Origin of the sequence: Psychrobacter sp. bablab_jr014 (assembly GCF_016464015.1) — a bacterium.
Taxonomy (GTDB): domain Bacteria; phylum Pseudomonadota; class Gammaproteobacteria; order Pseudomonadales; family Moraxellaceae; genus Psychrobacter.
On the sequence record NZ_JACDXT010000004.1, the window covers coordinates 1 to 57,671 of the forward strand.

General features: G+C 45.2%; 57 protein-coding genes (1 of these 57 running past the window's edge). 6 read left to right on the forward strand and 51 right to left on the reverse strand.

Annotated elements, in window-relative coordinates; translation table 11 throughout:
* Positions 1–218 precede the first annotated feature (218 nt).
* The gene (locus tag JIE71_RS00655; protein WP_199506805.1) at positions 219–1,484 is read left to right on the forward strand and encodes a tyrosine-type recombinase/integrase; all 1,266 of its coding nucleotides are present in this window, start codon (positions 219–221) and stop codon (positions 1,482–1,484) included.
* A gap of 143 nt (positions 1,485–1,627) precedes the next feature.
* On the opposite strand, the gene JIE71_RS00660 is transcribed toward JIE71_RS00655, so the two are convergent.
* The 8 genes from JIE71_RS00660 to JIE71_RS00695 form a co-directional block, all read right to left on the reverse strand.
* Positions 1,628–2,059, reverse strand: a complete 432-nt coding sequence (locus JIE71_RS00660; protein ID WP_199506806.1) for a hypothetical protein — start codon at positions 2,057–2,059, stop codon at positions 1,628–1,630.
* A gap of 1 nt (position 2,060) precedes the next feature.
* A complete protein-coding gene (locus tag JIE71_RS00665) occupies positions 2,061–8,681 on the reverse strand; it encodes a helicase-related protein (RefSeq protein ID WP_199506807.1) in 6,621 nt (2,206 codons plus the stop codon).
* 139 nt (positions 8,682–8,820) lie between these two features.
* Positions 8,821–9,687 carry a glycoside hydrolase family 19 protein gene (locus JIE71_RS00670; RefSeq protein WP_199506808.1) on the reverse strand — a complete coding sequence of 289 codons (867 nt, stop codon included), beginning with the start codon at positions 9,685–9,687 and terminating at the stop codon, positions 8,821–8,823.
* Positions 9,688–9,693: 6 nt separating this feature from the next.
* The gene (locus JIE71_RS00675; RefSeq protein ID WP_199506809.1) at positions 9,694–10,080 is read right to left on the reverse strand and encodes a hypothetical protein; all 387 of its coding nucleotides are present in this window, start codon (positions 10,078–10,080) and stop codon (positions 9,694–9,696) included.
* Positions 10,077–10,613 carry a hypothetical protein gene (locus tag JIE71_RS00680; RefSeq protein WP_199506810.1) on the reverse strand — a complete coding sequence of 179 codons (537 nt, stop codon included), beginning with the start codon at positions 10,611–10,613 and terminating at the stop codon, positions 10,077–10,079. Before JIE71_RS00680 ends, JIE71_RS00675 begins: the two co-directional genes overlap by 4 nt.
* 285 nt (positions 10,614–10,898) lie before the next feature.
* The gene (locus JIE71_RS00685; RefSeq protein WP_199506811.1) at positions 10,899–11,648 is read right to left on the reverse strand and encodes a hypothetical protein; all 750 of its coding nucleotides are present in this window, start codon (positions 11,646–11,648) and stop codon (positions 10,899–10,901) included.
* A 2-nt stretch (positions 11,649–11,650) separates the two neighbouring features.
* Complete coding sequence (locus JIE71_RS00690) at positions 11,651–12,454, reverse strand: hypothetical protein (RefSeq protein ID WP_199506812.1); 804 nt, start codon at positions 12,452–12,454, stop codon at positions 11,651–11,653.
* Between the two features lie 3 nt (positions 12,455–12,457).
* Complete coding sequence (locus JIE71_RS00695; RefSeq protein ID WP_199506813.1) at positions 12,458–15,937, reverse strand: hypothetical protein; 3,480 nt, start codon at positions 15,935–15,937, stop codon at positions 12,458–12,460.
* Between the two features lie 197 nt (positions 15,938–16,134).
* Between JIE71_RS00695 and JIE71_RS00700 the strand changes: the two genes are divergently transcribed.
* Positions 16,135–17,247: an HNH endonuclease signature motif containing protein gene (locus JIE71_RS00700; protein ID WP_199506814.1), complete on the forward strand. Its 1,113-nt coding sequence runs from the start codon at positions 16,135–16,137 to the stop codon at positions 17,245–17,247.
* A 346-nt stretch (positions 17,248–17,593) separates the two neighbouring features.
* Here the strand turns inward: JIE71_RS00700 and JIE71_RS00705 are convergent, their stop codons facing one another.
* The gene (locus JIE71_RS00705) at positions 17,594–18,373 is read right to left on the reverse strand and encodes a KilA-N domain-containing protein (protein WP_199506815.1); all 780 of its coding nucleotides are present in this window, start codon (positions 18,371–18,373) and stop codon (positions 17,594–17,596) included.
* Between the two features lie 165 nt (positions 18,374–18,538).
* Here JIE71_RS00705 and JIE71_RS00710 point away from each other — a divergent pair, with 165 nt between their 5' ends.
* Complete coding sequence (locus JIE71_RS00710; protein ID WP_199506816.1) at positions 18,539–18,961, forward strand: hypothetical protein; 423 nt, start codon at positions 18,539–18,541, stop codon at positions 18,959–18,961.
* Between the two features lie 82 nt (positions 18,962–19,043).
* Here the strand turns inward: JIE71_RS00710 and JIE71_RS00715 are convergent, their stop codons facing one another.
* Positions 19,044–20,333 (reverse strand): RES family NAD+ phosphorylase, encoded by a 1,290-nt coding sequence (locus JIE71_RS00715; protein ID WP_323126898.1) that lies wholly within the window; start codon positions 20,331–20,333, stop codon positions 19,044–19,046.
* Between the two features lie 384 nt (positions 20,334–20,717).
* Here JIE71_RS00715 and JIE71_RS00720 point away from each other — a divergent pair, with 384 nt between their 5' ends.
* On the forward strand, positions 20,718–21,422 hold the full coding sequence (locus JIE71_RS00720; RefSeq protein WP_199506818.1) for an NgoBV family restriction endonuclease: 705 nt from the start codon (positions 20,718–20,720) through the stop codon (positions 21,420–21,422).
* The gene (locus JIE71_RS00725; RefSeq protein ID WP_199506819.1) at positions 21,383–22,078 is read left to right on the forward strand and encodes an NgoBV family restriction endonuclease; all 696 of its coding nucleotides are present in this window, start codon (positions 21,383–21,385) and stop codon (positions 22,076–22,078) included. Before JIE71_RS00720 ends, JIE71_RS00725 begins: the two co-directional genes overlap by 40 nt.
* Before the next feature lie 12 nt (positions 22,079–22,090).
* On the opposite strand, the gene dcm is transcribed toward JIE71_RS00725, so the two are convergent.
* Entirely contained in the window at positions 22,091–23,356 is a 1,266-nt protein-coding gene (gene dcm / locus JIE71_RS00730) for a DNA (cytosine-5-)-methyltransferase (protein ID WP_199506820.1), read from the reverse strand.
* 71 nt (positions 23,357–23,427) lie between these two features.
* Here dcm and JIE71_RS00735 point away from each other — a divergent pair, with 71 nt between their 5' ends.
* Positions 23,428–23,628, forward strand: coding sequence for a helix-turn-helix domain-containing protein (locus tag JIE71_RS00735; RefSeq protein ID WP_199506821.1), 201 nt, complete (start codon positions 23,428–23,430; stop codon positions 23,626–23,628).
* Between the two features lie 115 nt (positions 23,629–23,743).
* Here the strand turns inward: JIE71_RS00735 and JIE71_RS00740 are convergent, their stop codons facing one another.
* The 40 genes from JIE71_RS00740 to JIE71_RS00935 all read right to left on the reverse strand — a co-directional run.
* A complete protein-coding gene (locus JIE71_RS00740; RefSeq protein WP_199506822.1) occupies positions 23,744–24,286 on the reverse strand; it encodes a hypothetical protein in 543 nt (180 codons plus the stop codon).
* Positions 24,279–25,865, reverse strand: a complete 1,587-nt coding sequence (locus JIE71_RS00745) for a hypothetical protein (protein WP_199506823.1) — start codon at positions 25,863–25,865, stop codon at positions 24,279–24,281. Before JIE71_RS00745 ends, JIE71_RS00740 begins: the two co-directional genes overlap by 8 nt.
* A 7-nt stretch (positions 25,866–25,872) precedes the next feature.
* Positions 25,873–26,559, reverse strand: a complete 687-nt coding sequence (locus JIE71_RS00750; protein ID WP_206767424.1) for a hypothetical protein — start codon at positions 26,557–26,559, stop codon at positions 25,873–25,875.
* Positions 26,529–27,419: a hypothetical protein gene (locus tag JIE71_RS00755; protein ID WP_199506824.1), complete on the reverse strand. Its 891-nt coding sequence runs from the start codon at positions 27,417–27,419 to the stop codon at positions 26,529–26,531. Before JIE71_RS00755 ends, JIE71_RS00750 begins: the two co-directional genes overlap by 31 nt.
* A gap of 36 nt (positions 27,420–27,455) precedes the next feature.
* Positions 27,456–27,737: a hypothetical protein gene (locus tag JIE71_RS00760; protein WP_199506825.1), complete on the reverse strand. Its 282-nt coding sequence runs from the start codon at positions 27,735–27,737 to the stop codon at positions 27,456–27,458.
* Positions 27,738–27,754: 17 nt separating this feature from the next.
* Positions 27,755–28,201: a hypothetical protein gene (locus tag JIE71_RS00765; RefSeq protein WP_199506826.1), complete on the reverse strand. Its 447-nt coding sequence runs from the start codon at positions 28,199–28,201 to the stop codon at positions 27,755–27,757.
* A 2-nt stretch (positions 28,202–28,203) separates the two neighbouring features.
* Positions 28,204–28,791: a hypothetical protein gene (locus tag JIE71_RS00770; RefSeq protein WP_228284481.1), complete on the reverse strand. Its 588-nt coding sequence runs from the start codon at positions 28,789–28,791 to the stop codon at positions 28,204–28,206.
* A 131-nt stretch (positions 28,792–28,922) separates the two neighbouring features.
* Positions 28,923–29,333, reverse strand: a complete 411-nt coding sequence (locus tag JIE71_RS00775) for a type II toxin-antitoxin system HicB family antitoxin (RefSeq protein WP_199506827.1) — start codon at positions 29,331–29,333, stop codon at positions 28,923–28,925.
* A gap of 191 nt (positions 29,334–29,524) precedes the next feature.
* Positions 29,525–29,707: a type II toxin-antitoxin system HicA family toxin gene (locus JIE71_RS00780; RefSeq protein ID WP_199506874.1), complete on the reverse strand. Its 183-nt coding sequence runs from the start codon at positions 29,705–29,707 to the stop codon at positions 29,525–29,527.
* 114 nt (positions 29,708–29,821) lie between these two features.
* Entirely contained in the window at positions 29,822–30,454 is a 633-nt protein-coding gene (locus tag JIE71_RS00785; RefSeq protein WP_199506828.1) for a hypothetical protein, read from the reverse strand.
* Between the two features lie 9 nt (positions 30,455–30,463).
* Positions 30,464–31,924, reverse strand: a complete 1,461-nt coding sequence (locus JIE71_RS00790) for a hypothetical protein (protein WP_199506829.1) — start codon at positions 31,922–31,924, stop codon at positions 30,464–30,466.
* Complete coding sequence (locus tag JIE71_RS00795) at positions 31,905–32,234, reverse strand: hypothetical protein (RefSeq protein ID WP_323126899.1); 330 nt, start codon at positions 32,232–32,234, stop codon at positions 31,905–31,907. Before JIE71_RS00795 ends, JIE71_RS00790 begins: the two co-directional genes overlap by 20 nt.
* On the reverse strand, positions 32,234–32,638 hold the full coding sequence (locus tag JIE71_RS00800) for a hypothetical protein (RefSeq protein ID WP_199506830.1): 405 nt from the start codon (positions 32,636–32,638) through the stop codon (positions 32,234–32,236). Before JIE71_RS00800 ends, JIE71_RS00795 begins: the two co-directional genes overlap by 1 nt.
* A complete protein-coding gene (locus tag JIE71_RS00805; RefSeq protein WP_199506831.1) occupies positions 32,631–33,179 on the reverse strand; it encodes a hypothetical protein in 549 nt (182 codons plus the stop codon). Before JIE71_RS00805 ends, JIE71_RS00800 begins: the two co-directional genes overlap by 8 nt.
* A gap of 143 nt (positions 33,180–33,322) precedes the next feature.
* Complete coding sequence (locus tag JIE71_RS00810) at positions 33,323–34,210, reverse strand: hypothetical protein (protein ID WP_199506832.1); 888 nt, start codon at positions 34,208–34,210, stop codon at positions 33,323–33,325.
* Between the two features lie 63 nt (positions 34,211–34,273).
* A complete protein-coding gene (locus tag JIE71_RS00815; protein ID WP_199506833.1) occupies positions 34,274–35,644 on the reverse strand; it encodes a hypothetical protein in 1,371 nt (456 codons plus the stop codon).
* A gap of 76 nt (positions 35,645–35,720) precedes the next feature.
* On the reverse strand, positions 35,721–36,371 hold the full coding sequence (locus JIE71_RS00820; RefSeq protein WP_199506834.1) for a hypothetical protein: 651 nt from the start codon (positions 36,369–36,371) through the stop codon (positions 35,721–35,723).
* Between the two features lie 10 nt (positions 36,372–36,381).
* Positions 36,382–36,714 carry a hypothetical protein gene (locus JIE71_RS00825; RefSeq protein WP_199506835.1) on the reverse strand — a complete coding sequence of 111 codons (333 nt, stop codon included), beginning with the start codon at positions 36,712–36,714 and terminating at the stop codon, positions 36,382–36,384.
* A gap of 85 nt (positions 36,715–36,799) precedes the next feature.
* Positions 36,800–37,636: a hypothetical protein gene (locus JIE71_RS00830; protein ID WP_199506836.1), complete on the reverse strand. Its 837-nt coding sequence runs from the start codon at positions 37,634–37,636 to the stop codon at positions 36,800–36,802.
* 71 nt (positions 37,637–37,707) lie between these two features.
* Entirely contained in the window at positions 37,708–38,406 is a 699-nt protein-coding gene (locus JIE71_RS00835) for a hypothetical protein (RefSeq protein WP_199506837.1), read from the reverse strand.
* Between the two features lie 93 nt (positions 38,407–38,499).
* Positions 38,500–40,344, reverse strand: a complete 1,845-nt coding sequence (locus JIE71_RS00840; protein ID WP_199506838.1) for a hypothetical protein — start codon at positions 40,342–40,344, stop codon at positions 38,500–38,502.
* Positions 40,345–40,463: 119 nt separating this feature from the next.
* The gene (locus JIE71_RS00845) at positions 40,464–41,033 is read right to left on the reverse strand and encodes a hypothetical protein (RefSeq protein ID WP_199506839.1); all 570 of its coding nucleotides are present in this window, start codon (positions 41,031–41,033) and stop codon (positions 40,464–40,466) included.
* Entirely contained in the window at positions 41,030–42,193 is a 1,164-nt protein-coding gene (locus tag JIE71_RS00850; protein ID WP_199506840.1) for a hypothetical protein, read from the reverse strand. Before JIE71_RS00850 ends, JIE71_RS00845 begins: the two co-directional genes overlap by 4 nt.
* A 4-nt stretch (positions 42,194–42,197) precedes the next feature.
* Entirely contained in the window at positions 42,198–42,476 is a 279-nt protein-coding gene (locus JIE71_RS00855; protein ID WP_199506841.1) for a hypothetical protein, read from the reverse strand.
* Positions 42,473–44,908 (reverse strand): hypothetical protein, encoded by a 2,436-nt coding sequence (locus JIE71_RS00860; RefSeq protein ID WP_199506842.1) that lies wholly within the window; start codon positions 44,906–44,908, stop codon positions 42,473–42,475. The genes JIE71_RS00855 and JIE71_RS00860 overlap by 4 nt, the downstream gene beginning before the upstream one ends.
* 58 nt (positions 44,909–44,966) lie before the next feature.
* A complete protein-coding gene (locus JIE71_RS00865; RefSeq protein WP_199506843.1) occupies positions 44,967–46,517 on the reverse strand; it encodes a hypothetical protein in 1,551 nt (516 codons plus the stop codon).
* Between the two features lie 12 nt (positions 46,518–46,529).
* Positions 46,530–47,048 carry a hypothetical protein gene (locus tag JIE71_RS00870; RefSeq protein WP_199506844.1) on the reverse strand — a complete coding sequence of 173 codons (519 nt, stop codon included), beginning with the start codon at positions 47,046–47,048 and terminating at the stop codon, positions 46,530–46,532.
* Positions 47,045–47,947: a hypothetical protein gene (locus tag JIE71_RS00875; protein ID WP_199506845.1), complete on the reverse strand. Its 903-nt coding sequence runs from the start codon at positions 47,945–47,947 to the stop codon at positions 47,045–47,047. The genes JIE71_RS00870 and JIE71_RS00875 overlap by 4 nt, the downstream gene beginning before the upstream one ends.
* 4 nt (positions 47,948–47,951) lie before the next feature.
* Positions 47,952–48,860, reverse strand: coding sequence for a hypothetical protein (locus tag JIE71_RS00880; RefSeq protein WP_199506846.1), 909 nt, complete (start codon positions 48,858–48,860; stop codon positions 47,952–47,954).
* Between the two features lie 92 nt (positions 48,861–48,952).
* Positions 48,953–49,288: a hypothetical protein gene (locus tag JIE71_RS00885; protein WP_199506847.1), complete on the reverse strand. Its 336-nt coding sequence runs from the start codon at positions 49,286–49,288 to the stop codon at positions 48,953–48,955.
* A gap of 8 nt (positions 49,289–49,296) precedes the next feature.
* Positions 49,297–50,001 (reverse strand): hypothetical protein, encoded by a 705-nt coding sequence (locus JIE71_RS00890; RefSeq protein ID WP_199506848.1) that lies wholly within the window; start codon positions 49,999–50,001, stop codon positions 49,297–49,299.
* Entirely contained in the window at positions 49,958–52,471 is a 2,514-nt protein-coding gene (locus tag JIE71_RS00895) for a phage tail tip lysozyme (protein ID WP_199506849.1), read from the reverse strand. Before JIE71_RS00895 ends, JIE71_RS00890 begins: the two co-directional genes overlap by 44 nt.
* A gap of 87 nt (positions 52,472–52,558) precedes the next feature.
* Entirely contained in the window at positions 52,559–53,488 is a 930-nt protein-coding gene (locus JIE71_RS00900; protein ID WP_199506850.1) for a hypothetical protein, read from the reverse strand.
* The gene (locus JIE71_RS00905) at positions 53,481–54,206 is read right to left on the reverse strand and encodes a helix-turn-helix domain-containing protein (protein ID WP_199506851.1); all 726 of its coding nucleotides are present in this window, start codon (positions 54,204–54,206) and stop codon (positions 53,481–53,483) included. Before JIE71_RS00905 ends, JIE71_RS00900 begins: the two co-directional genes overlap by 8 nt.
* Positions 54,207–54,393: 187 nt before the next feature.
* Positions 54,394–54,639, reverse strand: a complete 246-nt coding sequence (locus JIE71_RS00910; protein WP_199506852.1) for a hypothetical protein — start codon at positions 54,637–54,639, stop codon at positions 54,394–54,396.
* Complete coding sequence (locus JIE71_RS00915) at positions 54,636–55,097, reverse strand: DUF1064 domain-containing protein (protein ID WP_199506853.1); 462 nt, start codon at positions 55,095–55,097, stop codon at positions 54,636–54,638. The genes JIE71_RS00910 and JIE71_RS00915 overlap by 4 nt, the downstream gene beginning before the upstream one ends.
* Positions 55,094–55,390, reverse strand: coding sequence for a hypothetical protein (locus tag JIE71_RS00920; RefSeq protein WP_199506854.1), 297 nt, complete (start codon positions 55,388–55,390; stop codon positions 55,094–55,096). Before JIE71_RS00920 ends, JIE71_RS00915 begins: the two co-directional genes overlap by 4 nt.
* The gene (locus JIE71_RS00925) at positions 55,387–56,646 is read right to left on the reverse strand and encodes a YdaU family protein (protein ID WP_199506855.1); all 1,260 of its coding nucleotides are present in this window, start codon (positions 56,644–56,646) and stop codon (positions 55,387–55,389) included. The genes JIE71_RS00920 and JIE71_RS00925 overlap by 4 nt, the downstream gene beginning before the upstream one ends.
* The gene (locus JIE71_RS00930) at positions 56,646–57,410 is read right to left on the reverse strand and encodes an antA/AntB antirepressor family protein (protein ID WP_199506856.1); all 765 of its coding nucleotides are present in this window, start codon (positions 57,408–57,410) and stop codon (positions 56,646–56,648) included. Before JIE71_RS00930 ends, JIE71_RS00925 begins: the two co-directional genes overlap by 1 nt.
* A 72-nt stretch (positions 57,411–57,482) precedes the next feature.
* Positions 57,483–57,671, reverse strand: the 3' portion of a protein-coding gene (locus JIE71_RS00935) for a hypothetical protein (RefSeq protein ID WP_199506857.1). 105 nt of this gene lie beyond the right edge of the window; 189 of the gene's 294 nt are visible here — the last part of the coding sequence; its start codon lies beyond the right edge, outside the window; it ends in the stop codon at positions 57,483–57,485.

The following is a 57,671-nucleotide window of genomic DNA, read 5'->3' on the forward strand; positions in this document are numbered from 1 at the left end:
ACTCATAATCCTTTGGTCGTAGGTTCAAGTCCTACTGGGCCCACCAAATTCAAACCCTTTAAAGTCTATGATTTTAAAGGGTTTTTTATTGCCTGATGGTTTTGCTTTATAGCCTTCTTATCCATTGAAAATACAGTCATGGGCACTATATGGGCACTTCTGATAATATTGAATATCAGCTATGATAATGCAAAAAACACGTATCAAAGGTGGTATTGATGGCAAAGGTTAAGTTGACCAAGCGCTTTATAGACAGTCTCGATTTTTCCGACAAAGCAACTGTCTATCAAGATGAAGTCGTTAATGGTTTTGCAGTGCGTACACATAAAACCACTAAAAGCTATATGATCAGTAAAAGAATCAACGGAAAGATGATAAGAAAGTCTTTAGGTGATTGTTCGATAATGACTTTGCAAGACGCTCGTGAGTCTGCAATGTCTGCTATTGCAATCCTGATGAAGGGTGAAAACCCATTTGAAAGTGTAGAGCCTATCACTGTACCTACCCTTGCGGAAGCCTACCAATACTACGTATCGCATAAACCTAGTCTTAAACCTAAAACTATAGCCACCTACGATCGTCAAATCAAAGGCAAATTATCTGATTGGTTGGATATGCCTTTAAACGATATTATGCAAAGCCACATTACAGAAAAACATTTAGAACTCACCCGCGTCAGTCCTTCACAAGCCAATGCAACTATGCGGGCGCTTAACGCCGTATGGAATTTTGCACGTCTAAGCTATTTAGACAAATCCGAATCTACAATCATAAAACCAAGCCCTATTGATATTTTGACAGCAAAACGGCTATGGAATGTTGTTAAACCTCGAACGCGGCATTTAAACGAAGATACTATGGGTAACTACGTCAAAATACTGCTGAATTTTCGTAGCGAAGATTTTCATACTATGCAGCCCCACAGCAATAATGCACGGGATATCATGCTGCTATTTCTATGCACTGGTATACGTGCCAGCGAAGGATACAATTTAAAATGGGACAATATTGACCTGCAACATGGCACAATGACTATTACCGAAACCAAAAATAGTGATCCATTGCATCTACCTTTAGGCAGGGTCATACACTCTATGTTAAGACACCGCTATCTTTACGGCGCCACTCAACCTTGGGTTTTTCCGTCAAGAATAAAATCATGCGAAACAGGCTTAACCGATATCTCCAAGCAATATGGGCATATCAGTGATATGTCAGGCATACATATCACACCACATGACTTGCGCCGTACCTTTTCTACAGTCGGTGATATATTGAATACTAATATGTCTGTGATTAAGCGCTTAATGAATCACCGTAATTCAACCTCTTCTGATGATGTAACTTTGCAATACATACAAGTCAGTCAAAAGAGGCTACGTGTTGCCATGAACGAGATTGAAGAATTTATTTTTAACGAAGCTGGCATGAGTCAAGACGACGTTATTCAGAAGCTCTATACTTGTAAAGACTACTCCTTGTGATAGCATAGCTGTATGAGTCCCTTTAGGGTTACCAGCAGAATGTTGGCAGCGTTAAGCGACCCACGAGCCTGTATCTAACGACAAGAGTCGCACTCATAAAAAAACCCGCTTCATGCGGGTTTTTTCTTGTTTAGGGCCTACTGTTAGAAGTCGTACACGCTATCTGTCACACTTCGTCGCTCTTCCATATCGGCATCATAAAGCACGTAATCGTCCTTGCCGTTCTGAATGGTCCAGCTGTTATGCCCTTTCATAACCTTTCGACTCATCTGCAAAAAGAACATATCTGCTGCTTGTATGGTTTCAGCATCGCTGGCTTGCGCGTATTGCGCTTTAAGCTCACCATCCATTTCATCGCCTACATTGAAATCTTGACGCTGTAGCACGTCTTTGAGCGCCCACCAATAGGGGCCGTATACGCGATAGTGCCGAATATCGCCCTTTAGTCGCTCATAAATAACGCCAGCTGCAAATTCTGTAAAATCGACACCTGGTTGCTTCTTTTGGAATGTAGCACGGCTTTCTTCTGTCTTTTTTGCTACATCTTCTGGGTTGAATAAATAATTCAAAGTCATTTTAATCTGCCTTTTCCATTGTCAATTCATTTTCTAAACTGGGGTTTTCTTTAATCATTACTTTATAGGCATTGTGACTAATAATCCATACCTTTTTCTTGCCATGCCATATATATTTTCTACCGCGAGATACAATGCTGCCATATCGTGAAGCGTAATCTTTAATTGTGTCTTTATGGTCTTTAGTATTGCCACTGATATAAACTGAATAGTCCTCATCTGAGTCATCTTTAGGCTTTTTCGCATTTTTATCAGCGTCAATTTTCCTTACTGTATTATTGTATACGTTTAAGAAACTGACATAGTCACCTTTAAGCCTGTAGTACAAACTATTAACAATGTCTATTTTCTCATCGTCACCGATATAAATATCTGCCAATAGCGAGTTTAAATCAACATGCGTATCAAAAAAGTGGATGGCAGCAGCGTTTGCATCCATACGCTCACCCTCTTTCAAGGTAGCAGTTTCTACCATGAATCTATTGACAGCCTCTACATCTATATCATTTTTTAAATGACAAAATCTCAATATCAGCCTTGATAAGGAAGAATCCATAATTTTGATATCTATGTTTTTCAGTGGCTCATTGACCGTCTTGATAATAGCCTTTAGATTCTGCAAAAATAATTCTGATCCATAACCAAAAGCATCTTTTGTAACTGGTTTCTCTAGTGATGTTTTAAATGACCTGTCTTCTAAATCTATGTTAATCCCTAGATTTTCATAAGCTTTTAAGGCTGCTTTTGAAAAACTGGTGTCCGAAGCAAAAACATCTATTGGCAACATCATACCTAAAGCACAATTTTCAATTTTTGCGTGCTTTTGATATCTGTTACCTATTTTCCATCTAGGCATAATACTTTTATCACGGTATTCCGCTACTTCGGGAATATTTTTACTAAAAATCGCCTTGTCTTCGCTTAATAATCCGCGTTCGTACCAATGGTCTTCAGCTTTGGCAGCCGCTTTTAGCATATCCATATAGCCAGCGTCAGAAGGGTTGTATTTCTTTTCAGACGACATCAAAGGGGTATCATCAACAGCCAAAATCTTTTGGTAGTCTCTATAAGTAAAGCCCTTACCGCGAAAGTGTTTGTCAACCATCCGCACGTCCAACAAATCACTATCCTTTTTGAAGTATAGGGCCCCAACTTGCACATACACACCGTCAATAATTTCCGCATTGCCCTGCAAAAGCATATCTTGCGCCTCTTCAGGTAGTAAGTCGTCATTAAGTCCAGAATCAACAATGACTTTGTTTGACGCGGCAATAGAGTTTTCAATCAATGCTTTTGCTGTCTGTGCTGCTTCATCGAACATGGCTTGATATTCACTACTTTCATCTACAGTGAGCATAATATCGTAGCCCATTTCTTTTTTGAAAACTCGGCTATAAAAGACAGTTGACCAGTAAAAAGTTTCTGATGGTTTGAAATTCGAACTACCCTCTAACACACGGTCATAAGCCCATTCAGCGTTTATTTTTTCAGGAACGACGATAGATAATAGTGTGCCGTCTGCTGCTCTTTTGCTTACCAACACGCCTGCCAATATATCCTTGAGCTTATCCAAGGCAATCGCTTTCACGTTATCGTATTTGTTTTGATTTTTACGCCGCGTTTCTTCACGGGCAGTAGAATCAGGATTATTGATTTTTTTATACAGCTTGACGTTATCTCGAATGATGGTCACCACGTCGATAATCGCCTGTTCCAAAAACTTATTGGCATTGGAACCGCGTAAAAACGTCACTTGTTCGTCAATAATGTCCATACGGATTTTTTGGCGCTGCTTGACAGCCTCACGACGTGCTTGCACCTCTTCTTGGTCTTTGCTTTCTTGATAAGCGCGAATAGCATCAGCATCACCCATTTTGGTAATGAGCGCATCCTGCTCTTTACGACTAAGGCCGCCACTGACCGCGATATTATCGCCGCCATCACTTGCCAGCACGCTACTGATCCACTCATCTTTTTTATCAATCATAGACCGCTTAAATTCATCAAATGTACCGTCGGCATCGTAATGATAAATAGCCACTTTCTCAGTCTTATTGCCTTGACGTGCGCCGCGGCCGTTACGCTGCTCCAAACTATCGGGCGTCCAGCCTGTGGTTAAGTGGTGGATAGCCTGCGTGCCTTTTTGCAGATTGATACCCACTTCGGCCTTTTTATTGGCAATAATGACCTGATATTGGTTGTCTTCACCTTCAGCATTAAAACCATCTTGAATATCAATCATCTGGTCGGGTTCGTTGTTTGTCTGCCCTGTGATGATGGCAATTTTATTTGCCTTGATACCCGCCATCTTGGTAAGCAATCGCTTAATTTTATTATGCAAAAATAGATGGTCACAGAAGATGATTTGCTTCACGATTTTACTGTTTGAGCCGTCCGCCTGTACGCCGCGCGGATTGGCAATCTCAGTTTTGACATTATCCAGCATTGCAGCCACTTTAGCGGACACGGTGACATTTAAAGAAACACCCGCTTTGTCTGCCATCGCCTCAAAACGTGCCTGCAACTTGCTGTTGAGCGTATCAACCATAATGCGGTCACGGCCATCGTTAATAATTACATCAGCACGGCACGTAATCTTATAGCCTTTTAGCTCTTTGTTCTTTCCAGTGCCCACATAGATAGGCGACGCATCATCTTCATCAGTATATTCACTGGGACGCTTGCGCTCATCGTTGTACGCTTTCTTATTAAACTGTGCTAATAGCTCTTCAACCTTATTTTTGTCCTTAGTATCAAAATCATAAAACGACACCATATCGCTAAAATCATCATCCGCAATCATCACATCCATTTTACGGATAAGGTTAAAGGGATGCGCTACAAGCTCGATATCCTCGCCGTACTTTCTCATGATTTGCTGTACTGGGCTTTGTGGATTAAAAGGACTGTCTGGGTGATGCGGGTCATTCAGATAATCGGGCAGCTTGTCTTTAATCATCATGCGAGCCACTGAATAAGCGGATTGGAATTTTTTCAGATTATCACTAACCGCGTCATCAAGCTTAACCTTGGTCGCTGTCTCTTCACGATCAGGGATAACCACCGACATACCAACGTCATTTGCTGTCTTAATCAGGGTGTTTGCTTTGACCAAGCCACGCAAAACTTGCGCGTTGCGGATACCGACAAAGACGTTCTGCGAGCGCTGGCCGCCGTCGATGGTGGGCATGACCTCTTCTTCAATTTGGCACATGGTTTGAATGAAGTCGTCAGCACCCAATATCCCACCGCACATACGGTTGACGGTATCGCGGCCACTAGCCAGCGACATCATGGCGTAAATCTCTAACGGACTGTTGGTGATAGGCGTTGCGCTCAAAAGCTGCACACCATCATTGTTTGGAGATAAGCCACGAATATAAAACAGCTTGGCTTGAGCATCTTCGCCGCGCGCTGAATTATTAGGCTGTGATAAAAACTTGATATCGCTGTCGGTACCAGGCGCATCAATAGAATTTTTATAAGCGTGTGCTTCATCAATGACCACGCTATCCACGCCCATATCTTCTAAATAGGGTGCATTACTATTAATGGTGAGCTTGTCAATCATATTTGCAGCCATGCCTTTAGACTGCTCTGATTTCTTATGCGTGTCATGGTCCGCGTAGGCACGGTCATTGAGCTGGATATAGCGCACGTAGTCTTCGATGGTTTCATTTTTTAGACGAATGCGTTTAAACGCTTCAAAGGTCATAAAGATTTTTCGGTACTGGCCGTCAATCGCGGCAAGCAAGTCTTCATCGTATTTGTTGGAATGTACGCGGAATTTATCCCCCGTTGCACGTAGACCGACAAAAATAGCATCGTCCGTATTTTGATAAGCGAAAGCCGCTTCTTTACGCCAGTTCGACAATACGCTGTTAGGCACGATAAATAAGGTTTTTTTCTTAACGCCAATGTTATGCGCGTGCTGGGTGCTGGCAAGTGCGGAAAAGGTTTTACCTAAGCCGACCTGCATACCATTAATGCCTCCAAAAAAGCGCCCTTGATTGCGAACGTAGGCATTCTGATAACCATGCAGCTGCAGCTTAGGATTCATGCCAGCAATATCAATCGGTGATTCATCGTCGTTCTGAGAAAAGAATAGGTTGCGCTCATCGGTCACTTTAGCAGTGAGGGCATCCATGATTTGTTTACTCGAGCGCACCCATAAACCAAACTTGATATTGGCTTCATTGATGGTTTTAGATAGCCAGTTAAGCGCGTCACGTTCGCTCATATCGTCTAGCTTTACACCACTCAAGCGTACTGTGCCGTTAGCAATCCAGTCACCAATACGGTTGTACAGCTTATCAGTATCCATACGCGGCGTTTTGACGTCGATATCAGCTGTTGCCTTGCCGTAAGCGTCAAAAGCAACCAGTGCATCTTTATGTACCGATTGCTTTAAAAAGCGCACCTTGTCTTCAGCGCTGATCAGTGGCGTGCGTAAATCCAGCTCCAACTTTTTAACATCAATTGCCGTGACATTTTCACGCGCAATAAGTTTTTGACGCTCAAGCTTGGCTTTGACTGCGGGATCAGTCGCCTGTTTAATATGGACGTCAATATCTGCCAGTCGTTCTGACAAGCTGCCGACCAAAAAGTCGTTGGCGGCAATAACTTGACTGCCATCGTGGTTGATGAACCAGTCATCGTGCGTCAATGGGTCAATTTCAGGATGGATGCTTGCCAGCTGCTCAGGCGTAACCGATAGACTCTTATTTTGATATTGGATACGTGCCAGCTTGCTTTGATAAGAGTCTGCCGCTGCGCTGTCATCCACAGTGGCATCCATATCGCCACGCCATACTGCATTGTACTTGCCTGCTGCATAATACATAGCGACCAGCTTGTGGGCCTGCTTTGGCTCACCTGTCAGCTTGGTGTTTTTCCCATCCAAATAGGCGGTTTTTAGAAAGTCGGTCAGTTCAGGGTAATTGCCTTTGTAATCATAGCCGTAGCCATGGGTGTCGATGACCTCTTCAACGGCTTGGGAAGCAAGCACACAGCGCCACGCCGCGTTACGGTGCGCGTCGGTGGTCATATCCAAGCGTCTTAGCATCTGTAGCGTAAATTCAGGCAGTAAGCCCGCCTGCCCCGTATCTTGGCTGTATTTTTGCAGTGCCTTAATATCATCATAGCCGATATTATTTTCAATCATAGCTAAAGCGCTGCCAACATGGACCAGCTGCTCTTGAATTTCACGCTCGGTATCTGTGACCGTATCGGTCAGTGCTGCCCATACGCCATCTTTATATTGAAGCTGTTGACCATCTTGAAAGACAGTATCGCCATTTTGATATTCAATCGCTGCGGCTTCGGTAGCATCTAGCATGGCCCAGTCGATACGGCTGCCTCCTACTTTTTGTATGAGCTTGGCAATCTCAGGCGTAGGCTTGGTGCTAAATACGGTTTCAACCGTCTTGCCCCATCTGTCTTTGGTTTCTTGAATCTCACCAAGCACAAACTTTTTGCCTGATTTTTTAAAGTAATTGCCACTTAGGTACTCATCCCAAAACACATTGGCATCGGTAAGCGCTTGCATTTCCCCAGCTTGGTATAGTTCGTCAATTTTGTCTAAGGCGTCACGACTGTGCTTACGATAGACCACAACATCCGTGGTGACATCCGCGCCTGTCTGTGCAAACACGCTATTAGGCAAACGATACGCCCCTAAAAACTCACCCTGAAGACTGGTTTTTTGGCGCAGCTTGACCTTTTCTGTTCTACGGCCAGATATAACTGACGTTGGTACCACAAAAATGGCTAAGCCACCTGGTTTTAATTTATTAAGAGAGCGTAAGATAAAATAGCCTTCTAGCGATTCATCACGGTACGCCTCATCATCAAGTTTGTTTTTACCGCGCGTCTTGTTATCGCCAAAAGGTACGTTTGTGATGACCATATCCACGCTGTCATCCGCCATCGCGCGCGCCTGCTTCTCAAACGATGACACTACCGTATTGCTACGTGTACCATCATTCAAAATTTTTGCGATACCGCCTGATACACCGTCTAACTCGATACTGTCAATAACGGCATTGTCGGGACTGGTCGCCGCAAAAATCCCCGTCCCTGCGGAGGGGTCAAGCACTTTGCCGCCGTTAAAGCCGCACGCTTCCGCCAAAGTCCATAGACCACTTGCCAGCGCTTTAGGTGTGTAGTATTCCGTGGCACTGCCACGCTTACCGTTTTTGGCCGTCAAGCCGCCACCACTGCCCGTGTACCGTGCTAATGTTTGAATTTCATCATCGCTTAAATCGTCACGGTTTAGATTTTCAGCTTCGATTTTTTCCAGTAGTGCAATCGCGGCATTATTGGCCGTTTGTCGTTTGGAGGTGCTCACAGGCACGTCGACCGTATCACGGTCAAACATGGGTGATGTGGCTGCTGTTTTCTCTTTGATGGGTGCAGTGGTTTCAGGCTGGGCGATTGCACTGCTACTAGGCGTATTCGCTTGCAATACTTCAATAGCTGCTTTAATAGCCGCCTGCTGCTCTTCGACGGTTTTTGCATTGCGAAGCATGGTAAGCACTTGAAGGTTTTTTTGGGCTTGTAGCGCTTTAGCTTGGTTTTCTGCGCTTATCTGGGCATTGTTAGCTTGTGTGTCATCGGTCATTTGCAGTGTCCATGATTGGTTAAGTGTCAGTGCTTTATTATTACTGACATAAACCGCGTGCTTGGCTGGTGTTCCGTGGGTTCAAGCATGAAAAAACCCGCCTGTATTGGCGGGTTTTGGTTGCTGAAAGCAGTTTAAATTACAAATAACGCAGGCACTTTTCAAGCGTTTGGCAAAAGTGCTCATAGCCATTTAAACCGCCGTTGACCGTTTGGCGCACGATACGGGCGCCATAGTTCATTTCATAGTTTTTAGTCTCGATACCCTTTGACGTTAGCGTATTTAAGGTATAGCCATCGTCATAAGTGTTAATCTTTTCCGCTTTGGCATTACAGCCATTGAGTTGCCAAAAGGCCATTGCCGCCTTGACCGAATTTTCCAAGTCTTCGATAAGTTTCGGATTCTCACCGAACGGAATTTTCGTCATGTTTTGCAGAATATAATAATTACTGCGGAAGGTATTTTGAATAACACCTCCCCCACGGTAATCCCAACCGTCGTTGGTACCAGGGCGATTGCCATAGCGACCACCGTACAAGTGATTCGCGACGGCAACCTGCCCTTTTGCAATCAGGTTCTTGGCAGCTGAAATAGATGAAATGCGAGAACTAAATACTTGACGTAATCGTGCCGCTGTATAAGCAAAACTTTCGCGCTTGCTGTTAAATCCGTTAGATTCAACGATGCAAGTGGCAATAAACGCGCACATCTGCTTTTTCGTTAAAATATCGTATTGCGGTGCTAGTTTCAAAATAATAGGAATCGCATCTGCATTGACGTTAGGATAGACCTTACGCAGATTGGCTAATGTAAGATTATACGGTCGCGTTTCCGTTGATGCCGCAGGCGTTACGCCCAAGCGCTCGATAAGCTCGTCGCGCATTCCCGCATCCATTGCTTTGTTTGTCATATCGACAATCAACTGAGTAAGCACTGTCGTGCTCTCAACGTGCCCGCGTAAGGCACTAAAAATATCAGTATCGGTTACTACTGCTGTGGCCGTCATAAAATATTACTCCTGTGTAGGTTTAACGCCGCGCATGATGTCAAGCTGCTCTTTTAACAGCTCGTTTTCGGCGGATAAGATGGTATTTTTAATATATAAGGCTCGATTTTTCTTGGTAGAACGGCGCAAGACAAATGCCGCAAAGAACATCATGACGACCATGCCAACACGCGCAATCGTACTTTGATAAGAGGGCTCAAAAACGGTACTGCCAAAATCTGCCCAAGTGAGCATGAGCCAAGACAACACACCAAGCGCCAAGATAGTCGATACGGATTTTTGTACAGTGCAGGCGTGCTTACTCAGTAATAAATACACACATAGAGCCATACCGATAAATGGGGTGATGGTGTTTATCGTGCGCCAGTCCAGCAGAATATATAAAAGGTTCACTTATCATCCCCCTTTAAAATCCACGCGGCCAGCAATCTGAGTCTACCCATGACTACACTTTTGGCCCCTTGCAAAGTAAAGACCGTCAAAATCTTTTTTAGACCTGACCACAGCTCCGCACTGCGTAAAAACTCACCGATATTAAATATCAGTAGCACGCCTGCAAAGCTGGCGCATAAGCCTGTTAGCATTAGCACGGCCATCGTCGGGTTCGGTACAAAGGTAGGCAGTACGACAAAAGCACCCACCAAACCCGCCAAAAAACCCATCGTTAAATTCATGAATTTTTGGCTATAGGAAAGCTGTGCTTCTTTCATCACATCGACGTACAGCGAGGCAACCGAACCAACAGCCGCCAGCACTACAGTCAATGCAAAAAACACCCAAATAGGTAGGTTGAGGTAAAGAAACAAATGCGTCTGACCAAGTTCGCGGGCAAAGACTTCTCCGCCCGCGCCGACAGCAGCCACATTCGCACCGTTACCTACAATGTTTGCCAGCGCAATCTTTGCGGTAGCGACCTTGTGGCTCATGCCGTGTTACTCCTTAGCGCGTATGCGCTGTTTTATGTGTTCAGCCAACTACTAAGCTAGTAGGTTTAACGAAATCGCTACCGTCTACTAATGACCTTAATGAGCGCATCTAAGCGGCTTAACATGGCAGCCTCAAAGTTTGCTCGATAGTCAGTAGCGCGCTGTGCGTATTTAAGTGCGTCCGAGTCTTTGTATATCTCCAAAAACCCTATGCCCATATTAAGGGCATCTGACAGGCTCATTTTTCCGTGTTCCGCGATGGCGTAGGCATCTGTAAGTAGCGCATTAACCAAAGCTGCTGATGAGGTCTCCAGCGACTCCCCCAATGGCTGAAAGACATAGAAATCGGCGCGGCGGTATGCCTTTACCCTCCTCTACACAGTCCACAACCAGCCCATCGGTATGCACGTTCAGATTGACAAAATGGTCTAGTTGCAGCACCTTTTCAGAAAATACTTGTGCCAAGTCGTTGTACTCACTGTTTGCAGAACGCTCCGACAAAAAAGGCAGTCGCTCTTCAATGGCCTTGTTTATCTCAGCATCGCTGGCACTGGCAGGGATTTTTTTCCAATAGACTGCTTCATCACCGCCCAAAAGTGATGAAATATTGCCGTACATCTGACAAAGTATTTGTCCATTCATCCAGTCGGCCGCGTTCTCACATTTTTGCTCAAGCACTTGTACGTGCGCGCCATACAGGTGACCTATATGCAAGTCATCGTTGATGGACACGCTGTCTGGTACGTCTGATTGCACGGTATTCGGCATTACATAGTCGTCAATATTAAATCGCTTTTCGGTATAGCCGTTTTGCGTGGCGTCCTGATGGCGCAGTAAGAAGTAATAGCGCTCACTGGCAGTCAAGCGTCTTGCCAACTGACTATCACCCGTGACGTGACCAATCAGCGCGCCAATACGTGCTTCATTGCGCGCTTGCGGGAATGACTTGGCAATATCAATGGCTTGGTTAAAAGTAATATCGTTCAGCTGTACGGTGTCATGCAGTAGCGATACAGTATTCATAGATTCGGTCATAATCAGCGTCTCAATTCTTTAATGTTTTGGGCATCCCATGCCATCAATGACAAAAGGACCACGGGTACCAGTAAGGCGATACGGTCGCCGTTTTTATTCATAGGGGCCACGATGGGCGTCGATACACTCTCCACTACCAGCGGCTTATAAGTTTTACCGCCGTACTGGAACTGAACCAGCGGCGGAATAATGGAAGGAAACATCGCTTCAGAAAAACCATCCTGCAGGCCACTAACAACCAAAGATTTTGCCGAAAGTTCTGTAGCAGAGGCCCACATTTGCAGCTTCTCAACTTGATCTTCGACTTCCTTTTTCGCATCACTCCATGCTTCAAAAACCAACGTCGCGCTGATACGCACTGAGCTGCTGGACGTGTATATCTGTCGGCTGTTGAGTTTGGTAAAATTTGAACGGTCTTTTAAACCCCTCATCTGCTCTTCAAACCCTTGGCGTATTTGAGTTGTGAACCCATCTAGCCCTACCGCCTCGGCTGCTGATTGCACAAAACCTTGAGGGTCGCCATTAAGTGCAAAAAAGCTGTAAAAGGCTGCATTTGCCTGCCCTGATTGCAGTGCGCCCATCAAGTTAGGCAGCCGTGTTTCGGGGTTTGAGGATTCAAACGGTGTGCTGTACTGTGACTCGACGTTAATGTCCGCCTCAGACAGCAACGCCTTAACTGGCGTTTGGCTGCTATCAACGGTGTATACCTGATTGCCCTGCCCGCCTTCGATGTTTTCTTCGATGACGGGCTGAATATTGGCAATCAGCTTGGGGTTTAGGCCTTTTTCCTCCCAAAGTTGGCTCATTGCTTACGCCCCCTGCCCTTGTTGCATCTGCTGCATGATGGCCGCCGTGGTCAGTGCAACCGACTTATTGCTGATACGCGATACCTGATTTAGCAGCTCAGTATCATCAAGGGCTGTGGCCTGAGTATTGAGCGCCATCAGCTCGTCGGGATTGTAAGTTGATACGTCATAATCAGGACGGTTCATCGCCTGCTCTAACTCATCAAGACGCGCCTGCACTTGGTCGCGCTCATTGACACTCGTAAGCTCTGGTTCACTGACACTTGCGGTAGTTGCTTCTGTATCATCGGCGGGCGTGGTCATAGACTCAGCCTTTGGCTCTGTGTTTGTGGGTTCTGCATCTTTAGGCTCAGCTGGTTGTACGACACTCATTGCATGACGTACCACGTCATTGATGGATAGCGGTGCAGACTCACCGAACATATCGAGATTCTGGCGGGCGCTGTTGTCGTTTTTGATGTAGTCCGCCATTGCAGCAAATAGTTCGGCCATTTTCTTGGCACTACGTGCGTTTTGTGCCAAAAATACGGCCAATTCTGCTACGCCGTCTTCAACTTCTTCAAAAAGTCCCAGCTGGCGCACGTACTCTGTTACGCCTTGGTCATTTTGCTTGGCATTCATAATCATATTGGTCGCATCGGATATGGCCGCTTGCACTTGGTCATCAAGCGTTTGCTCAATGCCGTCAATCAGACTCTCGGCAGTATCTTGGGCTTGCACTAGATTGGCAGCACGCGCTTCAACAAACTTTGGCGCGGCTTGGGTAAGTGCATTCAGGGTATTTTGCAATTCAGGGCTGGCTTGATCTGCCATCATTTCTAGCAGTCGATCATCATCATAAGCTTTGTTAAAGATGGCCGCTTTGATGCGAGACTCTAACGCGCGGGTCGGCGCACCGTTGCTATCGGTGTATTGCGCGGCTTCTTCGGCGCCAAGACTGCCTAAGAATTTTTTGATGAACTCACGATTGCTTGCTGCCAGTAGGTCGCCGCTTTCGCTGGGGCTAAGCAGTGATAGCATGGCATCGCTGATACGCTTAGCATCACTTTTCGCGCGCTCAGACGCGGTAAAGCTCAGCTTGTCGTCTTGGTTGGCTTCAACAGTAAAGGCGACTCTATCGACCGCTGTTTTACGGACACGCACTAATACAGGGTGTTTGTACTTGGCAACTTGGTCAGCAGTGAAACCAAACATGGCAGCATTATCAGATAGGTACTGGCGGTACTCTTCGGCATCGCCATTTTGATAAGCCAGTTTGATGGCAATGGTACGGCCATTGCCTGATTCAACCACTAAATCATCACTGACAATCGGCGCGCCTGAATCTACGCGACGGGTACGGCCTAATGACTCAGGATCTAAGGACTTTGCCATTTTCTGCACCCACGCGATGGACTCGCTGCGGCTGCGGTCGCGCGGTTGCAGCTCTTGCGGGTAGTTGGGGTTTTCAGCGCCGCTGGCACTATGAGAGGCAATGAGGCTATCGGCTTCTACCAAGGCAAACGTGCTGGCGATTTTATTGCCACCGACCGTTTTGGCGTTGTTGGTTTTGCCTGTAGTGATTGGTTGGTTGTTGGTAATTGCGATATCGGATGTGCTGGTATCTTCAACGGTAGTAGGCGCAGCAATGTCACTTTCATAGACTTCTTTACCATTAGGATCAATGATTTGCAGTATTTTGAACAGCTCTTGACTTTCTTGACTTTGCAAACTGTCAAAGCTATAATTTTCACTAAAGGCTACCGTCTCATTTGTCCGAACACTATCAAGTGTTGTCTGGTCTGAGGGTGTAGCCTTTTTGCTGTCTATCTTTTTGTGGTTATAACCCACATATTCAAAAATGCCGTTATCCAATTCAGCGGCGTGAACTTCAAGATGTACCTTGTACTGGTTAGGAAGCTCAACCCATTTGCGATAAACGTGAAAACCAATGATATTTTTATTTTTTCTATCATGATTTGGTGTTTCGCGGCCAATATATTCTCCCTTAGCAAAGACCTCGGTAATAAATGGCACCAGCATTGCCTTACTGACATTGCGGCGACTGTTAAACGCCAGGTGATCAACACTAATTTTAGAATCAAACTGAATCTTTTTACCATCGACAGCTTTAATCGCTTTGTGCTGTAAATTTTCAGCCAGCCAATTTTTTACTGCCTTTTTACGCTCTGACTGCTTCATGTCTGAGGTATCTAGTAACTTTTTACTCAGCGCCTCAATTTGGTCGTCGTCAAGCTCCGCAAACTCTACTTTGCCCTGCTCGTTTGGCTCTACCACATTAAACCTTGTATCAGTGCCTTCTGATAACAATGGTGCATTGATGGCTGCATTAATCTTGTCTTGCAGATCAGTAATGTCACTATCCAACTGATTGAGGATGCCTCGCTTTTCTTCGGCTTCGGCCTCGGCCTCTTCCAGCTCTTTATCAAGATTGGCCGCGCGTACCTGCGCCGCTTTAAAGCGCTTACTGTTTTTAGCCGCCAAGCGCATGATGCGACCTGCCAGCGTTGGCATCTGCACGTTATCGCCGTTTGGTGGTGATAGCGCCGCGGTAACATCACGTTTGTTGAGCATCCATTTCCAACTCACCATCACATCATCAGGCAGTACGTTACTGGGCGTTTCTTTGGGGCTGTGGAACCAAATAGAGAGTTTTTGACTATCTGATAGGTCAAATATAAATGCAATGTTCATCGTGCCAGCGCGCTTGAACGGCTTGGTTTCGGTGACATTGGTGACTGCGATACCCTCAACCGCCACATTTGCCATCGCTTTAAAAAGACGATCTTTGAGCATGGACAGACGGCTCTTAGACGCCATCAGCGAATCAAATTGCACGTCGCTGATTGATGACGCGCCGATTTCTTTCAATTCTGTGGCAATATCAAATGGTGATAGCATTTCTTGATGCGTATCGACCTTTAAGAGGTCATGGCATAGATTTCCGATGCTGCCTTGATGACTTGCCAGCGTAAAATCACTCTGCCATTGAGCGCTGTCATAGGTGACACGCTGTGCCTCATCATGCAGTTCTTTGGCCGTTACCACACGCAAATAATGCACGTCCTGCGATGGATTACTTAGCAGCTTAGTAATGGCATCAATAGACCAAGTAGCAGATTCATTGCTAGTGTCAGCGCTACTGACCACGGCAAAATAGCCTGCATCAAGATAAGTAAAATAACTGGCAGCTACCTGTACAGCGTGGTCTTCATCCATCGCACTACCCACGGCTACCGTGTCGATATATGTATCATTGGCATCAAAGGCGTTTAACACATACCAGTCATCATCGGCACTGCCAGCAGACGCATCAAAACCATGCCCATCAAAACCTGTATTGTCCGAGAGGACAGCCTGAATATCACGGTAGCGGCCAGTAATAGTGCCTTGTTCATAGCGCTTGTATGCTTTGGTTTTACTGCCATCTGTGGCGGTGAGTGTGTGCGTGCTGTGCGCGCTTTGTTGTGTTGTATAGCTCATCGACAATTACCCTTAATAATTGATTGGTATAAGGGTATTGTGACAAAGCTTTTAAGTGCGGCTAAGACGTGTTCCGCGGTTTGGAAGCGTAAAAAGCACATCTAATCTTAAAGTTATTGTGACGATACAGTATGCATTTCCATCTAGTAACACCATGCTAAAATAGCAGCTAATTAATATTAGCTTGGTAGGGAAACATGTCAAATAAAAAATCCGTTCCAGTAGTTAACAAACATGGTCTATCTAGAACCATTCCAACAGAGGTCAAAAGGACTGTAAGGAGGCAAGACGGATATGGATGTGTAATTTGCGGAAAAATGTTGGTGGATTATGAACACATTGATCCATTATTCTGTGATGCTTTGGAGCACCATCCTGATCATATAGCGTTGTTATGTAGTGAGCATCATGATGAAGTTACTCGACGTATCCTTCCTAAGCGCATTGTTAAAGAGAGTAAGGCTAACCCCTACTGCAAAAAAAGAGGTTTTGCGAATTCCTCATATTTTCCACATCCAGAAGATATAAAGATAAAATGTGGAAATTCTTACTTTGAAGACACCAAAAAAATTATAGAGATTAACGGCAAGCCTATAATTTGGATTGAGGAAGAGGAAGGCAGGGTTCTTTTTAATGCGGTTTTCTATGATAGTGAAGGTAATAAAATTGGTTACTTAAATAGAAATACTTTTTTTGCATTAGTTGGAAACTGCGATGTCTATGCTGTGGCTTCTCGTATAGAAGCTCGTCTTAAACAAGGGACTATTAATTTGACGCTTGATATAAAGGCAGATGGTATTGTTGAATTAAAAAGGTTATCCTCCAATTACGGCGGAACCAAAGTTATAATTGATAATAAAGGGCGCATAGAGATCGATAACCATGGCTCTAAAATCACTATGGATAGCTGCCAAATTTTTAATTGTGGAGGCGCACTATCAATAGGAGAAATCCCTAAGTATAAAGGAGACTTCTTTGCCCTAAGTAAATTTCAGAAGGAAAAGTTAAAGGGTAACTTACCAAAAATTGTAGATTTTTTTGGTACAGCTAAAGGCTATATTTTTTATAGCGAAATTATAGACTTACATGGTTTAACAAGTGGGTATTTTAAAGAGAGTAAGGTTTACAACCTACTGGGGGAATATATAGGTGATTTGGTTAAGGCTGAATCAGAAGATTTATTTACTATTGAAACGGATAGTGATGAGTATGAGGACAGAGAACCTATATACATTGAGAAAAGGAATAGAATTGCGAATAGAGTGTTCAGAAAGAAAATAATGGACACTTCATATCGAATATTAAACTAAAATATATATCTTCTATATTGAAAAGCCAGCTCATCGAAGCAAGGCTTTTTATATAGAATGAACCACCAACACTGTCAGGCAATCAACGCTCAAACATCAACAGTCTTATCTTCTGAAAAGTAATCGGCACTTTCACAATCTCACTGCGTCCCGTGCTACTTAAGTCCGTTTTACCCTTCTTGACCGATACCAGCCATGACGACCGCCCAAACATGGGTTTTGCATCAATATCATTGTGGTTTAACAAATTGACGGTGCCGTCTCATAGTACCGCACACGTATAACAGCAAGGACAAAAAAACCCACCTTAATCGGTGGGTTCTTCAAAACGGGCTACTGACATGGTTTAAAGGAAGCGCTTCGCTTGCTGGTTCGCGCGTTCAAGCTGATCTGGGGTTAAGCCGTACCATCTTTGCTCATTGAAACTGTCAAAAATAGTACTGTGCGCTCTCTTAATCTCATTAACCTTTTGGCTAACCTGCGATAGTAAGTTGGTCAGATCACTGGTCATCCAGCATACCTGTTCAGTCTTAGTAAAACCAATGTCTTTCCACATACGGTTATTAACGACTGTTTCATCATCCATAGCTGCTACTGGCTTTTGACGCGCTAATATCGCTTCATACACGAAAGCCACCGCTTCAGGTAATAGTGGTACTGGAATCTGTGTCACTTTTTCATAACCAAAATGCTGAGCAACTGCTTTATATACATCACTACGTAGCGTGTTACCAATCGCAAGTCTGTCGCAGGCAGTAACAAGGGCTTCTCTTTGTTTGGCGTCGGTACGTGTCACCAATGCGTCAAAAGTGCGTATAACGATCAAGGCAAATTTAGGGCTAATCCACATGGCATAACGGTATACAAGCTCCTTACAAGCATAAGTACCACGTTTACGTCCACCATTGACTTTCAATAGTACTTGGGTACTCTGCAAATTTGCAGAGTGCTTAATTTCTTCTGCTAAATCAAGAACTTCTTGGTTACGGACAAAGAAAGAAGGTTGGTGCTTGGATTTACCACCACTTGCTTTATGTACATCATTGAGTGAGTAGAGACCATCGATCATATTAATATCGTAGTCAAGGATAGTGATTTGTGTTGCATAAATTGTTAAACTAGACATACTAGCTCCTTACCTTAGGTTTAGTTAGTAGCCTCATACAAAACTTTCGACGGGAATGTATGGGGCTTTTTTATGAGTATAACGACACTATAATTAATGTCGTTGACACTATGTTGGTTCATAACTATAATTAGTGTCAACTATAATATTTCACTTGGAAGAGCTATGTCGTTTATATTGAAAGAAGAATTGCTTCAGTCTCAGGATACATGGAAGCGTAGTCAGATACGCTTGACCCCTTCCCTTTATGACGCTGTGATGAGATACGCTGAAGAGAATATTTTATCTTTAAATTCTGCGTTGATGTACCTAATAGATGAAGGTTTGACTTCTACTAAAAAGACAATAAAACGTAAAATTATCTTTACCGAATGGCATCCTCTGCACGAACTAGAAGATAGTAGCGATTTCATAAGTCATAATAATAGAGTCAGGATGTCTTGCTCAGAGTATATGAGTGATTTTTTTAATGAGCATCCAAGCTATGAGTTGATTAAATTTGAATTTAAATCTCGAATTCAACGCATATGCAAAAAAGATCACGAGATACTTTTTGGGATTCGTATTTGGTATAGTTATCCTGCTTAAAAATTTAAAAAACCCACTTATTAAAGTGGGTTTTCGCTAAAGATTTTAGGTAAGGAGCACTAAGATTCTTAAAAAAATACCTTTATCTCTTTTCCCACTCATAAAGCCCCTCACCACCATCAACTTTAAATTTTTTAGTTCTAGTTATTACTGCCGAAACGTAATCCACTTGGAGAGATTCTTCAATAAATTCCAAATATTCCTTTTCTTTAGAAAAATCTTTTATTGTAACATAGTCTTGCTTTTCCTCTCCTAAAGATAAGTAATACATATACAAACCATACTCTCCAGATATAATCTCTGTGCTCTCAACAACTTTTCTAGATGTATAACTGAAATATTTAACTTTAGAGCACTTTGGAAATATAGCAAAATTATTTCCACTCATATCATTTTGAACTGAGTTAAATAATATTCCATGTATACTATTACCAAATTTAACATATAAATACTCAAATATTACTTGCGTTCTAAGATATACCGACTTATCTTTTTCAGATGCGGGTTTTGAAAGCAGATATTTAATATTTTTTATAAAGTTAGTTTTATGAGATTCTTCAACAAAATTCTTATTAAATGGACAAATATTTTTTGTTTTTAATTCTATCAGCTTATTTAGATCTAAAAGTCTTAAGGTTTTGACAGACCTAAACTCAGCAGACATTATCACATCGCCTACAGCAGCACGTATTTCACTAAAAGCAATGTCTCTACTATCTGATCCGTAGAATGCTGAAATGCCTTGTGGCGTCATTCGCTGCTCACCAGCCAAACTAACAGGAGCTGCACCAAGTTCATTAGCAGGATCACTATAAATTCTTGCTCTTTCTTCTGGTTTGTTTGCGATTCTTGCTCTAAATATGGGGATATTTGGATTTAGTTCATAAATCATATCGTAGTTAATTACATCATTTTCATGAATTATTGAAAATAATGAGTCTAAAAACTCTTTTGCCTCATGATTAAAAAACCTATGTTCGTAATGTATAGATCTCAGAAAAACAGACCACTTATTATCGTAATCATTTTTCTTGTATGCGCCTCCATCGTTATAAACAAAATAATCATCATTAGATAAATCTTCTTTTAACCGAATTAATACATCATTTTTTAAATTCTCACATCCCAACCAGTTTTCATTTAACATATCTGAGATATTTGAAGCTTTTAATTCTTTATTATCTAAATAATTTATCTGATAATTAAAAGTAGGACACTTTGATAATGGCAATATAGCATTTGAAAACCTCAAAGCTAATCTAGAGATAACCTTCTCTTTCTCAGCTACGTTGTGTTTTATTTTTCCACAGTAAAAACATAACTCTTCATCATATTTAAAAAAATTCTCATTCTTTATAGATTCTATATTCACACACTCTGAACATACATAGTTCATAAAAATTCCTGAGACAAGTAGCAAAAGTGGACAGAACTTCACTATACCACTATCTCACTACCTCTCAAACATCAATGGCCGTATCTTCTGAAAAGTAATCGGTACCTTTACAATCTCACTACGCCCCGCGCTACTCAAGTCCGTCTTACCCTCCTTAACCGATACCAGCCATGACCGCCCAAACACGGGTTTTGCATCAATATCATTATGGTTTAATAGTTTATCAAGAATATGAACTATTTTTTACTGTTTTAGGCGACAAATTCAACTCAATACTATATCTTATCGTTTGCCTCTCTTGTTGAGGCACGTTCATTTTCAGTAGTATCAAAATAAAATCATAATTTGAAGGTTTTAGTTATGTATGATCCACAAAGCATCATTGCTCTTAATGAATTACATCGAATACGACCAAGCTTGGTAGGAGGTACAATATTCACTTTAGGAGATCTTTCAGTAGAAATCAAAGGAAAAGATAGCATTGGAAACTTGGTACAGGAGTGGTTGGGAGCTTGGTTTATAGATCAAGGTTATAACATAACTCGTGGTGATAGGAGTCAAGACTATCCTGACTTTTATATTGGTGACACAAACCAACAACGCTTGCTGGAAGTAAAGGTTTTTAATGCTCGGAACAGTCCTGCTTTCGATATTGCCAATTTTGAAGCTTACTGTACGTCATTAGCAAGGAATCCTCACCGCTTACTATCTGATTATTTGATTCTCAGCTATAGTATAACCAACCATCAGTTACAAATAGAGAATATTTGGCTGAAGAAAATTTGGGAAATAACAGGTACGTCTAGCGACTATCCGCTAAAATGTCAGGTTAAGTATCGCCATCGACACACTCCTAATGAGATATATAATATAGAGAATATACGACCAATTACTTGGTACTCTACTAATCGTACCTCTGTACAGCCGTTCCAAAGTCGAGAACATTTTGTTGATGCTCTATACAATACTCAACATACATATAGGGGTCATTCGAATCGCGAAGAATTCAATAGAAATTATGATATATGGCAAAATCAAAATCAAAATCGCATGAGAGGTTTGTAGTGACTGAAATTGATAGAATTGAGACGTTGATAAGTGAGCACAATATTATAGGTCAGACTGGGGTAATAAACTTTAATTACGCTGGCTTCCAATCAGTTGTAATCAGTAAAGATATCATTGGAAACACCATACAAGATTGGTTTGGACAGTGGCTGATTAGTAAAGGTTTAGTTTGGAGGATGGGGGCTCACTCCCAAAGTTGGCCTGACTTTATCCTTAGTGACGGATCTCACTTAGAAGTAAAAACTTTTGATTCTAGTGCAGGACCAAACTTTGATTTAGCTAATTTTGATGCTTTTATTCGAAGCTTATGGGAGGGAAATGTTGCTAGATTAGACACACCTCATTTGGTATTTTCATACCTAAGTAATCCAGATAATGGTGTAATAACTATTAATGATTTTTGGGTAAAAAACATGTGGGAGCTAACAGGCCCTTCTCAGAAGAATATTCTGAGCTTACAGGTCAAACAAAATCAACCTGTAAATATCAGACCTAAGAACTGGAGAAGCAGTAATGTATCTTTATTTTCTAACAGACAAGAGTTTGTTTTTGCTTTGTCTTTAGTAGTGGACAGATATAGAAGTAGAGAGTTTCCCAACTGGTATCAAGCTGTAGAGTCAGAGTATATAAGACGCTTTAACTGTCCATTATAAATAGAATGTAGTCTAAATAATTCTCTTAGCTACCTCTTTGATGACTGGGACTACCACTGTGTTGCCAATAAGATCATAAAGATCCTTATGAGCAATATTTGATTGGTAGTCTTCAGGAAAACCAAAAAATCTTAGGCACTCGCGCTCTGATAAACGTCGAATTTGATTGTTATCTATGACACCTAGCCGATCTGCTTCAGTAGCAACGATCGTTGGAGAGATAGAATTGTCATCTAAGATCTTGTTCAGTTCGAAACTTAACTTACCTGTGACAATATTATATCCCTTAGGCTTATCTATAGCGTATTCGCGCACTTGCTTGCCATTTCGAACCACCTGCTCCTTAGGATGCTCGAATCTTAAATATTTCTTAGAAACCAAGTCATCTAATAGCTCTTTTAAATCATTTTTATCTATGTGCGAATAAAAAGAGTAAATTTGATCTAAAGTTAATGGCATACCATCCATCCATTTAATACCTATAACTTCCGCCCACTTTTTTGAACGTCTTTGTTTTAGTAGAATATTCAATAGATTTTTTTGCTCTGAACTAAGCTTCCCTTTCAATTCCAAATCCCAACTATGAATATTATCAGCTCCTCCACGTTTGTCCTTAATGGCCTTACCCATCAATTTACTTGGAGATTCGTACAAGGTTAACAACCGTTCTGTAAATGGACTAACTAAAGGCTCAAGATTTTCTTCTTTTATACTGGAGAAAGTCTTCGTGACTGTTTCAAACTTGTTCATATCGGGTTTATTATATCTATGACCCACTATATAAACGCGCTTACGCTCTTGAGGAACGCCAAAATTTTTTGAATTGAGTACTTCCCAATTTACATTGTATCCCAGCTCTTCAAGCGCTCCCACTATGGTTTTGAGCATATTTCCTTTATCGTTAGTTACTAACCCATCCACATTTTCAAGCAAAAAACCTGTAGGCTTGTGATGCTTAATAATACGGGCTATATCGAAAAAGAGCGTGCCTCGAGTATCCTCAAATCCATGGCGCTTGCCAGCATTACTAAATGGTTGACATGGAAACCCACCTAAAAGATAGTCAAAGGCTGGTATATCCTTTTCATCTATCTTTGTTATATCACCGAAAACCTCATCATCATTAAAGTTGTGCTTATAGATTTCAACTGCGTAAGGCTTGATTTCAGACGTAAAGACACACTCACTAGCAAAGCCTAGTTCCTCACATGCTTGTTCGAAACCAATTCTTGTACCTCCAAGACCCGCAAATAGATCAATAAATTTCAGCTTTTTCATAGACTAACTCAAAGTAAAAGATGAGATTATGGTACAATAAAAAACAATTAAAGTAAATGAATTATTTACCAATGACTGATATCTATACTACACCTGAGATTATTTCTGAGATGAAAAATATTTTAGGAATAACACATGATAATGAACTTGCCGAGTATCTAGAGGTTGGCAAGCAATCTGTCTATCAATACAAGCAAAAAGTTAATCCTGATATTCAACAGAAAATAATTTCTGAGCTACTAACTTTGATAAAAGAAAATAACAGTATCTAAGGTATTTGCTCTAATAAGAGGCTACTTCCTCTTATCTATACTATTAAGAATTTTTATATTTAGTACTTATACTGACTCTGGTATCATGAGTTTCAATTGAAAATCGACTTTTTAGCTACCTCTCAAACATCAACGGCCGTATCTTCTGAAAAGTAATCGGCACCTTGACAATCTCACTGCGCCCCGCGCTACTCAAGTCCGTCTTGCCCTCCTTGACCGATACCAGCCATGACCGCCCAAACACGGGTTTTGCATTAATATCATTATGGTTTAATAGATTGATGGTCAGTTTAAACGTGTACTTTTTGGGCTCATTGACCGTACCATCACCTGGTGCGGCGCACGTATAACAGCGGCGGTATGAATTAAAAATAGCGCCCTTGACCGTCTCGATGAAAGTCATATCAATGGTGTCTTCGCTTGTGCCAGTGATATAGCCGCCTTGGTGCGCGCCAGCCTTAAACGTCTCACTCTCAAGGCCACCGTATGATAAGTCCGTATCCGTTACCAAGTAGCGCAAACTTTTATCTTTAAACCAAGGTATATCTGCACCAATACCGAACACGTCTTCTAAGCGTACTTCATACGCGCACTGCATCAGCACACCATGCGCTTTAGTCTCACCGTACAGCTTTTTTAACTGCATCATTCTATTCATAATCGAATTCCATGTCTTCAGGTAGAGGCTCGCCCTCACCCATCATGTGCCCATCTGTCTGCTGTGCTTGCGCGCAAATATACTTGGCAATTCTGGCCGCCTTATCACTGTCATAGCCCATCTCATCCTCAAGCATCATCTGTGTGCCGTAGAAATCAAGCCCAAGCTCTCTGATAGCCATGAATACCTGCGTTTGTAGTAACGTCGTATTAGCGCGGTTCTGGCGATTGGTAAGCGCTTGCGTGGCTGCCGCCGTCTGGTCGCTATAAAAATTAATCTGCCACGGATAATCACCTTCTGCAAAATATTTGCCGTATTTAATACCCCAATGTACGCTCATTAAATGATTATAGCCGTCTGTTAAGGCACTACGAATTAGGGGAGAACGGCGCATAATCTGTGCTGACGTATGAAATGCTGCACCATCACCTAGACCACCAGCCAGCATATCGGCCCAGCCAATCAAAGATAGGTCCATTCCCAAGCCGCCTGCCAACTGACGAAGCGCCAGCATAAGCGGCTGATCAGTCAGCGGCGTCATACGCTGTGACATATCACCGACCGATTGCAAAATCTGCTTTTCGCCATACTGCGGTACTATGTGAAAACTTGGGCCCCACAATGATTCTTTACCTGCAAAGGCATCCCGCACGCGCTGACGATAGTTTTTTAGCAAATCAGTAAGGCGCGAAAAATACTTTCTTTGCTGTGAATTGGGCATCCCTTCCATATTGACGGTAAGGAAAGTCTGCTTCACACTGTCGGCAATCTGCTGATTGTTTAGTGCTGCACGGGCAATGGTCACATCGCGCCATGGATCTTCAACTTTGTACAAAAATGAGCCGCCTACCTCAGCGGGTAAAATGGGCATATCATGCGCGCTGTCATACATCATGGCCTTAGTGTCTTGCCATGCCTGTACCTGCGTTTGCGGTACATAGTCGATACGTGGCATTTTAAAGCGTAGCATCTGCTGGGCGTTCAATTTGGTAATGACACGCTGCTGCTTTTTTGCCTCTAAGATATGATAGCCGATAGTCTCCCCTGCGCGCTCGAACGGCATGATTAGGGGCGGTATGGTAAATTGATTACTAATTAAGCCCTTCACCCCTTTTTTATCAAATAAGATACGCGCATAGCTATCACCGAACCCGACGGCTTGCGTTGCTAGTGCTACTGCATAACGGTTTAGAATAGGCGCAATAATTTTTGCTTCTCGCTCTACGCGCTCTCGAAGTTCACGCGCACGTTGACCGCCTGTTCTAATGCTATCATGCGGCGATATAAACACCATGTCGCCCGTGCTTTCATGGCAGCCTAGCGCCGCGGTAACGTGCAGGCTTAGGGCTTCTGACACCTGCGGGTCTTTTTGCATCAGTTGCCACATCGCATAGATTTGCTGGCGGGTACGTTCAGGGTTTTGGCTGGTGGCGGCTGGCGTGCCCAGCGCCATCTGATTAATGGCTTCATAGCTTTGGTCAACGTCATTAATGCCTACTAAGTTTTGATGCTGTTCTTGGCGCATCTGACGGTTATCAATCAGCGCCCCTGCTAGATGTCTTTCTAAATTGAAGCCCATATATCACCTATATTAAATTTGGAGTGCCAGTGTTGCCGCTACCTGGCTCGGTACCGTCATGTGTATGCCCTACTTGAGATATGCCACCAGCAATCACATCAATAGATACTGTCATCGTGCCGTATGTCATTTGATTGCCGTAAGACACACTGTCACCGTTAACGGTTTGACTGCCATTAACTGTGTGACTGCCTGTTATGAAGTAATTACCCACTTGGTTGATGTCGCCTTTTACGTTGGTTTCTGCGATAACGTCGAACGTATTGGCGTTAAGGGCAATCACGTCGGCATCGAGGTTTATTTTTTTAGCCTTGATATCAATAAAATCTTTGGCATCTAAAGTAATACTGGTACGTGCCAGCAGCTCAATATTTTCTTGACGTATACGGCGTACATCGACAAGCGCGCGCCCTTGGCCGTGACGACGATAAAAAGCCACTATGGGCATACTGGTATCGCCTTGCTCAAAAAACACCCACACATCAGCACCCGCCAGCAACTCGCGTTCAGTATCGCGGTCATCATCGCCAATGGGATACGCAAGCATGGCCGTGATACCCTCTGGCAAACCATTCGTAAGCCCTTCGATGGTCACTTTAGCGGTTCGGCCATCCTTGTCATAACTGACCAGCTTTGCAGGGTGAAAAAAGGGGCTAATGTGGCTCACTGCATCTTCTCCACTTGTGCCAGCCATGCTTGAGTCGCCATGACGCTATTACCTCCTGCCGCGCCCGTATCATAGCGATGGGCAGCGGTTAGCGTGGTTAAGCGCTGATCGTCTACTCGTACCAGCTCACCCGCGTTCAGACGTGCGTCAAGCTGGCGGGTAATCGTGGCTTTGGTGATAAGAACACGCTGCAAGTTTTGCAGCTCTCGTGTATTGACGCGCGGGTAATAACCGATACTGCGCTCACTATGCGTCTGACCGACAATATCGCTGCCGTTATCATCAATAGACAGATAATTGATATTGCCACGGCGTACCGCATTAGGATTCTCTACCCACTGTACGGCGCTTCTATCAAACAATATGCCTTCGCCGTTAAACAACTCATTAAGACCCATAACGGCTACTCGGTTGTCTTTGTGGCAGATCACCGCCGCTTCGCGCTGTAACGCGGCCGCAATAGCCGTGGTCGGCATTTGGCCTTTTAGACAGATAAACCGACTGATTTTAATGTCTTGCTGTATGCGGATTTTTGCACCCAAAGCGCGGTATATCTCATTAAAGCTGGTGTCCTCCAAACTTACAGCGCGCTTGGTAACACCAATAAGCGACTGACAACCTGCCAGCACAGCGATGACGTGGATGGCAGCGATACGCCGCCCTGCTTTGACGCCTTGCTGATTAATAACTTGTGATTTGACCACGGTAAGCTGTACACCGTTTGGCATAAAAAGCATCGCATCTATCGCAAGCAGCTCATACAGTGCTTCATCTGCCCGTACCACCAGCTCAATGGTGACAGGAACGGGCACAAGGTCGGTACGGTAGATGGCGCTGATTAAGCGCTCAGCGCCGATATGACTGCCATCTTCTAATTGGATATTCATGATGCGTCCTTAGCTAAACTGGTGCGCTGGCTTGCATTACAGGGCATCCCTGATAACCACAACGGTCGCTTCATTATCGGTATTTAGCTCATTTAAGCGCAGCCAAACGGGGGCCGCGCGGTGAAAATTGACAATATCAAACAGCCTGATTCGCATAAACGCCTGCCCATCGCTGGCTGGCATATCTTGACCGATATAAAAATCAAACTGCAATTTATCAAAGGTGCTTCTGTCATTGATGGACTGCACTTCACACTGCCCGTCTGATATTTTTTTCCATTCTCGCGTGATATTTTCGACTATGGTTGTTGCCGTCATAACGACTCCATTATGTTTTATAAATCCCAAAATCCAGACAAATTGATAGCGCCGTCTTTGTCATCCTCACCCAAATCAAAACTCGCTGGCATAAACTGAAAAGCCTCTTTTTTCATGGTCGCCAGCGCGTCTTTATAAAGCTGCATGGCTTCACTGGTGCTTATACCCGCATTGGGTTCTTGCATCGCCTCCAAGCGGCGCGCCTGCGTTAAGTCGCAATGCGCCAATACGACAGGCTGCATAATCTCCCAGTCATCTACCGCGATAACGGTAGCGCTATCAATAGTAAGCACGCCGTTATCATCGGTAGCCGCCAGCTCACCCGACCATGTGTGATAAGCCTTTGCTGCATTGATGACGATTTTTAGCACTTCTTCATCAAGCAGCGATGACCCCGTGGTCAGTAGCTCATCGTAAAGCTCATTGGCGACCTGCTCGATGCTACCGCGCTTTACTTTGTCCATGATTAAATGCTCACGCCATTAAGCGCTGCAAGGTTATTAAGTGCTGAGCTAATAGTACTTGCCAGCGTACTATCGTTGGTTCCCAAGTTGCCCGACTCACCGAAGTACATATAGGTACAGGTCGCCTGCACCTGCAAAATCTGATTGCGCGATGACGCATCAATATCCCCGCCGCTTTCAAAAGCGATATTTAAGTCGAGAAGCTCATGTACACGCCCTACCGAATCACTGGCTTTATGACCTTCATAGATTTTGGCAAGGGGCAATACGCCGTTATAAGTCGGCGAGTTAATCGCGGCAGCAAAGTTGGCAATAGCACCCGATTCGGTTTCAATCAGCGTCCACTGACCTTCAAATTTGGTCTTTACCGTACCTGGTACAGATGCTTGCAGCCCATTGGCATAATCGACTTCGGCGGCATCAAGGCGGGTTTGAATTGGACGTTGAAAGTTTTGAATAAGCAGACGGATATTTTCAAAGCCCGTAGGGATAAGCACCGCATTACAGGCCAGCATCGCTGCGCCCAATTCTTTTGCGGTAAGGTAGTCTTTTTTCATGCCTGCGCTGCTGGCGCTTAGGTTCGGTTTCATGATGGTGGCCTTATGTATGTTGATAAGGCTATTGTGACAAAGATAAATGGCTTGCTTGAGGCATGTTCCGTGGTTTGAGTGGACATAAAAAAAGCCTCGCAGATGCGAGGCTTTTTATTAAACAGCAAATATTAATGAGCAAAAAAACTCTTCTCTGCCAACAATGCAATAAAGTTACTTCTGCTCTTATAGCGCTCTTTATTGCTTGCCACTTTTTCATCAATCATGTGAATCAGGCGACTTGGTAAAGTTACATTGATTTTTTCAGTTTTTCCGAGATAGCGGTTTACATCAACTGGTGCTAAAGCCCAAGTTACCCCTGCGTACTCAGGATTATCCATATAAGCGCCGATATCAGAAGGAAGTGGGATTTCTTCTCCGTCTTCTACCAAGCCTTCTAGGTGCAGCTCGATAGCCTCAATCGCCATATCAACGGCGTCTTGATAGTTGTCAGCAGCAGAAAAGCACCCTGGTAAATCAGGCACGCGGATACCATGCGCTGTATGGCTATCCCCTCTCTCGATTGCGATAGGATAAAACATGGCTAGTCTCCTTTATTGAGGTTCTATTAGTTCAAAAATAAATCTTTAAGCAGAACGTACACAATATTTTAAAATTATTTAGTAGAGTCTCTTTCCATATATCCCTATATAAAAAGAAATTTCTTAAATCAGCTACAGTAAGTCGTTAGCCCTGCCTCTAGGACAGGCTAACTCTTTCTATAGCCGCTGGGTTATTTCAACCCAGCTTGTTTTAAAATACTATTAACAGTGCCTTTTGGTAGGTCTTTTTTAGGGTGTGGAACAGTAACCCTGCCCCTTTTCGTGTCATGCTTGTATTGATGATGACTTCCCTTTGTGGCAACTAAGTACCAACCATCTGCTTTGAGCATATTTATAAGCTCAGAAGAACTAATAACCACCTCCTATAATAAAATTTGTCTCGTTTATGATTATAACTCTAGGGTTATGAATCGTTATAGATAATATAACTCTGGAGTTATAATTTGTCAAACGCTTTTTCAAATTAATCAAGAAGGCGAAAAGTCAGCCACAGCAAAGACGTTCCCAGCCGCCGCCACCTTAACGCCCATATCTTCGGTCGGTGGCAAACTCACAGCAATTTGCGGAACCACTTGCCACGGCACAAGCCGCGATAACGTGGGTGCCAGCTCAGACAATTCTTGCACGTTAACCGCCGCGTCCAGCTCAATACGAATACGGCTGGTCAAAAATCTGTCTGAACGCTCAGTGTCAGTTAGATGCAAAGGGTATCTGTGCGCCAAGGTTTTAGAGTGCCAAAGTCTTACAATTTTATTTTGCTGTGGGTACAGCATATTGAGCACAAACTGTAAAAACCCCAGTCCGCGCTCACTTGCCAGCGCTTGCCAGTTAGCATAGATAATACGCATCAGCGTGTCGGATAAACCCTCGTCATCGCGTCTAAGTACAACCAAGCCATTAAGTTTAGTAAAGCGCTCGACCACCGACTGGCTGCCCTGCCACGGGACGCTATAACTAAAAATATCATTCAGCGCGTCAAGACAGTAATCATCAACCATTAACGCAAATACACCCGCCATGGCCTCCTCAAGCTCATTGGCTTTGTGGCTGTGCGTGATTGGCGCGATGAATTCGCTGGCGGGTAAACTGGTCTGCTGCATTATATGCCCCTACATCGTCCATACAGCATTGCCACTATCGGCATTGCGCGTTAGATTGATGGCAATCGTGTTTTCTGCCAAATACGCCCACTGGTGCGGCTTAATCGGCGTCTCTGCCACCGTCTCACCATCAACCACAAAATCGCTCACGCGGTCTTGAAAGGCGGGAATGCTGTTACGAATCTTAGTCGCAATCTCTTGTCTGTTAAAACCGTCCGCGTTGTGGTGAATAGCGGCCAATGAGCCTTTGCCATAGCTTGCCAGCAGTAGCTCTTTTATCTGTATGCGTACCGCGTCCATATCATGCACCGCTGCCAAGCGACCGCTGATAGTGATGTTGTACGGACGCTCTTCAACCGCGTGTACAATCACGCGCCCATCAAGCAAGCTATCCGCGCGCGCAATCAGATGCTTAATATCTGTTATCAGATGCTCTTGCTCGCCTGCATTTTTTGCGCGTACAGCCAAGTGCAAATGATTGATATGCTCAAGCGATGCGCCGTAATACTTATCATGCGCCGTCTCATTCCATGCTGCCATATAGTCAAAACGCGCCATGAAATGCTGCATTATCAGAAAGGTAAAATTGCCCATAAATACGGCATTTTGGTCATACATTGAGGGAAAACTTGCCAGCAAACGCATCTGATTGACGCTAAGCGGGTTTGCACCTGAGCGCTGCATATCGCCTGCCTTAAAGTAGAGGTTTAGACGACTCTCATCGGCGGTGTTTAGGCTAGCAAGTGCGGCTTGACCAAGGCTTGACGCTTCGACCACCCCATAACATTGCGTGATAGCAAACTCGTAGGTTTCACCCGCTTGTACCGTTTTACCTGCCCGCCCATCGGCACCAAAAATCACTTCAAGGTCGCGCAAATTGTCGCTTTGTAGCGTGTAGGCAGGCGCGCCTATAGCGGCATTCATAAAGTTTGGCGCATATTGATAAGACTCTTGTACTGTCGTATTGGTCACAGCAATAGCCGCAAAATACGCATCATCAGTCGTCGATAGTCTGACACTATAAAACGGCTCATTAATCGGTATAACCAACTCGCTACGCACAATAACACTCTGTTCGGCCAGTACCGTCTTACTCTCGCTTGCCGCCACAGTCACGGCCGCAAGCAAACGCCACTGTCTGCCTGTGCCGTCCTCTACTAAGCGTCCTTGTGATAGCGTCTGTGTCACGCCAGCGTCATTTTCAACGGTCAAAAGATGCTGGCAGGGCGTAGCGGCTGGCAAGATGGACTTGTTGATCGCATCGGCTTTAATAGTGCGGTCTTTTGACTTGATAAACGGCTCAACGCTGTTTAATGCACTATCACGCTGTAAATGCACAACAATCTCGGCAAGCGATACCATCATCGCGCGTACAGTAGGGTCACCTGCTCGCCAGCGCTGGGCTACGCTGGGATAGTCATTCAGCTTGCTTTCAATACTTGATAGCAGTTTATTGCGCTCTGATGTCATAATAATCCTGATTGGTATTGGTATCGTTGGTGTTGTCATCAAGCAAAATATCAATATTGCCAATGCTTAAATAAATGCGTTTGGTATCAAAACCACTGATTTCTTCATGGATTGATAGCTGGTCATCGTTTAATTGGTTGAGTATCGGTATTTGCTGGCGCAGCTGTGCTAATAACTGGTCGGCTGAATTGGCGCTCAATTCTCTTAGCAGTAGCGACCGCGTATCGGAGCCATAGCCTTGACCAAAATAGCCGTTTGGTGGCGTACTGAGCCAGTGATTCACCATGTCTCTAATCGTCGAGGCATCCACTACGACATTCCTCCCATACCGCCATAGTCATTGCCCTGTGGTGGCGTTTGCCCCACTGGGGCACTGTGATACCGTGTTGGGGTGATGGCTGTAACTACGGCATTAAATAAGGCCAATACTGGCGCAGACAGTGCCAACGCTGCTGTAATGCCTATTGCGCTAATACCGTCAGCGTCATAGTGTTGCATCAGCGCATATTGTCGCCATGCCAAAAACCACAGGACACTGGATAATAAGACGGTCAACACAAGAATAACCGCGCGCTTTTGTCTTAGCTCAAGCGCCAGCACATGCACATTACCTGCCGTTTGATGCAGGTTTCGTTTTACGGTAAAGACCATTTTGATGACCATAAGCCATAGCACAACGGTCAGCACAATATCGAGTATATAGGCATTAGTCATCGGCGGCGTCCCCTTGCTTGGCAGTCAGCAAGCGGTCAAGCTGGGCTTGTAGCTCATTCTTAGTCGCTGTCCGTTTAGCAATCTTTTCATCAAGAACGGCGATTTCATCATGCAAGGCGTTACGCTGCTGGGCTTTATTTTTTGGTGCAGTACGCGGGCTACGACTTTTTGGCAGCGCTACTTTTTTCTTAGCCTGTCTTTTATCAAAAGCCGCCTGTCCTTGTTTGACCATGTTGGCGATGATATCGACTGACGCATTAAAAGACGGCGCGTAGTCATTGCTATAGTCACCCGCCAGCTTTTGCATCTTGCCATTGATGTCGATGCGAAAAATATCAAACGCCTCACCCGCGACACGCAGATAAATTTTTACCGTCTGGCTATTCTCAAGCGCAAAGCTAACAGCGCGTGCGCTGGCTCCTGATACACGCTTGGTCTTCTCAATGGTGGTATTCACGATGGCTTGCCTGGTTGTCTTGGCTAAGCGATTGGCAAAATCTTTGACCAGCGTTGTTTTTTCTGTGATTTCTGATAGCTTCATTATGGCCTGTCCTAAAATAGTTGATGTTATCCATTTTATGAGGTTTTAATGGCTTGGCTGGCGGGTGTTCCGTGCTTGACGAGCAGGCAGACAATAAAAAGCCGCCTTATTCGTAAGGCGGCCTGGTAGGGTTAAATGTTGAATTAAATACCAATCGACTTTGAGTGACGACCCAAAGCCGCTTTCTGAATTGACGACACATCACCCTTATAAATGCCACGGCTTACGCCGATACCCAGTGAACGCATTGATTTGCGAATAGCAGAAGACGTACCACTTTTACGCCGTGCCTTGCGTAGCGCGTTTTTCTGAGCTGCTGATAGTTTCAAACTGCCTTGCATACGCTTATTCACAGTGACCACTTTGCCATTACGAACGGCTTTCACCGCTTTATACACAAGGGTTTTACCATTGACCTTTTTAACTGTTTTCTTGCCAGCGCGCAGCTTGGTTTTTTTGGCCGCATCAAACTGCATACTATCGTAGGTGTCGTCGCCGTCATCATCGTCTGGCTCAACGCTGTACACAAATGCCTTGGTAAAGTCCGCAATTTCATCATCGGCGGGCATGGCTTCCAACACCTGATCGGCAGCCGATAAAATGGCACTATCGGCCGTCTCAGTGTCCGTATCAAACAAATCATTGATAAGGTCATCATTGACGCCAAAAGTTGAAAACGCATCAGCGATATAGGCGGAAAAAACTTCAACCGTGGCACTGTCTAGTGCTTCGTCATCGTCATCATCGTTAAACGCTTGTGTCATCAAGCCGTCCAATGCTTCGCTGGGCAATAGTTCTTGTTCGTCGTAACCTTCGTCAGACAATAAGGCGGCCAGCAAAAACACCACTTTTAGCGCTTGCTGGCGCATCTGAAAAGTAACGGCCATTGCCATGCTTGCATCAATCAATTCATCGTCGATACTGTCTGCTGCTTGTTGGGCGGTCATTGAGTCAAATTGCACCTGCTCTTTTTGTCGCTGTGCGCGTTGGTCACGGCGGGCTGCCATGGTTGGGCTTAAAAATGAGGACATGATAATTTCCTTTTGTTTGTAGTTCGATCACTAAGGGTTGGGGCTTTTAAGTTTAGATAGCCGTTAGCGTGTCACGGTATCGTTAAAGATGACTTGACGTGCACAGCCTTCGGGTCGGCGGATAAGCGTTACATTTGCTTTTTCAAAACTGTTGTCAATCGGTGCTACGGTAAAGACATAATATTTACCGTCAAGCTCGGCGGACGGCTGTAATAAGCCTGCTGTGGCACATTGGTCTAAGAATTTGCTAGCTTCATCTTGTACGTCCTCGACAAAGCTACTCATTGCTTTTAGCAAATGCTTTTTGACAATACCAGTGACCACATTGGTAGTGTATGTGGCAATTTCAGCGGCATTGGTGAGTTTAAGCGCACTTGTTTTACTGTCATATTGAGTTAAAGCGTCTCCATATACCCAGCGCCCGCCATCGGCAAATTCTTCGTAAATGACGGGAATCACGCGCGCGGCGGCGATAGCGTTTTGCGCTTCTTCATCTAAGTCTACCCCTGCCATTTGTTCCATATCTTTGAATAAGATTGGATAACGATAGCCTGCGACTGGTTCATGAAGTGGTGGCACACCTGACTCGTTAATACGCGCATTGCGTAGTAGGTGTTTACCAAGATAGTCACCGATACAGGGTCTCCATTTTTTCCGCGCAAGTACGGTGGCAGCGCGAGCAGGACGTGATTTACTCGTATTCCATAGCACAGCACAGCGTGAATCGTTGATGTTAATGCTATTTACCAGTGCAACCATAGTTTGCCAGTTGGCAATGTCACCGACATCAAGCATTAAATGGCAGTTGCGCTTATTCATAACTTCCGCCGCGGCCTCAATAATCGGTAAGCTACTCATATCAGCAATGCCAATATAGTTGGGGCGCTGCTGGATACCCATTAAGCGCTTACGCACCTCATCAGGCGTAGCGTCCACAACTGCCGTGGCAGGCACGCTAAAGGTTTTTGATTTTTGGCGATACGCACCCAACGCGTTTAGCACGCCAGCGGTATCAAGTGCGCTTTTAATGGCGTTAGCTTGATTAGGTTCATAACTGGTAATTACATGGTCAAAAAAGTCATAATCGCCACCTAACGCGCCCACCATATCGAGCTTGCCCGCCATATATAGAAAGTCGGTGCCGTACTTTTCTTCTAGGGCTTCAATACCGCCGCCCGTGTACAAGCGACCTTCCACTTTTGTGATAGTCGCAGCTGTGATTTTGTCAGACAGTGTGATGTTAAAAATCAGATTATTAAGCGGGTCATCGGCTGGCGCCATGGTCTTGTTATCGGTCACTTTGACAGTCGCTACGACGTTATTGTCAAAGGCGTAATGCGTGTCTAGCTGGATGCTAGCAAGCGCACTGGGGTTGGGCTGTGTTTCCAGCACCATTGATGCAGCAAGTACGCTTAGGTAAAGAGTCTTTATCATAAAAAAATGCCTATACTGGTTGGTATGCAATCAGTATAGGCAAGGTTTTGAAGGGCTTTATCGCATGTTCCGTGGTTTAAGTATTAGAAAGTTCAGGTGCGCGCATGGTGAACGAACATTGCGTATTAAAGACAACGCATTCTTGTCCTGATTCATGCCGCGCTTTAACAAAGCCCATGCTTTCTACTTCAGCGCTGGTGTTAACTAGGCTAGATAACAGATAGTCATAAGCGTCGACATGAGGCGCGATTTGATCACCAATGTATAAATTTTCAATTTCCGCAGGTGTGCATTTTAAAAACTTAACGACAGACGGTGCTGTATTGATAACCAGCTGGAACTGCCCATCGCCAATCACATCATTAATAACTGACTGTAAAGTTTCAGGTGTAGCGTCATAAATTTTTATAGCGAATTCATCAGTAGCTATAACTTCGTCTGCAAGCAGATATTTCATTTGATCAAATGTATAGCCGACATAGCTCAAGTTATCAGGCCCGAGACGATAATCACCAATGTAAGTATAGTCAGCAATAGCAATCGGCAAGAGTAGCGTGTCATGCCATGATGTTCGCCCTGCAAACACATTACTCATCAACGATACTAGACGTGCGTTATCTTCTGACAATGGTGTGCCGTACTCTGTATTTGGCACTAAATCAGTGACAACAAAAATCTGGGCGGGTTTATCGTCAATTTGTACTTTTAAACATCCTGATAGTCGCATTTTTTTCTCCCTATTGAATGATATTAATATAGCTAGGCGCAAGCGTTTCAGAACTCCCACCTGCGGGCACTTGTGAATTACCTGTACGCAATACCATCACTTGATTTACACCAAGCGCAAATACGTCTTCTAAGGCAAGATAACTGGGATTACTTGGGTCATGCCCAAGCACCGCTTGATAATTATTAGCAGTGACTACCATGGCCTTATCCATTCTACCGCGCTTAAAGCGGCCAACGATGACGGCATTGGTCATAGCTGGCAGTCTGGGGCCTTCTGTTTTATCAATAAGCCCCTGATTTTGGATGCCTGGTGCATCGCCTAAAACCTTAGTTTCAATCATAAAAAATGCCTATATTGGTTGGTATACGACCAGTATAGGCAAGATTTTAAGAGTCATTATCGCGTGTTCCGTGGTAGATTTAGGGTTAGCTGATTTGCACAACGTCTCCTAAAACTGCTCTGGCGCAGCTCGTTATTACGATGGGGTCACCGTTGTCACTAGCACCAGGGAATCTATAATAGTCGTCCATTTCTTTAGATACACCCACAGTAGGATAAATTTTCACTGTTGTTTTTTCACGTTTGATAGATGCTATTTCATATCTTTCGGCGTTTACGCCATCAGACGCAGCATCGACGATTAAGTCGGTTATGTTATGAGTAGTGCCATATACTTCAATCTCACCGTTCGACGATATGCCACTGAATTGAACGGCAGCTTGTCCTTGCTGTATTACCTCAGGCGGTGAAACATTGAGGTTGGTAAAAAATGCGGATACAAACGCTATAGAATTACCATCACCTGCTGTCATCAAGTTAATAAACCGTAATTGGTATTGGTGAAACTCTGCTTGCGAAGCATCAAAAGAAGGTGTCTGAACTGTTATTTTCTCTTGATCATTGATGGACACGGTAAGATTTGCTGATGGTACAAAATCTTGAATAAATTCAAGATTAGAGGCTGTGCAGATAAAATCTTCACTGGCATTTGTGCTGCTGCCCGTACGCAGTACCGACACTTGATTTACCCCAAGTGCAAACACGTCTTCTACTGCTAAGTAACTGGGATTAGACGGGTCATGTCCTAATACGGCCTGATAATTATTGGCAGTCACCACCATGGCCTTATCCATTCTACCGCGCTTAAAACGGCCAACGATGACGCCGTTGGTCATGGCTGGCAGGCTAGTGCTCTCCGTTTTATCAATAAGCCCCTGATTTTGAATACCTGGTGCATCGCTTAAAACTTTAGTTTCAATCATAGCGACTCCTTATGAATATTTGAATAAATCGAAAGCTGCAACTTAGGTCTGTTGCAGCCGATCAAGCCTACTTACTCTTCGATTTTTAAGACGTCGCCACGCAGCGAACTAATTTGGTGAATATTGTCGGTAATCTGCTTCATAGATGCGGTAGCCGTTGGCTTAATTGTTACCGTTTCACCAGATTCAATCATCGTATTGCTCGCAGGCTCAAAAACAGCATACGCACCCGTGTTCGTTACCGAAATTTGCGCTGTCACACGCTTTGAAGTGCTAAACTCGCCCGCCAAGCGCGGCAAAAAAGGACGACGAGAAAAAAACGGCCAAGTATTAATACCTGTCGCTGCACTTTCATCTTTAGTGCTTGTATCGCCTGCCGCTGTTGCTCTGGGCTGATCATCTGTTTGTTTAGGTGCTTCTTTGCTTTCCGACTCAATAGCAGCTTCTTGCGTCTCGGTATCACCTGCCACAATGTCAGATTGCTGGCTATCTTCTTCACTGACTGGCTCGATATCGGTATCGTTTGCTTCAGACGCGTCTTTTGCTTCGGTATCCGTGTTGGCTTCTTCGGTGCTAAAATCCACGCCTTGATAATCCATCCAGCGCCAGACCAGTTCGGCTTTATCGTCGGTACTGGTGTACAGAGCGCCCGCATCGTCCAGCTTTGCTTTTAGTGTCTTGATGGTTTCATCAGCGTTAACCTTTTTAAAGTCTTCACGTTGGGCCAGCGCGTCTAAATTGTCGGGTAATGCTTTTGCTTGTGTGCTCATGGTTTTATGTCCTGTGTATGCGTCTATGCTTAATAAAACGCCCTTACTGCCACCATGACAGTAAGGGCGTGTGGCTTGCCCTATACGGGCTTATTAGATAGGTAAATTAATCATCTCAATCACGAATGATTGATCTTGATAACGTCCGATAGGGTTAATATCTGCGGCTTGGCGCATATACGAACCAGCATTTTGTTCAAACGCATCTGCATTTGATGACACAGATAGCGGTGGTACGACGTTAAAGCCTACAAACTGTGCTTTCATCTGCGATAATGGACGAGCAATACACAACGCGCGTGCTGTCGTTGGGCTACCTACGGTCTCGTCAAGTACGCCTAAAGATGGCGGAATGTAATAGACGTTCGCGTTACTCTTTTTCAGACGGCCAATCATATAAACACTACCGTTATCACCATAGCTATTTGAAGTTGATTCATAGTCACTGCCATCCATACCTGCGAAGAACACCGCACCTCGATCAGATACATAGATATCAATAGTGCCAATGACCATGCCTATAGCGCGGCTAAGGCGCGTACGACCTTTGGTAATGACTTGATTGATTTTGGTAGAGGCGCTGGCGATATTGGTAGGTGCAACACCGTTCGTATTGAAGTCATAAATCAACACTCGCCCTTCTTTGGCATCCGCGTTGGTAATGGCCATTTCATAAGCAGCGCGTAATAAACGGGCGTTTTGTTCTAAAATATAACGCGCTAGGCTGATATATTGACTGGCCGAGAAGAAGTCCAGACCAAGCTCATTAGCAAGCTGAGTAATGGCATCAATACTTGCGGTTGAAAGTGTGCGACTTGGGTATGCACGTAACGTTTCATACTCAGGCTGAATGTCCGTTGATGGCTCAGTTAGGATTTTTTTACCACTGCCGTCCTTACGCTCATAGTCGAACGAGACATCACCGACCACATCATCCTGCACTGGCACATCAAAACCTGCTGCTTCAGAAAAAGTGATTTCGATTTCTTGCGTATCAAGATTGGCAATAGCGCTTAGTGCTTGATATTTTTTGCCGCCAATAACCAGCGGCTTGCTATTGACCTGTAGCGAAAGCACGCCTGAAACATTGCTACTGCTGGAATAACCTGATGGACTTTGCGCGATGGTACGGCCTTTTAGCTTGATAAATACGCGACCTGCGATGAATGGCGCTTTAGATGAATTGGTATCAGGAACGAACTTTAGCGTATTGTGCGCGCTGGTTGCTTTGTCATATTTGGTGTGTACAGACAAGGTGAATTTAGCGGGTGTAGTCGCGTCTTTGGTCATGGTCAGCACATGACGGTTTTCAAAGTACGGTAGGCCTGCGCCAGAACCATCAAGCAATTCACCGCGACGTGCCGCTGCTAAATCCCGTCCAGCAACCATCTGCGTATGTACGATTGGCAGCTCATTCGCCCCTGTCGGGTTTGGCAGCATGGTCACAATAGGCAGTGCGTTAGCAATAGTTTGACTGATAAACACCTGCGTGGCAGCTGGTACGATAGATGTTGCGCTATGGCTACTGAAATTTAGACTATCAAAGGTATAACCCTCACCCAACTGCTTTTTTGATCCGTCCCCTAGCGCTGTAGAAGCAGTTACCAAGGCATTGGCAATAACCCAAGAAGATGGTGATTCACCGCCATTGCGTGCCTGATATTCAGCGATACCGTCTGAAATACCGTCAAACACCATTTGCTGGTCGGTTTGTTTTTGAAAATACTGATGGTTCAGAATGTTCGCTAAACTTGGTGGCAAATTTTCCATTGCCGCTTCACGGCCTGCTGGGTTTGTAGCAAGCATAGAATCAAATTGAACAGCATCTTCTTGCCCGCCTGCACCTTTCAATTTTTCAAAAAATGGCATTAGGCGCTGAGTGAGCTTAACCTCTCCACGTACTTTATCGATAAGGGCTAACGCTTGTTTTGGATCCATGTCGGTGTCCTTTGTTGATGAATGAATATGACCGATATGGATATACTAAGCGTCTTTTTAATACCTATTTTTTCGTGTTCCGTGATTTTGGCAGGCAAGCTAAAAATACGTGCACGCATTTACTCGTAAGGCACACGCACATCATCAATATTTTTCTCATCAAGTGCATTTAAAAAATCTAAATCAAAGCGCTGCGCCAAAAGATAGCGCACGCCAGCCTGTGGCAGCTTGCCCATCGCCATTGTGCCCGTGATTTCATAAAAGTCTTTGTAGCCATTTAATAGCAAGCAAACTAGGTCTGTCTTATGCAGCGTCCAGTTAGGCATTGTTTTTACTCGCTCATCGGCGTCTTTAATGTTGATGTCGTAGGGCTCTATATGCGCGATGGCACTAAAACTCTCAGGCACAATCAATGTGCCATTGTCATGCAGTGTCCCGCCCACGCTATCAACGATGATAACCATCGCATGACCCAACTTTTCGTAGTCAATGGCGTGCTCGTCGCTGTCTACGATAGACCCAAGACCGCCCCAGCTGTCCACATGACGGTCACTATTGCCATTGGGCGCTGGTAATACCTTTCTACGAAAAACTACAGCAGGAATGTTTTTAGGGTTACGCATAGTGACAATACGCCGTGACAGGCGTAGCCCTTTAGCGACTTGTACGTTCTCAATCCGCATACTCATGAATCTTTACCCCATTTGTTTTGATAGTCGGCAATCTCGCCTTGGTATATCTGTTTAAAGCGCTCTGGTACGTCCTTTTTAGCAAGCTGTTTAACCGCATACTGGTAGCTACTACGCTCTGCTTGAGTCGGCATATTCGCTGGCGTTGCGCGCCGCTGGCGTGATTGTTCGGCTTTGATTTCTTTAGCCGCGGTATCCAGCTCTTTTTTAATTTTACGGCTCCAATGCAAGCGACCGTTCCAATTATTGAGTGCCTGCGCCTGCCCTTTGACGTCTTTAGCAATCGCTGATTGCGACTTGCGATGTGATTTAATTTGATTATTAGCCCGTGCAATATCGGCTCGCATGTACGCTTGTATGCTTGCAACCATCGACGGGCTGCTAAGGTGCTTCATGACTCGCAAGACGTGCTTACATGCCACACCTGTTCCGTGTGGATTGCGTGTGGATGGATAGCGGGTTTCATCTATACCGTGATTATATTTACCGATAGTCGCAATGTAGCGATACCAGTACCGATGCCGTCCGCAATCGCAATCAAAGCGTATCTTGCCGTTCTTCAGTAGTTCTTTGATGGCTGTGACAGGCGGTACACGGCTGCGACCAGTGGTAAGTGCTGGATAGTCGATTAGCTCCACCGTCACGTTATGGTGCGTGTCTTTACTGCCCACACCCGCGTTGGTCATGATGTACAAAACATTTTTATCACGCTTGAAAACGGTCGCTAAATGAATCTGAGTATTTGCGCGCTTAATATCTTCAAATCGAGAGTTATTGATAACACCCTGCGGTGTGATACCGCCTGCAAACTTTTTTGAAGCCTTTTCGATGTTTTTCATAAAAGCTTCGAGCGTAGAAGCATCAAGCGCCTTTTTAATTTCGTTGTTGCGTACCGTGTCGCCCAGCGTAAACGCCAGTAGTTCTGACGTGCTGATGCCTGCCTTACTACTGGCTTTTTTGATGAGCTTATCCAAAGCTGCATCTGATAGCCTACGCCCAGTATCAAGCTCTTTTTGCATCTGCTTTTGATACTGATTGTGGCGGCTGGCAAGCTTGGTCTGTTGCGATAAAGCATCTGCCTGCTGCTCACGCCAGCGCCGTAGCTCATCGAGCGTCATACCGTTCATGATAACGTCTTGCTGGCTGGTATTGATTGGCATGGTACTACTCGCTCAGGTGTTGGCGTTTTAACTGCATTAGTGTTGCAGCAGTGGGTAGATAGATGCGTCCCAGCGGTAGCGGCTCACCTATGCGATTGGTGCCAGCACAAAGCATGACCACATCAACATCATCACGCCTACTATAGACGCGATGGGCAACCAGTGTGGGGTCGTTTTGTTCATCAGCACCGATATCATGAGACACCAGACTATCCATACGCCCACGTCGATACAGCGTATCAACGTGAGCGCGGACGGCGTTTAGGTATGTGTTTTGGTTCATGCGGTACGTCCTTTGATAGTACCGCCGCCATAGTTGTTGATGACAACATTGCCTTGTGAGATATAGCCTGCGAGTCCACCAGCGGCGGGCGGTAAGATTGTGATATCGCTTTGATCGAGGCTGGTAACGTCTACCACTCCGTATTTGCCACTACCAAACTCACCCTTTTGTAAGTTCGCAATAACTTTTTCTAAAGAGCCATCCGCGCCTTGTTCGCCAACATCCGCACCTTTGGCTCCAGTTGCAACAGTTTTGTAGTCGTATGTCTTCAAGGCAGGCAGCATTGCTGCTGGATTAAACGGACTATCATCCTCTGATATATAAACAGGGGAACGTGTTGTCGCATTAAGACCAGCCCCTCCTGCTGCTCCAGTAAGCACATCAGCATCAAGCGGATTGTATTGTGCTGGGCTAATAACTATAGGACTGTTTCCCCTAGTCCAAAAATCTACGATATAAAGATTTTCAGCATCCAGTTCAGCTTGTGATAAACCAGTTGAGCTGGGAGTAATACGAAACGCAGAGGTTTTTGGAAGGGGATACTTGATGAAAAGCAATTCACTGACAGGAATTGATGCCGTAAAACCAGTTACATCAGCATCAGTTGTGTAATTGAACAGGCTATGTAATGCAGACAAGGCTCTCCAATCTCCGTCCGTGTGGACAGCTATTTCTGCCAGACAGTCTCCGTCAGGCACTGCTGCTATCGCATTAGCTTCTACAGCCTTATATTTGAGTTTGGCGTCAGTGCTAGCCATGTCAATCAGTGACGTATAGAACGTACGATTAGGTGAAGATTTTCCAAATGGCGCACCGCCACCGCTTGAGCTATCAGACTGTAGAATGGCGTATGTGTATCTTGCATTTGCATGAACAGCGCCATTACCACCACCACCGCCACCACCGCCAGCAATCAAACCGTAATTATCAACATGAATATATCCAACGATCGCTATGCCGCCATCCGCCCCTTTTTCCGCCTGCTTTTTACTGTGCTTACTTTCAAAACTACTGCTGCTTAACGTGTTATCGCCAGAATAAAACCCTGCCCCACCTATAAAAACAGCACTACGCCCACCTGCGCCACCACGTCCCAAAATGCGGCCGTGGTTTTCTACGATAGGCGGATTGTTTGAAGACCAGTTTGCGCCCTCAGTGATAGCAGGCGTTTCGGTATTGGGTGCGATAATATCAACGCCGTCATCAACGATAAAACGTACAGTATCGGTTGCAGCGGGGTACGCACCGTATTGGGTATAGTAATACTCATCAAGCGATATGCCGTCATTAGTAGACTGGCTGATATGCAGCACTGTTTCATGATGTCCTGTGTCAGTAATCGGTACATTGACTGATAAATTAGCTGGTGCGCCCACGGTTAAGCGAACGTGTTTTTGGGGTTCTTCTTCGTTGTCGTCAGGGGTGGTCACAAAATCAATGACCGCTTGACCATTTTTCAAGATGACTGTGCCACTTTCGGATTTTTCAGGTGCATCAATGTCATTGCTATCCATGCTCAGCGCGCCCTCTTTCACCGACCAATCTAAAATTTGACCATCGGGCAAGTTGTTAGCGGTCACTGTAAAGCGCACCGCCTCACCCTCGGTAATAGCTGTCTTGTTCGCCGTCACGTTCCAAACCGTTTCTACCACATCATCAGGGTTATAGCGCTCAAACAGATAGCTGGTGTATACAGGGTATGTATGCGGGCGCGCTGTGGTAGCAAGCTCAGTAGTGCCACGTTGACCAAGCGTAAGCATGGACTGACCGATAAAAGCATCACCGTCTTTGACAGCAACCAGTCCTACGCCTTCTAAGCGCCGCCAGTACGTTTCAAAGCCAAACATGGCGTCAAACAAGGGCTTGGGATTGGCTTTATCGTGTGTCCAGTATTTATGCCCGTAGGGATATGCAAGCTGCAAAAACTGTAAAAAGCGTTGCTGGTTTAGATACTGCGGATGCGGATCAGGCGCGGCTAGGTGCTGCTGCATCAGAACAACACTAAGCGCGCCGTTTGGGTCGGTAGTCACGGTCACGCTATCTTGGGCAACGTCTGCTAAAGATAGGCCAAAAGAGGCCACAAAGGTAATATCAGGATGCAGCGTAAATAGCGGGTCAGTTGTCGATGACACTACAGCAAACAGCACGTCGTTATCAGTAAACAAGCCGATTTCATACACGTCTGTGACAGTATCAGCCGTCATACTGCTGCTAAATCGCAGTGTATGGCTGGCAAGCTCAACATCACCTGATACGATGCTACTACGCTGTAGCTCACTTGCCAGCGCCGTCTCATTGCCAGTCACCGTATGCTTGCCAGCACCAAGGCCAACTTCGGTAAGATTGATTTTGAGTGCGGCCGCATCTGTAGCCGCATTTAAGGCAGCCTGCTTGCCTGCCTTTGTGATTGTAAATATGATTGGCTGTGCCATGCGTACACCGATAGATAGTGGTTATTACCTATTATCTTATCGCCTATACGAACAGCCCTTATGCTGTGTTCCGCAATGCCGCCTCGGCTGTCTTCTCCAAATCGCCCCATGGATCATCTTCTGCTGCCGACGTTGCATCTTGATATACCGCGTCATTAGCAGGGCTGTACTGGATGTTGTCAATATAAATAAAGGCCCAAGTATCCGCCAAATCGGGTGAATCAATGCCTTTGAGTTTCATATCCTTCTTACTCATCATTACCCAACGCGCCATGTCATCAAACGAGTACGGCAAGCGCGATAGCTGTGTATTGAGATTATTTTTAACTTTGTACGCTTTAGCCACTTGGGTATCAATGGTAAAGATGCCGCGCTGTACTGACTTACTCATAGTCACATAGGCTTGAGTACGCTTATTAGAAAAACGCTTTTTATGATCATTGTTAAATGGTGCGCCGCCCCACTGGACTTCGTAGAAGAATGTACCCTTGGCTTTTAGCTTTTGACACAAGCCCATGCCTGCGCCAATCGGGTCAACGATGAGAGTCGCACCAGGGTAATCCTGCAATAGTGAATCAATCTTACCGAGCAACATATCAATATCGGCGCTATTGCTAAACAGCGGGATATCGACAACATGGGCATGTCGTTGAATTTCCCCGTTCAGATCCTTATCCACAACTTTTGCTACAGTAATCACACTGCTGTCACGTCCTACGTTACCGCCAACATCCACGGCAATCATATAGCCGTATCTGTCTGTATCACTAATAGCAGACGCACGTTTGAGCATGGCATTAATGTCTGAACGTGCCAGCAAGTACGTGTTTCTAAGCTCAGGGAATTTACCGCGAATACGGATCATGTACTCAGGATGATCACGCCCACCATATTGATACAGTGCTTCTTTTAGCTTGTCATAGCTGACCAGCGGCGACTCTTCACCGTTGAACTCTAGTGATATCCAAACACCGCCATTCTTATAGCTTAGGTCATGGTGTGAGTCAAAGAATATACCTACGTTGGTCGCTGGCTGGCTTGTCATGACCGCACGATTATTAGCATGAGTCAATGCACCAAAAGCGACGTTCAGCACCTCATCAGATACGCCGCAAGCCTCATCAACCCATACCATATAATGATCGCCATGTTGACCTGCGATATTGGTCGGCTGGTGCTTTGGTGCAGTCTTAGCAAAAACAAACCACGTCTTAGAAAAGCCTTTGATGTAGATTTTTTCTGCTTGCGATACGACATAATCGGCAAGCCAGCTAAACGCATCACTCATTCTGAGGCGCTGCAAACAGATATCAATCTCTTTCCATACAACGGTTTTTAGCTGCCCAATCTGTGGGGCCGTGAACAGCATGATGGACTCAGGGTAAAAAAGCAGGTGCCAGAGCGCCACCACACCCGCGCTACGTGATTTACCTGTACCGTGTCCTGATGCTACAGACACACGCGCACCAGGCGCACTGATACAGTCAAACAGTAGTGCTTGCTGGGGCGTAACGTCTATTCTCAATGCTTCGACGGCAAAGCGCTTAATATCGTTACGATAGCGGCGACACGCCTCGTCCCATTCGGGCAGCTCATACAACGGCTTCACGGCTGCCCCTTATTAAATGCTCATAGGCAGCAGCATGTCATCGTCGTCATCTACTTGCTTGCCGTTTATCTGTGCCACTGCTGGCACGTCTGGCATAGTAATGATGTTGCCGCCGTACATCGTGCGCGATGCCCATACCGCCAAAAGTACGGCTAGATGGCCATTATTAATGCTCGATGAGTCAAACTCTTCAACACGGCCGCGCTCATCAATTTTTCGCATCTGTATAACGTTGGTCGGATCATAGCGCCGTACTGTATCTTTAAGCCGTATTAAGCCAGCGGAGCGCACGGTTTGATAAGCACGCATTACGGTTTGCATGTGCTTAGCTTCATCAAAGCATAGCTGCCAGTGGTCAAAAACAGTAGGCGTATCGGTAACGATGACGGTATTGGCGTCAAACTTGGTCGGCTCAGACCACTTAGCCATGTCTTGGATTAAGATGATGCCTTTTTTGGTGTCTGTAGCGGCAATGATGCGGACCGCTTCACCGCTATACGAAGCGGCGCGCGCGTCGATAATCAGGCTCATAGCTCACCCCCGTCCATGTTCACATAAGTCTGAGTGATAGTGCCTGTTTCTTTATCAGCCTTTAGGCGGGTACGGCTGTTTGCGCCCTCGTCTATTACGTCCGCTTGAGTGACTACGGCGTTAAGCGCTTCATCTGGCAGTCTACCGCCTGTTACTGGCGGTAGTCCTGGTGGGATGCTGCCGTCTGGCTCGCCCGTATCGGTCACATCATCATCAGGATGACCTAGCCCTACCACCGTCGGCTCATTACCCACGATAGTAAAATCAATCGTTACGGCGCTTACGTTTGGAATGCTAACATCGGCGGTATCAGGGTATAGCGTGTTTTCAATAACTCGGAAATCCCACGCATCGCGTACGATATGCTCACCCGCATAGCCCAAGTCATAGTTGACCTTAAACGCACGCTTTTGCTCACTTTTAAAAAAGCTGCAAAATTGATTGCTGATGGACTCAGCAGCATGGTCATTACTCGCAAAAAAGGCCACTTGGCAGCGGTACGCAACGGGTGTACAGCGTATTTGCACCACACGCCCCAAAGGGTCGCTTGGTATCACACATGCCAGCCAATCAGAACGTCCGATTACTACGTCCTGCTCAGGCGGATTTTGTGTAGCAGCAAGGGCAATAATCATCACGGGCAGATAAACCGACGTGCCGCTATTATCATCGTCACCAATGGCGCCAGCATTGTCCGTTTCAGCAATTTTGCGTAGCATTTCTTCTACGTTATCTATCATTTTGGATTTTGATACGACAATAGAGGCCTGTAGCTGGCGGGTCTTCCAGCTGCGTAAGTCGCGAATACCATGCGGTGAACACCACTGGCGAAAGTTACGCATTTTTAAGCCAATGGCGTTTTGTATACTCTCACGCGGAGACAATAAAATATCACCCATGACATTAACCCCCTCGTCTCATGCGAGTAAATATCGACTCGCGCGGCGGCTCATACTGATTTTTACTGTCTTTAGTTACTGCCTTTGCGTCTTGCTCACTTGTACTGTCTGCAAACGCTGCCCATTCTGCTTGTTTTTCTGCAAATGATATTGATGGGCACAGCATTGAGTCGTATAACTCGTCTTCGCGGCTCTGGCGGCGCTTTTTAATATTGTCTTGGCGGGTTTGCATCGCAATCACAGTTTGATGCACGTCTAGTAGCTCTTGTTGATGCAGCACTGACATATTTTGTGCGGCAATCATGGCGTGGATGCTATCGTATTGATGGGCGATGGCGGCTTCTAAGGCTCGATGTACAACGGCTTGCTGTTGCGGGTTTGCATTGTCAAATTGCAAATCACCGCCCACCTCTACGATTTTCAGTGCGTCAAACGTACCATCGCCGCGATTGGTGTTGTAATTAGGCATAAGCACTTGGTCAAAGCCTGCAAAATCAAGCAAAATTGTACCGTCTTGACTGTCACCTGTTCGTACTGCTGTACTATACCCACCAGCCTTGCTGTGATAGCGCTGTGCGGCATGTTTGCCTAAATCTGTATCCAAAAATTCATGCTGTGCAGATACGTCACCGCGTGCATTGGCAGACAGCTTGATAGTGCGAAAGGCAGGCTCAAGATAGACAACTTTTCCCGACTGGTCTACAAAGCTATCAGGTGGGCGTAGGCCAAAACGTTGGCGGATTTCGTGTCCGATATAGCCATACATATCGCCTGAATCTACAACGTGCTGTACGTCAGACGAATTGATGAAATCTACCCATGCTTTGACGTTGACACGCCGTGCCATGCCCACGCTATCAGGTCGCCCACGGTCAGATAAGTTGTAAGTGATGAGTGATGTTTTTTTTGACATAGAAAAAGCCCCTTGAAGGAATATGCAATATATTCATTCTAAGGGGCTTTTTTAGTTGGTTTGCGGGGTGTTCCGCTGTGACCGGCAGGCGGCTATGGTGCTACAAAATCAGAATATTCTTCAGCGACCATGGCACAAAAACGATGCTTTGATGATGTACTGTCATAACCTGTATTAAAGTCATCGACGCCCATTCTCAATATATTCATTAGCTCCTCTTCAACGCCTTCCTCTACCGCTTGGGCCCTACATTCAGCAGCACGGTCAATAACGCTTTGATTATAAAACTCATAACCACATTTAAACTGAGCGCTTGAAGCATAGCCATGATTGTAAAGCAGATCAGGGCAATCAGCATCCAAGGCGTATACGGGTAACGCCATGCCAACCCACAAGCCAGCGACTAATACGATATTTGATAGTTTCATAGCCATCCTTACGAACTTGCGGATGCGGACTCTCTCTCCGCTAGTGTTTTCTGATGACTTTCAGCCATGCTTTCGAGTGTCGCAATAACGGCCAATAATCCAGCGGGTTTAGATAAAGCAGCTTGATAGCTTTGCTGAGGCTGCCCATCTTCTGAGTAAGTCGTCATCAGGTCATAGCTGATACGGTAGGAAAATTGATTATCGACAACATTGGTAAAGTCATCTACGTCGTATTCCGTGATACCCATTTCCTTGACTTCATTAACAGTCATTTGAGCGTCAAGATTGCCTCTGATAGATGGGTATGCGCGCATAATTTTCATGTAACCGCTACCCATCGAGCCGTAAGCATAATCTTCATCAGCGTTATAACGCACGGTGGCTGTCGCCTCACAAACAACATCACCGTTGCCATAACTGTTTGGACTGCTTATCTGGTCAAAACTGATATCTGATTGCTGCAATCGCTCTGTATTGATTACTGAGGCGTGCCGTATGTTGGCAAGTGTTAATGCTTGGTCTTTGATGTCTTGTTTGAGTCCTGCTAAAACCTCGCTATCTAAACAAGGATTAGCAGGCGGAGCCGCATCAGCTTGTACTTGCGTATCATTATTTTGGTCAATATTAGCACTGGCAGCACCATCACACGCTACCATGCCCAAACACATACTAACCCCAATACCTATCTTGCCCCAAGCCGCCCGTAACTGCATGAGCTATTCCTCTATCTGATACATTTTGCGGGATTGTATCATTGCTTGCCTGCAAGATAATAGGCTTTTGTGCGCTTCCGCTGTCGATACGCTGGGTAATGGTGGGCATTGGCGGAATAGTTGGCGGGCGAGTTACGGGCAACTGACCGCCTCGAATGCCTGTGCTGGCAAGCGCCATACTGCTGGTTAATTGATTGGTAGAAAACCCCAATATACCGTTTTTTTTCTTGGCGGCTTCGGGTATGGTGGGAATGCGGCGCTTTATTTGCTCGGCATTTTCCATGCGTTTAGGCATTTCGGCTGCTGTATTGCTTGGTCTTTCGTATTGCTCAAGGATTGCCTTTGTAGCTTGCCCAATGGTTTTTGCTTTCTTTAGTGCGTCACCTGCCGCCTTGTGTGTGGTTTTTAATTCATAGTCGATAAAATCATATTGCTGCTCTTTGGTTGAATTTTCTAGCGACACGCCATAACGCTTTTTAAAGTTCTTTTGTCTTTGTCCGCGCCATTGTGCCAATCCTCTTGCACCGTTGCCGCCACCAGCAGAATTATAAGCCTTATGATTAAATCCGCTTTCCTGCTGAATATTGGCGGCAATACCGATGGCTTGCTCTTTTGTGTAGCCACGGCTCATAAAGTAGTTAACCGCTTCAACCGCACCCGTTCCCACAGCACCGCTTAGCGCAGCAGGGTTTTGCTCGCGCATACGCACTACTGTGGGCTTAATGCGCCCTGACTGGATGTCTTGGTAATAATCAGCATTAGGCGCGCCCGTATTGCCATATTTGTTGCCCTGCTTGAAATCTGACACCCAGCCTTGACTGGTATATATGGCCGCGTGACCATAGTTATGTTTTGAATTTTTGCTTGATGGCATACTCATAACGTCGCCTATTTTGGGTACGTAATTCTCGTCATAGGCAACCTGCTCAAACTTACCCTGATTTAATGCAGCAAGGTTTTTAGCAACGTCCTTGCCGTGGCCACTGGCTTTTAGGCCATTTGCTCGGAACGCATCATTCACGTACTTTGCACATGCGCCAAGCGAAACAGTGGCCGCATTACCAATCGCAAAATCAGCTGCATTAGCCGCTGTCCCTGAAGGTGCGGCTTCACCGTCACCACCGAAGCCAAAAAAGTCCTTAGTAGCATTCCATTTGCCAGCAAACCAGCTTTGCATACTATCTGCAACACCTGATAGCTTCGTAAAAAACGGCTCTGTGCCAGTCTCCCACGCGGTTGTCATCTTCTTGGGCAAATTATAAGCAACAAGACTGCTTGTCCATGAGTCGATATAAGGTGAAGCAGCCGCCCCCAATGCTTCGCCGCCCTCACTGCCCAGCCAACCGCCGACAACCATACCGACAGCGCCACCAACCGCCGTACCGACGACAGGAACAACCGAACCGATCATCGCGCCAGTAGCAGCACCCGCCATCGCACCACCGCCGCCACCGACCAAGCTGCCTACGCCTGCCGATTTTTCTTTATGATTGAGACTGTCCCAGTCCATTGCCAAACTTGCCGCGCCCGCAGCACCCGCCAGCCAACCTAAACCTCTCATACCGCCTACGGCTCTAAGACCTCTACCCGCAAGGTTTTTGAGCTTACTAACGCGCCCACCGCCACGGCCAGCGCGACCGCCTCGATTTCTACCGCCGCCTCCAAGCAAACCTCCAAGCAATCCGCCACCTGAACCTTCTGACTTTCTAATGGCTTTCCAGATTTTATCTAGTAGCTTTTCGTTTGCCTGGTTGTGTCTGTCTTGGTCTTGCGGTAATGGCTCGCGGCGTTTAATGGCTCGAAACTTACTCATGCTAAATTTAGCACCACGCAACGCCAGCTTGCCTGCACGCCCAAGCGGAGACATCGCTGTGCCCAGCTCGCGCATACTGTCTAGCATTGGGTCAACGCCGCCACTATTCACGCCAAGGCGCATATCATTGGCAATGTTACGCGCCATCGCATTCAATCGGCGTTCGGACTCACTACCGCCAGCACTGCTATTGTCTGACACAAAGCGTCCACGACTATCACGGCGCGCAGGCGAGCCGCTACGTTCGTCAGATTCGGGGTTAAGGTCTTGTGATGACACGATACGCGCGCGGCGTGCTTTAGTATCAGCATTACGCCGCTGGGCTTGCTGTGGGTCGGATGACTGATTATTGATGCGTGCGACAGGACTACGCCGTGTGCGACGTTCAGACGTGCCAGCGCTGGCAGATGCGTCGATGGCGCCAGACGCAATGATACGGTTGGCGCGTGTCTGTCTGCGTCCTGCGGCACGGTGATGATGGTTGGCTTCTGATAGTCGTTTACTAATCTCTGCTAACTGGGTTTGCCCTATTTGAGCTTGTGCGCTCATTAGGGCGATAATGGACTGTGTATCGTCATGTACGTTGTCGATACTGTCCTTAACGCGGTTCATGCCAACGATGAATCCCGCGCTGTCATAGTTTAAATAGCGTTCCATAATCTATGCCTTTTTGCTGTATGTGGCTTAAATTATGGCACCGCAAAAACGGCAGGCTGGCGCGTGTTCCCCTCCCCTTAGCGCCGATTAGACGTCTATATCGCTTACGTCTGTATAGTCTACTTCTTCAGTATCTTCGTCCACTAAGCCGTTACTGCCATCGTGAGCGCTCTCTACTTCTTCAAATGCCTCTGCTTCTTGCTCAAACGCTAACGCACGCAGCTTCATCTTTCTTTGCGCCTCTTCACGTAAAGCGTTCTGCTCTTCATTAATACCATCCAGTTTTTCCAAGTTCTTTTGACGTCTGGCCGTATCTGATTCAGTAAAGTCTTCAGGAGTAATGCCATTCAGGGGTAGTTCGACCTCAGATATGGCCTTTGATGTAAAAACCAAAGCTTGTAGCGTGCCACCCATCAAGTTTAGTACGGCCATCTTTTTTTTAAGTTCATCGGCCTCTTCTTCCTGCATTGTAGCAATGCGTTCTGCTTCTTCTTTAGTAAGCAGACCGTCGCCCATATCCCATTGTGGTTCAGTTAACGCCGCTTTCAATACCTCGGATGCCAAATTAGTCACGCTATCGTGTAACTGACTCAGTTGTCGCCAGTTACGTCGATGGCTGTTAATCAATATCGCTTTATCCTCAACCGTCTTGACCACTGACGTTGATATTTGCTCAATCGCCTGCTTTCCTGCTTCCAAAATAGGGACTGCTTCCATTTTTCCCACTTTATTGTCTTTTTCTGGAAGCAAACCATCACTTGAGCGATTTTGCTTCCTTTTTTGCGTGCTTCCCCCCTTCCGTGCTTCCTTTTTTGCTTCCTGATTTGAGTCAAGCAGGTTATTTTTTTGCCAATCTTCTTTTTTGCGGCGTTTACTAATTGTGCCTGTTGATTTGGGTGCAGCGTCACCGAACGCATCTTGCAGACGCTCAATCAGTTCACGGTCGCTAATGTCGTCTGTATTTTCCCAAATGAAGCGCGCAGAATCCCAAACCTCCTGCTTACTGTGCTTAGCCAAATTGCACCTCCGCAGTCGGTATCACGGGGCTAGTAACAGTAGCAATGGCCGAATAGCTGCTGTCGGCGCTCTCCTGATAACGATAGACTGCATTGAGTGCCCCCTCGCTGTAGCTGCTATCAGGCGGCGGTAACGGTATGCTGTATTGATGACTGCGTTTGATATCAGTAATCATGCTGTGATTTGAGTCTTCGCTCATACGCTCGATATGCTCTGCCATTTGCGTTTGTATGGCTCTGTCTGCCATCATCTGCTTTTGCTCGATATGCTTAATGATGTACAGCACATTATTAAGCGCACAGCCCACTGTATAGGGCATATCGGGCATATCACGCTCGTCTTTAATGGCCGAACACAACTTATTAGCACCATCGAGTAAGGCCACCATGTCGGACTTACAAGCATCTTTTAACCCAGTCGTCAGCACTGTGGCAAGCTGTGTTGTCAGATGGTCGACCAATGATTTTGATTGAGCAACGATATGATTTACGGTACCTGCCAATGCGTCAATTTCAGGCTCAATCGACAGTCCGCAAATATAGTCGATGCTTTGGCCGTACAAATTACTGAACATGATAAGGTCCATCGCACTTAGATTGACCTTGCCATTTTCAATTTCACTGATACGATTTCGATTGTTCGTTTTCCATATTATTTTTGACACCTCTTCTTGAGTCATGCGAGCATTGTCACGCGCGGCACGCAAATTTTTACCCATTATCTTTTTTATTTCCTGTTCTTGCTGTCTGCTATAACCTGTGTCGCGCTTTGCCATATTCAACCCTCAAAATACCTGTGTTTGTATTGATAAACCCGTCTATTCTCTATACAATCAACTTGCCTGCGTATCTTGAGAAAGTGCGTTAAAAAGCCTCTACATCCCCCAATGTAGGGGCTTTTTTGTTTTAACGGTTTTCGCTTTCTGTCCTACCAGTGAGTCTTATCCGTTCTGCATCAGTAAGAAGCGCCTTACCTTGCTGCACTAAAGCAGCATCTATAAGTTCGCACGCCCGCTGGCATGGCAATAAGCCAGTGACATCAAACTTTTCAATTAATGTGGACGTGCCAGCCACGTCTATAATCGCAGACGCATGAGAAGCATCAGGCGAATAAGAAAGCATTTCTATTTTGATTTTGCGAAAGTTACTCATAATCGGTTCTCGTTAACGTGGCTTTTATTAGTCTCATAGATTTCTATGCCGTACTTGGTCATCATCTGCTTAGCTTTGTCGATATAACTGCGTGTACGCATACCCTTATAGTCCTCAACGACTTCTTTGCCTAAAGCGACGTTGAAATAGACAAAATCAGCGATATAGCTGCTTTGGCGTACCGTGGTACCATTGTCTTTTTTATACTTTGGCGTCAGCACATATTTGACTTGTAGGCGTAAGTCTTTAATCAGTCCTAAACGCTCATATTTTTTGAGCTGTGAGTAACGCTCGCTCTCGCCTTTGCTGTCAAAAGTGATACCGTCGACTTCCGTTTTGATGTTTCCGTGCTTATTCATTTTGGGCTTATCAGACTTGCCAGCGTTGAGCCAGTCGGTGTTAATTTTTCGGCTACTTTTTGCCCAGTCGTTCCACTGGCTGCGTGATTTTCGGCTCATGCTTTTACCTCTTTTAACTCAATAATCCAGTCCCAGCCTGTTTTGTCGCTATCACGTTCGATTCTGATACCCGTCACCGTGTACCTTCCATCAATGTGCTTATCAAATTTGATGTAATCGCTAATACCTATCAATGGATGGTCCAGCCCACACTTGGGATAAGTGCCGTCAGCGACCGCATGCCTAAAACCAATTAACGAGCCTGCCGCATCATGTATCTCATCATTGGTACCAAGAGATTTGATATTTACCGTCTTGCGCGTCCATCGCTGATGATGTCTATACTGGCTCATGCCGCCTCCAATTCTTTAAGCACACGCTTGTATGTTTCATCTTTTGTCTCGCCTGCATCGTACTGCTCATCAATGTAAGCGATGGTTTCGGCGGTAGTCATGCCTGGTAGAGACGCAAAAGGCAGACCGTTGAGCATCACAGTATTTGTGCGGGTGCGCTTGGGTGATTGTGTAGGCGCGCTACTGGTAACAGATTCCTGCAGGAATGCCGCTGGTATATCGCTATCATCTGCATCTGCTACAGGGGCTTTGCCAAGGCTTGAATAATCTGCAACTGAGGTTTGACTATTGGTTGCTGGCTTGGCTGTTGCAGTCTTATTACGCTGCTCATGGATATACTCGCGCTTAATCCAGCTCACAAATAAATCCACACAATAAGCCTCAGTCGCTACACACTCACCCTGTGCCGCCTTGTTGATACGGTACGTCTTGAATTTACCTAGATGCTTATCAAATTCTGCTTGCGTCATTGATGGCATTACTGGCACTTCTTCTGATACCAAAGGCTGAATATCAGCAAGCAACGGCTGCCAAAACTCAACATCAAATTTTTCATTCGCGGGTGAGTTGTTGCTGTTGTTGTAGTTATTTAATTGGTTATTGGTTGGTAGTTCTTGGTTCTTAGTTATGGCACCGTTTTGCGCGTGATTATTGTGACATTGCGTGTGACCAGTTGTGACAGTAGGCGTGACATCATCACTTGAATTATCCGTGACAATCTTTGTGACGTGTTTTTTGATATCGTCGATATGTTGAGCGTGCAGCGCTCTTAACTCACCTATTTTCAAGGATTTATCTACAGTGACGCCTATACTTATCAGGTCATGAGTCATCTGTTTTCTTTCTTGACGCACCTTTTTTTGACGTTCTGCGGCTGTCATTGTCACGTTATCAGGCGTGACATTTTGTGTGACATCGCTGTGACTGTCTGTGACATCGGGCGTGACTTCTTTGTGACCGTTTTTGTTTGGTTTATTGCGATAGTTTTTAATCTCACGCTCACAGCGGCGGTTACGATAACGCTTGCTACGACCGTCAAAAGTAAAAAACTCTTTAAGTACATTGTTAAGCGACTCGATGTGCTCTTCCGTTTTGCATAAGAGACGACGTGCCAGCAACTTCATATTTGAGCCGTCTATTGCTTGCTCGGTGCAGTAGTACATATCGAGCAGGTCACGATAAATAGCACGCTCAACAAGGGTTAGATGGCGCGCGGAATTATTAAAGTCGGCTGGATTAAAATTGTAGTAATGCATTACACCGCCTCCGTACCGCTTGTTACACCCTCGGCGGCAAGCATTTCAGCAATTTTAGCCACGCCAGCAGGCGTAAATTTGACTCTAGGTTCCGCTCTATCTCGGCCATCACGACCAATAAATGCGTGTAGCTTCTGCGTCATAAGTCCTGCGCTGGTACGATGTGAGTACGCATTAAGCACACCCCTGTCATTACGGTACATAAATCGGCGGTTTACTGGTTTTTCTTCATCAATGCACCACGCTACGAACTCGTTTTGCTTCATGCCTACCGCTTTGGCTGTGTCGCGGATACCAGTAGCGCCTTCTGAGTTACTGATAGTCTGTAGGGCTATGATTTTTGGCTGTGCGGCTGCTAATTTGGCTTGCGCTTCCTCAGTAGCTTTATACTGTGCTGCCCACGCGATAGCAGCATCGGCGGGATTGGTAAAGTCGGGCAAAGCTGTTGCGGATTGATTGGCATTGATAACCTTGCGCTCGCACTCAATAAAATACTGGCGTGCCTGTCTACCTTTATCTGAGCGCTGGATCATTGATATTTCTTTTGCCATATCAACACTAATAGCAAAGTCCTGTAGCTCTTGATTGGCGCGGGTGTCGTAAAGCCGACACCCTAAATAGTCCTGACTTTCTACAAATCCGTAGCCGATCATTCGTTCAATCCAAACGCTAAAGCGGTCTTTGACTTCTAAAAACGCGAATAACTCACGAGCCGACACAGCTTGTTGAAGCTCTTTATTTTCTTGAATAGTTGGTAATTGCATGGCATAATTTCCTTGTTGAAGTTTTATGTAAGACAGCGAACCCCGATTCAGTTGCACCTGAATTGGGGTTTTTTATTGTCCGCCGAAAATGAAAATTGGACCGATAGTTGCTACTGCTAAGATGGCAAGAAAGGCAAAAAAGCAATTAAGGCCAAACCCAATCTTCGCTACAATTTCTTCTTTCAATTCCGCAGCTTCGGCACTCTCTGATATACCCATAGCTTGTGAATCACTCTCCAAAGCGGGCAATGATTTATTTTC

Bases quoted from the DNA above. Each gene is read 5' to 3' on its own strand.
- JIE71_RS00895 (WP_199506849.1), bottom strand. From the start codon at position 52,471: ATGGAACGCTATTTAAACTATGACAGCGCGGGATTCATCGTTGGCATG.
- JIE71_RS00915 (WP_199506853.1), bottom strand. From the start codon at position 55,097: ATGAGCCGAAAATCACGCAGCCAGTGGAACGACTGGGCAAAAAGTAGC.
- JIE71_RS00695 (WP_199506813.1), bottom strand. From the start codon at position 15,937: ATGAGCTATACAACACAACAAAGCGCGCACAGCACGCACACACTCACC.
- JIE71_RS00820 (WP_199506834.1), bottom strand. From the start codon at position 36,371: ATGCGACTATCAGGATGTTTAAAAGTACAAATTGACGATAAACCCGCC.
- JIE71_RS00660 (WP_199506806.1), bottom strand. From the start codon at position 2,059: ATGACTTTGAATTATTTATTCAACCCAGAAGATGTAGCAAAAAAGACA.
- JIE71_RS00790 (WP_199506829.1), bottom strand. From the start codon at position 31,924: ATGACATCAGAGCGCAATAAACTGCTATCAAGTATTGAAAGCAAGCTG.
- JIE71_RS00835 (WP_199506837.1), bottom strand. From the start codon at position 38,406: ATGAGCACACAAGCAAAAGCATTACCCGACAATTTAGACGCGCTGGCC.
- JIE71_RS00655 (WP_199506805.1), top strand. From the start codon at position 219: ATGGCAAAGGTTAAGTTGACCAAGCGCTTTATAGACAGTCTCGATTTT.
- JIE71_RS00680 (WP_199506810.1), bottom strand. From the start codon at position 10,613: ATGAGCCACAAGGTCGCTACCGCAAAGATTGCGCTGGCAAACATTGTA.
- JIE71_RS00910 (WP_199506852.1), bottom strand. From the start codon at position 54,639: ATGAGTAACTTTCGCAAAATCAAAATAGAAATGCTTTCTTATTCGCCT.
- JIE71_RS00870 (WP_199506844.1), bottom strand. From the start codon at position 47,048: ATGAGCCTGATTATCGACGCGCGCGCCGCTTCGTATAGCGGTGAAGCG.
- JIE71_RS00760 (WP_199506825.1), bottom strand. From the start codon at position 27,737: ATGACGGCAACAACCATAGTCGAAAATATCACGCGAGAATGGAAAAAA.
- JIE71_RS00815 (WP_199506833.1), bottom strand. From the start codon at position 35,644: ATGATAAAGACTCTTTACCTAAGCGTACTTGCTGCATCAATGGTGCTG.
- JIE71_RS00785 (WP_199506828.1), bottom strand. From the start codon at position 30,454: ATGCAGCAGACCAGTTTACCCGCCAGCGAATTCATCGCGCCAATCACG.
- JIE71_RS00665 (WP_199506807.1), bottom strand. From the start codon at position 8,681: ATGACCGATGACACACAAGCTAACAATGCCCAGATAAGCGCAGAAAAC.
- JIE71_RS00925 (WP_199506855.1), bottom strand. From the start codon at position 56,646: ATGCATTACTACAATTTTAATCCAGCCGACTTTAATAATTCCGCGCGC.
- JIE71_RS00860 (WP_199506842.1), bottom strand. From the start codon at position 44,908: ATGGCACAGCCAATCATATTTACAATCACAAAGGCAGGCAAGCAGGCT.
- JIE71_RS00725 (WP_199506819.1), top strand. From the start codon at position 21,383: ATGGCAAAATCAAAATCAAAATCGCATGAGAGGTTTGTAGTGACTGAA.
- JIE71_RS00850 (WP_199506840.1), bottom strand. From the start codon at position 42,193: ATGCCAATCAATACCAGCCAGCAAGACGTTATCATGAACGGTATGACG.
- JIE71_RS00920 (WP_199506854.1), bottom strand. From the start codon at position 55,390: ATGAGCCAGTATAGACATCATCAGCGATGGACGCGCAAGACGGTAAAT.
- JIE71_RS00880 (WP_199506846.1), bottom strand. From the start codon at position 48,860: ATGTCAAAAAAAACATCACTCATCACTTACAACTTATCTGACCGTGGG.
- JIE71_RS00890 (WP_199506848.1), bottom strand. From the start codon at position 50,001: ATGCAGTTACGGGCGGCTTGGGGCAAGATAGGTATTGGGGTTAGTATG.
- JIE71_RS00930 (WP_199506856.1), bottom strand. From the start codon at position 57,410: ATGCAATTACCAACTATTCAAGAAAATAAAGAGCTTCAACAAGCTGTG.
- JIE71_RS00690 (WP_199506812.1), bottom strand. From the start codon at position 12,454: ATGAGCCAACTTTGGGAGGAAAAAGGCCTAAACCCCAAGCTGATTGCC.
- JIE71_RS00855 (WP_199506841.1), bottom strand. From the start codon at position 42,476: ATGAACCAAAACACATACCTAAACGCCGTCCGCGCTCACGTTGATACG.
- JIE71_RS00775 (WP_199506827.1), bottom strand. From the start codon at position 29,333: ATGTTTTATCCTATCGCAATCGAGAGAGGGGATAGCCATACAGCGCAT.
- JIE71_RS00750 (WP_206767424.1), bottom strand. From the start codon at position 26,559: ATGGCTGGCACAAGTGGAGAAGATGCAGTGAGCCACATTAGCCCCTTT.
- JIE71_RS00810 (WP_199506832.1), bottom strand. From the start codon at position 34,210: ATGTCCTCATTTTTAAGCCCAACCATGGCAGCCCGCCGTGACCAACGC.
- JIE71_RS00905 (WP_199506851.1), bottom strand. From the start codon at position 54,206: ATGGGTAAAAATTTGCGTGCCGCGCGTGACAATGCTCGCATGACTCAA.
- JIE71_RS00705 (WP_199506815.1), bottom strand. From the start codon at position 18,373: ATGTCTAGTTTAACAATTTATGCAACACAAATCACTATCCTTGACTAC.
- JIE71_RS00830 (WP_199506836.1), bottom strand. From the start codon at position 37,636: ATGATTGAAACTAAAGTTTTAAGCGATGCACCAGGTATTCAAAATCAG.
- JIE71_RS00740 (WP_199506822.1), bottom strand. From the start codon at position 24,286: ATGAATAGAATGATGCAGTTAAAAAAGCTGTACGGTGAGACTAAAGCG.
- JIE71_RS00770 (WP_228284481.1), bottom strand. From the start codon at position 28,791: ATGAAACCGAACCTAAGCGCCAGCAGCGCAGGCATGAAAAAAGACTAC.
- JIE71_RS00805 (WP_199506831.1), bottom strand. From the start codon at position 33,179: ATGAAGCTATCAGAAATCACAGAAAAAACAACGCTGGTCAAAGATTTT.
- JIE71_RS00700 (WP_199506814.1), top strand. From the start codon at position 16,135: ATGTCAAATAAAAAATCCGTTCCAGTAGTTAACAAACATGGTCTATCT.
- JIE71_RS00720 (WP_199506818.1), top strand. From the start codon at position 20,718: ATGTATGATCCACAAAGCATCATTGCTCTTAATGAATTACATCGAATA.
- JIE71_RS00765 (WP_199506826.1), bottom strand. From the start codon at position 28,201: ATGGACAAAGTAAAGCGCGGTAGCATCGAGCAGGTCGCCAATGAGCTT.
- JIE71_RS00875 (WP_199506845.1), bottom strand. From the start codon at position 47,947: ATGGGTGATATTTTATTGTCTCCGCGTGAGAGTATACAAAACGCCATT.
- JIE71_RS00845 (WP_199506839.1), bottom strand. From the start codon at position 41,033: ATGAGTATGCGGATTGAGAACGTACAAGTCGCTAAAGGGCTACGCCTG.
- JIE71_RS00825 (WP_199506835.1), bottom strand. From the start codon at position 36,714: ATGATTGAAACTAAGGTTTTAGGCGATGCACCAGGCATCCAAAATCAG.
- JIE71_RS00710 (WP_199506816.1), top strand. From the start codon at position 18,539: ATGTCGTTTATATTGAAAGAAGAATTGCTTCAGTCTCAGGATACATGG.
- JIE71_RS00840 (WP_199506838.1), bottom strand. From the start codon at position 40,344: ATGGATCCAAAACAAGCGTTAGCCCTTATCGATAAAGTACGTGGAGAG.
- JIE71_RS00670 (WP_199506808.1), bottom strand. From the start codon at position 9,687: ATGACGGCCACAGCAGTAGTAACCGATACTGATATTTTTAGTGCCTTA.
- JIE71_RS00685 (WP_199506811.1), bottom strand. From the start codon at position 11,648: ATGACCGAATCTATGAATACTGTATCGCTACTGCATGACACCGTACAG.
- JIE71_RS00745 (WP_199506823.1), bottom strand. From the start codon at position 25,865: ATGGGCTTCAATTTAGAAAGACATCTAGCAGGGGCGCTGATTGATAAC.
- JIE71_RS00755 (WP_199506824.1), bottom strand. From the start codon at position 27,419: ATGAATATCCAATTAGAAGATGGCAGTCATATCGGCGCTGAGCGCTTA.
- JIE71_RS00800 (WP_199506830.1), bottom strand. From the start codon at position 32,638: ATGACTAATGCCTATATACTCGATATTGTGCTGACCGTTGTGCTATGG.
- dcm (WP_199506820.1), bottom strand. From the start codon at position 23,356: ATGAAAAAGCTGAAATTTATTGATCTATTTGCGGGTCTTGGAGGTACA.
- JIE71_RS00885 (WP_199506847.1), bottom strand. From the start codon at position 49,288: ATGAAACTATCAAATATCGTATTAGTCGCTGGCTTGTGGGTTGGCATG.
- JIE71_RS00735 (WP_199506821.1), top strand. From the start codon at position 23,428: ATGACTGATATCTATACTACACCTGAGATTATTTCTGAGATGAAAAAT.